The organism is Streptomyces johnsoniae (assembly GCF_031845565.1).
GTDB lineage: Bacteria > Actinomycetota > Actinomycetes > Streptomycetales > Streptomycetaceae > Streptomyces > Streptomyces johnsoniae.
Genome location: NZ_JAVREV010000027.1, coordinates 1 through 55,898, shown reverse-complemented (window position 1 = coordinate 55,898; position 55,898 = coordinate 1). Strand labels below are relative to the sequence as shown.

Sequence of the window (55,898 nt, the reverse complement as noted above, 5' to 3'; positions counted from 1 at the left end):
AGCATGTCGAGCTGGCGGGAGATCACTCCGGTCATCCGGTCGGCGAACGTCTCCATCATCCTGAGCTGCTGTCCGAACAGGGCTTGCAGCTCGGCTGCTTCGCCGCCCGCGGCGGGCCGCGGCACCGCCACCGGATCGTCCTCCGGCTCCTCCGGCTCCCCCGGCTCCCCCGGCTCCTGTCGCGCCTCCGGGTCCCGCACGGCCGGTGACTGCGCCGGGGCGCTGTCACCGCGCGTCCGGGCCAGCAGGTCGGCCAGTCTGCGCGGCGTGTCGGCATGGTCGAACAGCTCCCGGACCGGGACGCGGACGCCGTACCGCGCCGCCAGTTCGGTCGTCATGCTCATCATGGCGAGGGAGTCCGCGCCGAGTTCGAAGAACGACGCGTCCGCCGCCATCTCCGCAATGCCTATGCCCAGCTTGGCGGCAGCCACCTCCTTGACGCCTTCCAGCAGGCCGTCCACGGCGACGGGCTGCGCGGCGGCGGGCTGCGCGGCGGGCGGACGTTCCGGCGTGCGCGGGGCGGGGGCCGCCACCGGCACCCGGCGCAGCGGATGGCCCGGCAGCGGCACCCGCCGCCCGCCGCCGGCGATCGCGGGCCAGTCCAGCTCGGCGCCCCGGCTGTGGAGCGAGCCCAGCGCCGAGAGGAAGCCGCGGACCTGGTCGGCCGCCTCGCCCTCGCCCTGGCCGCTCAGCCAGCGGCTCCCGGGGGCGCAGTGCCGTCCGGTACCGGTGAGGGTGCCCCCCGCCCCGAGCTCCGCGAAGTCCTCGCAGCCGTGCCCGACGGCCGCGGCCATGGCCAGGTCGAAGCGGACCGGCTGCCTTGCCTGGCGGCAGAGGTAGTCCGCGCCGACGGTCCGGCCCGGTGGGTGCACCTCGCCGTCGGCGGCCGTCACCAGCGCGGTCTCCAGCGGGCGGTACGCCGCCTGCTCCAGGTAGGGGCGGAACGCGCTCAGCGCCGGTTCGACCGCGGCCGAGTGGAAGGCCCGGTCGACGGGCAGGACCTTCCAGCGCAACTCCTCCCGGTCCAGCAGGCGTACGGCCTCCTCAAGCGCCTGCGGCGGACCGGAGAGCACGTGGGCGCGCGGGCCGTTGACCGCGGCCACCTCCGCGCCCGCGGTCCGGGCAACGCGCTGCGCGGTGTGCGTGTCGGCGCGGACGGCGAGCATGCCGCCGGGTGGGCAGGCCGTGCCCATCAGGTGCCCGCGCCGGGCGGTGAGCCGCAGCCCGTCATCGAGGCTCAGGGCCCCGGCCGCGTACAGCGCGGCGTATTCGCCGACGCTGTGGCCGAGGAGCAGAGCCGGGCGGATACCGGCGGCGCGCCACGCGTCGGCCAGTGCCGCCTGGTGGGCGAACAGGGCGGCCTGGGCCGTCTCCGTGGGCCAGACCTCGCGCGCGGCCGGCTCCGTGTCGGAGGGCGCGTCGATGAGGAGCGGCAGCAGGGACCCGCCGAACTCGTCGGCGTAGATCTCGGCGCACCTGTCGAGTGCCCGGCGGGCGGCCCGACTCGCGGCGTACAGACCGCTCGCCATGCCGCGCCGCGCGCTGCCCTGGCCGGGGAACACGAAGGCCAGCGGGCCGAGTGGCGCGGCCGTGGCGTGTCCCGGTTCCTCCAGGGCCTGGGCAAGTTCCCCGGCGGTGCGGCCGATGGCCGTGGTACGTGCCGCGCGGTGCGGCCTGCCGAGTGCCAGGGTGGTGGCCACGTCGGCCGCCCGGATCTCGGGCCGCTGCCGCAGCCGGTCACGGAGCAGGCCGCACAGCTCGTCCAACGCCTGGGGGTCGCGGGCCGACACCGGTACCAGGGCGGGCAGTTCGGGCGCGGGCCGGGGCGGCGCGGGCGGCGCCTCCTCCAGCACCAGATGGGCGTTGGTGCCGCCGACGCCCAGCGCGCTGACCCCGGCCCGGCGCGGCGCCCCGTCCGGCACCGACCACGGCCGCAGCTCGGTGGCCAGTGTCAACGGGCCGTCTTCAAGGCGTAGTTCGGGGTGGGGGCGGGTCAGGTGCGCGGTCGGTACCAGAGTGCGGTGCCGCAGCATGAGAATCGTCTTGATCAGCCCGGCCATTCCGGCGCAGCTGTCGAGGTGCCCGATGCTCGGCTTCACGGAGCCGACGGCGCAGAACGCCGTGCGCCGGGTGCCTTCGCCGAGCGCCCGGCCCAGCGCCTCCAGCTCCACCGGGTCGCCGAGCGCGGTGCCGGTGCCGTGTGCCTCCACGTAGGAGATGGTCTCCGCGGGCACGGCCGCCCGCCGCAGGGCCTGGCGCACGACATCGACCTGTCCGGCGACGCCGGGCGCGCTGAACCCGACCTTGCGCGAGCCGTCGTTGTTGACCGCGGAGCCGAGGATCACCGCGTGCACGGTGTCCCCGTCGGCCAGCGCCCGGTCGAGCCGCTTGAGCAGCACGGCGGCCACGCCGTTGCCGCCGACGGTGCCGTCGGCCTCGGCGTCGAAGGCCCGGCAGCGTCCGGTGGGCGAGAGGATCGAGCCGGGGTGGCTGCGGTAGCCGGTCCGCTGGGGGTGGTGCACGGCCGCGGCGCCCGCGAGCGCCAGATCCGTCTCGCCGCTCAGCACCGCCTGCGCGGCCAGGTGAACGGCGACCAGTGAGGTGGAGCACGCCGTCTGCACGCCGATGGCCGGGCCCCTGAGCCCGAGGCGGTAGGCGACCCGGGTGGCGAGGAAGTCCGGCTGCTGTGCGATGGCCCGCTGCATGCCGGCGGCGGGGTCCGCCGCGTCGTAAGGGCCGGACGGCTCGTTCGGCTGCTGGTGGTCGTACAGGTTCATACCGGAGCCCGCGAACACCCCCACCGTTTCGTCGGATTCGGTGTCCGCGTACCCGCCGTCCTCCAGCGCGCGGTGGCAGCACTCCAGGAACAACCGGTGGGCGGGGTGCGTGCGTTCGGCCTCGCGGGGGCTCATGCCGAAGAAGCCGCCGTCGAACTCGTCGACGCCGTCGAGTATCCCGCCGACGGGCACGAGGTCGTGGGCGCGCCGCTGCTCCGGGGTCAGGCCCGCCTCGGCGAGCTCCTCCTCGCCGAAGGTCAGGACACTGCTCACCCCGTCGCGCAGGTTGGCCCAGAACTGTTCCGCCGAATCCGCGCCAGGGAAGCGGAACGAGAACCCGATGACCGCGACGCGCCGGTCGGCGGCGTCCGCCGGGGCAGGCGCGGTTCTGGCCGACGCGGTCCCGGCCGACGCGGTCCCGGCCGACGCGGTCCCGGCGGGCGCGGCCCGCACCTCGATGCCGCCGGACAGATGGGCGGCGAGCGCGGTGGCCGTCGGGTGCTCGAAAAGCGCGGTCCGGTCGATCGTCGTCCCGAGCCGCTCCGCCAGCCGGGCCCGCAGGCGCACGAGCAGGGCCGAGTTCAGGCCGAGGTCGTAGAACGGCACGTCCGCCCCGGCCGGGCGGCCCAGCACCGCGCCCAGCTCCTCCCGCACGGCCCGCACCACCGCGTCGTGGTCCGGCCGGGCGGGCGGGGAGGCGTCCGGTCCTGGCCCGCCGTCCGTCAGGCGGTCCCTGAGCGCGGCGCGGCGCACCTTGCCGGCGGGCGTTCTCGGGAAATCGCCGGGCGCGACGGACACGACATGGGCCGCGGTGAGCCGGAGCCTGCCGAAGAGCGCGGCCCGCACCTCGCGGTCGATCCGTGCGTCCTCGGCGGCGCCCCTGCTGACGAAGAAGACGGCCAGCTCCTCCGTGCCGCGGTCCCGGCTCGGGATGCCGCAGGCCGCCACCTCCCCCTGCCCGACGCCCGCGACGGCGGTGACGACCTCCTCGACCTCGTGGCAGTAGACGTTGTGCCCGTTGAGAATGATCATGTCCTTGCGCCGGCCGGTGATGACGACCTGATCGCCGTCGATAAAGGCCAGATCGCCGGTGTCCAGCCAGTCAGGACCGGTGGGGAACGCCTCCGCGTCCGCCTCGGGGCTATGCGCGTAGCCCGGGGTGAGACGCGCGGGTGAGTGGACTTGGAGCCGCCCGATGCGGCCCGGGGGTGAGAGGTCTCCGCTCTCGTCGACGATGCGGAGGGTGACGCCGTGCGCGGGCGAGCCGGAGGCGACGAAGGTCACGCACTCGTCCTCCGGCGTCTGCTCGGCGGCGCGCGCCAGTGCGCCGCCCAGGCTGCTCTTGAGCAGGCGGAACACGGTGCCCGGCAGGTCGAGTCGGCCGTAGGTACACGCCGTGACCGTCTCCGCCATGCCCCACACCGGGACGATGTGCCGCTCGCGGACACCGTAAGGGGCCGTCGCGTCGAGGAAGCGGCGCAGCACCGGCAGAACGACCCGTTCTCCGCCGCAGACGAGGGACTTGAGGCCGCCGAGGTCCCAGCGTCCCTCCTGGGGACCGGTCCGCTGCTCGGCGAGTGCGTCCGCGACGAGCTCGTAGGCGAAGGTCGGCGCCCAGCCGTGTCGCGCCCGGTGCTCGTGGAGGAGGTCGAGCCACCGCAGGGGATCGGCCAGGACCCGTTCCGTGGTGGCGTGGACGTTGGTACAGCCGACGAAGACGGCGAGCACGTGGTAGAGCAGGAACGCGCCGCTGTGGTCGACCGGCAGCCAGTTCACCATGGTGTCGTCCGGTTGGACGTCGAGTATCCGCCTGCTGCTCGCCGCGAAGTCCGCGAGGCCGACGTGCGTCAGCCGCGCGGCCTTGGGGACTCCGGTGCTGCCGGACGAGAGCATCAGCAGGGCGGTCCCGGACTCGTCCGGCCCGTCCTGCTCCGCCGCAGGCGGCGCGTCCCGGCAGTCCCGCGCGACCGCGACGCGCAGCTCGGGGGCGGTCCTGGCGAGCGCCGCCGCACCGGGCGCGTCGCTGACCACCAGCGGACGGCCCAGCAGTTGGTGGGCGTGCAGCAGCCGTTCCAGAGCCGGGGAGCCCGGCGCGGGGTGCTCCGCGATGGCCACGGGCCGGGCGCCGCCGAGCACGCAGGCCCAGAAGGCGGGGAAGAACTCCTCCAGTGGCAGTCCGCACAGCACGACGGTGTCCCCGGCCCGCATCCCGCGCGTCCGCAGCCCCGTGAGCAAGCGGCGGGCGTCATCGAGCAGTTCGGGATAGGTCTGGGACGTCGTCGTGCCGTCCGCGGCGACGGTGACGACTGCCGCGCCGGAGGCGGACCGGGCGGCTCGCAGCAACGCCCGCACCGCGTCACGCGGATCGTCCTCGGTGCGAGCCGGCTCGGGGCCTCGGCATTCCGCTTGTCCCCGGAGGCGTTCCATGCGAGTCATCTCCTCTGATCGGCCGCGGGCGATCGTGCCCGCCGCAGACGGTCTGCGCCGCGCCTGCCGGCCGTGGCCCGCAGCAGAACGAGCGCTCCGCATACGGCCGCTCCGTGGAAGACGACCACGACGGCCAGTGCGGGCACTCTTTCCAACGCGGCCGCGGCGGCCACCGTGCCCAGCGCGAACCCGGACTGCTCCACGGTGGCGGACAGTCCGAAGAGCCGGTCGCGCTGCCGGGCGGACGCCATCTGGAGGCGCGAGGTGTAGACGGTCTCGGTCCAGCCGTCCGCGAACCCCGCCGACGCGGCGGCCACGACCAGCGCGACCGCCGGCAGTCCAAGGAACGCCGCGATGAACGAGAGCGACATGGCGCAGGTGCCGAGGGCGAACGCGCGCTCCCCCCAGGCCGCTTCGCCCCACCGGCGTTTGAGCACGAGCTGGGCGAGAACGGTGCCGACCGCCCACGCCGCCCAGAACTGGGCCATGAACACGGCGGGCTCGTCGGGAGCGGAGTCATGGGCGACGACGGGCAGGGCGACGTTGTGCGAGGAGGACGCCAGCGCGTCCAGCCCTCTGAGCGCGATCATGCCCATCAGGAGAGCGGGGAGACTTCTCGCGAGGCGCCACCGGGAGCGGTTCTTCGCCTGCACGCCCTTCTCCGCGCCGTCCGCGCCGTCCTCGCCAGCCGTGCCGGCCGCGCCGTCGTGGTCCGCACCGGGCTCGTCGTCCGCACGCGGGAACAACACCCACAGCACCACGGCGGATACGGCGAAGCTCGCGGCGTTGAAGGCGAACGCGAGCGCGTAACCCCCCAGCGCGATCACCGGGGCCGCCGAGGCGAACCCGAGCACCGTGGCCAGGGAACGGGACGTGACCAGCAGGCTGTTCGCCCGGCCGCGCGCCTCGTGGCCGACGAGGGCCGGAACCGCGCTGCGCAGGCCCACGGTGAACAGCGTGTTCCCGGCGCCCAGCACCATCGCCGCCGCGGCCAGCAGCCACAGCGGCGCGCGTTCCACGGCGAGCGCCAGCATGATCATGGCGGTTCCCTGGGCGACATCCGCCCCGATCATGACGCTCCGGCGGCTCACCCTGGCCATCACCGCCCCCGCGGCCAGCCCCGCGGCGAACCCGCAGAACATCCGCAGCACCATCACCGCGCCCACGCCGAACGCCGTACCGGTGACCTCGTAGGCGAACAGGCCGAGCGCGATCAGGTTCAGGTAGTTGCCATAGGTGGAGACGCCGTAGGCGCCCGCCAGCACCCGGAACTTCCGGTCCGGCCCTTCCACCGGCCCCCGGGGCCGGGGCAGTTCAGTGCTCGGGCTCATGGCCGGAGGGCCGCTTCCGCCGGAGCGAACGGAATCCCCGCTCGCGCAGGGCGGGTCCGGGTCCGGGCCGGGGTGCGGACGACGCCGCGCCGCCCGTGGTCCTGGCCCGCGACCCGGCGCTCCTCGTCATGCTCCGCGAGGCTGTCCTTGTCACGCACGAGGGCCCTCTCCAGCTTCTGGATGTCGGCGACGGCCGGTGTCCGATCATGTCATGGGGATACGGCGGAGTCGATCCGGGGATTCCGCGCACGTTCGGTGTCGACTCCCGCCGCCATGCGCCCGTGCCGCGTGTGGTGCCTCGGGTTGCGGGTGAACTGTATGTCCGCCGTATGGACCGGCGTTCGGAGTTGAGGGCCTTTCTCCGGTCCCGTCGCGCGCGGCTGACCCCGGCCCAGGTCGGTCTGCCCACCTGCGGAGGGCTGCGGCGCGTGCCCGGTCTGCGGCGGGACGAGGTGGCGAGGCTGGCCGGGATCGGGACCGACTACTACGTGCGGCTCGAACAGGGGCGCAACGAGAAGGTGTCCGCCGAAGTGCTCAACGCCGTGGCCAGGGCCCTCCGGCTGGCGGAGGCCGAGCGGGCCCATCTGTGCCGGCTGGCCAGACCCTCCCGCGAGGCGTCCCGGGTCTGTCCCGATCAGGCGGTGCCCGGCCTGCGACGGCTGCTCGACTCGATGCCGGGCGTTCCCGCGTATGTCGTCGGCCGCCGTACGGAGTTGCTCGCCTGGAACCGGCGGGCGCGGCTGGTCTTCGGGGAGGTCTTCTCCGTCCTGCCGGAGCGCCGCCTCGCGGTGCGCGAGGTCTTCCTCAATCCTGTCGCCCACCGCTTGTTCCGGGACTGGGAGGAGAAGGCGCGGAACGTCACGGCGCGGCTGCGCATGGGTTTCGGCCGCTGCCCCGACGACACGGCACTGACCGGGCTTGTGGACGAACTCGCGGCGTGCAGTGCCGAGTTCCGCCGCGTATGGGCGGAGCAGCACGTACAGAACAAGACGCACGGCGCCTACCGGTTCCGCCATGTGCGGCTCGGTGACTTCACGCTGCCCTACCGGGCGTTGAGCCTGCCCGAGGAGCCGGACCAACTGCTCATCGCCTACACCGTGGAACCGGGCTCCCCGCTGGCCGACGCCCTCGCCCCGGCAGCCGGTCCGTGACGCGCGGGCGCCGGACCGGCGGTTGACCGGTCTCTTGCGGAATTCTTACATCGGGCATGGCAGCATCACGGCCACGGTGTTCGGGGACCGTGCACGGGGACAGGCCGTCCGGCGGCGGGGGTGCGGACGGCCTGTCCCCGTGCCCGGGTGGCGGGTGCGCCGGTCCTCAGCCGAACCAGTCCGCCGCGTGGCCGGCGTACGTTCCGTCGTTGAGGGCCAGGTGCAGCCACTGGTCGACGTACTCCTGGAACTCCTCCTCCCCCTGCGGCAGCAGATAGCCCTTTTCGGCGAAGGTGAAGGGCTCGTCCGGGTTGGTCGCGCAGAGTTCCGGGTGCTGGGCGGACTGGTAGCGGGTCTCGCTGCCGTCGGTGATCATGACGTCGGCGCGTCCGGCGATGATCTCCTCGAAGATCGTGACGTTGTCCTGGTGCACGACGACGGTGGCCCGGTCGATGTGCTCCTGGACGAACTGCTCGTTCGTGCCACCGGGGTTGACGATGACCCGCACGCCCGGCCGGTCGATGTCCTCCAGCGTCCGGTAGCGGTCGGCGTCGGCGCAGCGGGCGATCGGGGACTTGCCGTCGGTCAGGTACGGCAGGCTGTAGTACGCCTCCCGCGCCCGGTCCAGGGTCACCGAGACGCCGCCCATGGAGATGTCGCAGGCGCCGCCGGTCAGGTCCGCGAGCAGGCTGCCCCAGGTCGTCGGCACGAAGTCCGCCTCGACGGCCAGGCTTCCGGCGAGGTCCCGGGCCATATCGACGTCGATGCCCTCGTACTCCCCGGTGTGCGGGTCCAGATGGCTGAACGGGCGGTAGTCGCCGGTGGTGCACACCCGCAGGACCCCGCGTTCCTGGACCCGTTCCAGTGCGGTCTCCGGCTCCGGCGGCCCGCCACCGCCGACGGCGAGCACACCGCCCGCCACGATCGCGGCGGCGGGCAGCACGGCCATGCGACGCATGTGGATCTCCTCCCTGCCGGCCGCGCGCGAGACGCCGCCGGGCCATGTGGTACGACGAAGTGTCGGGCAGATCCTGCCCCTCGCCGAGCCTTCGGGCGTGCATTACCTCCTTGTGGTGACGCCTGCCGCGGCCCCGCGCCGACGCGTGCGGCGGGGGCCGCCACCGGTGTGCGGTGGCGGCCCCCGGGTGGGTGCGGAGCCGTTACGGCTGGTCGACGACGCGGAAGTGCAGCACGTCGGTGTACTCGCGGCCGTGGGCGTCGGTCGCCGTCACCTCGGCGCGGTGGCGACCGGTGCCGAGGTCGGCGGGCAGCTCGAAGCGCCACAGGTGCATGGTCCGGTCGGCGACGCTGCCGCCGTGGACCAGCTGCTGGGCGACGGCGTGCGGGTCGGACCACTCGGGCCCGATCAGCTGGTCCTCGCCGCGCATCTCCTGCGTGCGGGTGGCCTCCCCGGCCCGGCGGCCGTCGATCTCGACCTCGACCGTGGAACCGGTGGAGCCCATCCAGAAGTTGGTGGTGAGCCAGGTCTGCCCGGCCAGGTCCTCACGGATCACCACGTGCGGGTCGCCCAGCTCGGGGGCCGCGCCCTCCGGGTTGTCGTTCCACGCCTGCCGCTCGGCGTACCAGTCGCGGTAGGTGGGGCTGTTGATGCCCAGCTGCGTCTGCACGCGGTCGCTCTCGCCGGTCACCGTGTAGCGCTCCCGGAACGAGTCGCCCCTGATGTCGAGGGTGAGCAGGCCGGGCCGGCCGCCGTCACGTCCGACCGCGACGGGGTAGCCGTTCTCGGTCAGCTCGCCTGAGTACCAGTCACCGGAGATCGCGCCCGCGGTGATGTGCGGGAACGGCAGCCCTTCGACGCCGAAGAGGTCCTGCCAGCCCTGTACGAGGTCGCCGGTGCGCATGTTCTCGATCGAGTGGGTGTGCCCGGCGACGGACACGGCCTCCCGGCCTTCCAGCAGCTCGTAGACCTCGCGGACCTGGTCGACCTGGTGGATGGCGCTGCCCTCGTCGGCGAAGGTCAGCAGCGGGATGTGGCCGGCGACCACGACGAGCTTGTCGTCGTCGACCGCGGCCAGGTCCTGCTCCAGCCAGGCGAGCTGATTCTCGTCGAGCCGGCCGTTGTACCGCGGCGAGTTCTCCGGGTCGTCGCACTCGGGGCGCCGCCCGTCGGCGTTGTCGACGTCCGGGGTGCAGGGGTAGCGCACGGTGTTGAGCGCCACGATGTGCACGTCGCCGACGTCGTAGGAGTAGTAGGCGGGCGCCATCTGGGCACGGAAGGTGTCGAACGCGTGCTCGGCGGTGGCGGAGTCGAAGTCGAGGTCGTGGTTGCCGGGCAGGAACCTGGCCGGGCCGTTGGTCAGGCTCGTGAGGTCCTTGACGTCCGGGTAGAGCGACAGGTCGTCGCCAACGACGTCGCCGATGAAGAGGGTGCCGCAGCCCTGGTAGTCGCGGCGCCCGGCGAGGTCGTTGATCGCGCCCTGGCGGGCGTACTCGACCTCGGTCCTGTCGTAGGTCTGCAGGTCGCCCGCGATGACGCAGTGCTGTTCCTGCGCCCGGGTGAGCTGGCTGCGCACGAGCGGGAAGTTCACGGCGTCCGGCAGCGGTCCGGTGGGCGCGATGCCGCCGTAGCGCAGTTCGGGCGAGCCCTCGGGCAGGTGGTTGTAGTGGAACTGCGCGACGTTCGACTCGTCCACCGGTACCTGGTAGCCGGCGGGCTGGGTGATGAAGACCGTCATGTTGTCGTAGGCGGGCAGCCGGTAGCGGCCGTGGCGGTCGGTCGTCACGACGTCGCGCCCGTTCGACACGACGACGCCGTCGAGGCCGCGTTCCCTGCGGTCGCTCGCGCTGTCGCGGTCCTGGTCGACGAAGACCCTGCCGGTCAGGTACTCGGTGTCGGCCGGCCCTTCCGGCGTACGGACGACCTCGACCTGGCCGCGGTAGGCGGTCTCGTCCCAGGACTTGGGCGCCGCGTTCGGCGTGGCGGTGGACGTGGTGGGGATCGCCGCGGCCCCTCCGGCGACCGCGAGGGTCGTGAGGGCCGTCAGGGCGACGCGGAGGCTGCTGTGTTTTCGCGAGGGGAAACTCAACATGCGGGGGTACTCCGGTGAGTCGTCGGACGCGGGTGCCGGCGCCGTCGGCCGGTCCGCGGCGCCGATCCTGCGCGACGAGGCTGAACGCAGCCCGCTGCCTGGGATAACACCAGCCGTCCCCGAACGGTCCCGGGTGCAAACGCTCGGCGAGCCCGTGCGCCGGGGTGGTGCCCGGCGGCGCGTTCTGCGGGGAAATGCGCGGGTCTTACAAACGACTCTTCCGAACGACTCTTCCGAACGACGACGAGGTCGGGGAGGGCCATGTCTGTGTCAGCCGAACTCCGGGACCGCAGAACCGCCCTTGAGGAGGAATGGGCCCGCTGGGTGCCCGGGTCAGGAGGGCCGCACGGCGGCCGCCCGCCGGTGCGTCCCGAGGTCGCCGAGTCCTGGGCCCGTTCGCTGGGCACCGTGGACCCGCTGCGCGACAGCGCCCCGGTGCGCGACGGCGGCTCGGTGCACCCGCGCTGGTCAGGCTCCGTGCTGCGCAGTCCGGTCGACGCGCTCGCCGACGAACTGCACGCCGTCGCCGACGCGGGCTTCGTCGCCGCCGTCACCGACGAGTCCGGCACCATCCTGTGGACCGCGGGCGGGCGCGTGATGCGCCGACGCGCCGAACTCGTCAACTTCGCGCCCGGCGGGCGGTGGGACGAGCAGGCCATGGGCACCAACGCCCTGTCGCTCGCCCTGCGCACCGGCCGGCCGAGCACCGTGTTCTCCGCCGAGCACCTGGTGGCCGCGCTGCACGGCTGGGTCTGCTACTGCGCCCCCATCCACGGCCCGGACGGCACGGTACTCGGCGTCCTCGACCTCTCCAGCACCTGGGACCGCTCGCACCCGCTGGCCATGCCCACTGTGCGCACGCTGGCCTCCGCCATCGAGGCGAGGCTCCAGGCCGGGAACGCCGAACGGCGCCCCGGCGCGAAGGAAACCGACGCGGTGCGGCTGACCTGCCTCGGCACCGCCGGCGCGGCCCGCGGCGGCCGGCCGCTCCGGCTGCGGCCCCGGCAGCTGGAGATCCTCACCCTGCTCGCCCTCCACCCACGGGGCCTGTCGCCCGAACGGCTGCGCGCGGCGCTGTACGGAGACCGGCCGGTCACCGCCTCGACGTTCAAGGCGGAGGTGTCCCACCTGCGGCGGGCGCTCGGCGGCCGGATCGCCTCCCGCACCTACGCGTTGACCGCGCCCGTGGCCTGCGACGCGCTCGACGTGCTGCGCGCGCTGGAGGCCGGGGACACCGACGGCGCGGTCCGCCGGTACGGCGGGGCGCTGCTGCCGCGTTCCGACGCACCGGGCATCGCGGCCCGGCGCGCGCACCTGGAGGTCGCCATGCGGGTGGCCGTGCTCGCCAGCGACCGCCCGGAACACGCCCTGCGCCTCGGTGAACTGGCCGCCCCCGATGGGCCGTAGCGCCCGAAGCCACCGGGCCCGAATGACCGATGTCCGATGTCCGATGTCCGATCGTGTCTGCGGTGCGCCCAGTTCTGTTTACTTTCCCACGACAGGGGCGTAACCTCACCAGCATCAACAGATCCGGGCAGTGAAACGGGCGTAAACCCACATGTACGCAGCAGAGCGCCAGCAGGAGATCCTGCGCCTGGCCCACGAGGACGGGCGCGTCGACGTGCTGTCCCTGGCCGAGGCGTTCCAGGTCACGGCCGAGACCGTGCGGCGGGACCTCAAGGTCCTCGACCGGGCCGGGCTCGTCCGCCGCGTGCACGGCGGCGCCATCCCCGCCGGCCGCCTCGACTTCGAGCCGGACCTCAGGGAACGCGACGCCGTCTCGGCCGACGAGAAGGACCGGATCGTACGGTCCGCCCTCACCGAGCTGCCCGCGAGCGGCAGCGTGATCGTCGACGCCGGGACGACCACCGCGCGGCTGGCCGCCGTCCTCCCCGTGGACTGCCAGCTCACCGTCGTCACCCACGCCCTGCCGGTCGCCGCCCGGCTCGCCGACCACCCGGGGATCGCCCTGCACCTGGTCGGCGGCCGGGTCAGGCACCGCACCCGCGCCGCCGTCGACGCCTGGGCGCTGCGCGCCTACGCCGAGATCAACGCCGACCTGCTGCTGCTCGCGACCAACGGCTTCTCCGCCGACGCGGGCCTGACCACGCCCGACCTGGCCGAGGCCGCGGTCAAGCGCGCGATGATCTCGGCCGCCCGCCGCACCGTTCTGCTGGCCGACTCCGCCAAGCACGGCCGGCAGCACTTCGCCCGCTTCGGCGCCCTCTCCGACGTCGACCTGCTCATCACGGACACGGGCCTCGGCCCTCAGGACGCCGCCGCCATCGAGCGGCTGGGCACGGAGGTAGTGCGCGCATGATCCTCACCGTCACCCCGAACCCCAGCCTGGACCGCACCTACGAGGTGCCGGGGCTGCGCCGCGGGGCCCTGCTCCGCGCCGAGGGGGACCGGGTCGAGCCGGGCGGCAAGGGGGTGAACGTCTCGCGCGCCGTCGCCGCCACGGGCGGACGCACGACCGCCGTCATGCCGCTGGGCGGGGCGGAGGGCGCCCTGCTCGCCCGGCTCCTCGACGAGCAGGGCATCGAGGTGGCGGGCGTTCCGCTCGCCGGCTCCACCCGGGTCAACATCACCCTGGTCGAGCCCGACGGGACCCTGACCAAGGTGAACGCCGCGGGCCCGGCGCTCACCGCGGCGGAGGCCGCCGCCCTGCTCCTGGCCGTCAGGTCCCGTGCCGCGAACGCCGACTGGATCGCCTGCTGCGGCAGCCTCCCGCGGGGGCCGGGGCCCGAGTGGTACGCCGAGCTGGTCGCCCGGACGCACCGGGCCGGTGCGCGGATCGCCCTGGACACTTCGGGCGAGGCCCTGACCGCGGCGCTCGCCTGGCGGCCTGAGGTGGTGAAGCCGAACGCGGAGGAGCTGGCCGAGGCCGTGGGGCGTTCCCTGGCGACCGTCGGCGACGCGGTCAAGGCCGCCGAGGAGCTGCGCGCCCGCGGTGCGGGGACCGTGCTGGCGAGCCTCGGCGCCGACGGCCAGCTGCTCGTGTCGGACGGCGGCACCTACTGGGGCCACGCCCCGGTGGCGACCGTCCGCAGCAACGTCGGCGCGGGCGACGCCTCCCTGGCCGGTTTCCTCGCCGCGGGCGGGCACGGCCCGGCCGCGCTCGCCGCCGCGGTGGCGCACGGCGCGGCGGCCGTGGGGCTGCCCGGCAGCGCGATGCCGGGCACCGCCGATCTCGACCCCGCCTCGGTGGTGACCACCGCCGACATCCCCGTCGACCGGCCGCTGGCCGACCCGCGGACCGGGGGGCCGTCATGAGCCCGCGGCGCCTGCGTTCCCCTCGTTGCCCTCGAACTGTCCTGACGTTCCCGTCACCCCCGCCGCCCGCCGGGCGGCCCGCGAGCGAAGGAGCCGCGTGATGGCCGAGCTGATCACCTCGGAGCTGGTCGACCTGGCTCTGCCCGCCGACACCAAGGAGGCGGCCGTGCGGGCCCTCGCGGAACGCATGGCCGCCGCGGGCCGGGTCGGCGACCTCGACGCGTTCCTGGCGGACGTGGCCGCCCGCGAATCCCAGATGCCCACCGGTCTTGAGGGCGGCATCGGCATCCCCCACTGCCGCAGCGAGCACGTGTCCGAGCCGACCCTGGCGTTCGGACGCAGCGCCGCGGGCGTCGACTTCGGCGCGCCGGACGGGCCCGCCGACCTCGTCTTCCTGATCGCCGCCCCCGCGGGCGGCGACCGGGACCACCTGGCCATCCTGTCCCAGCTGGCCCGCCGCCTGATGGACCCCGCGTTCACCGAGGCGCTGCGCGCCCAGCACGATCCCGCGGCCGCCGCCGCGCTCATCCGCGGCGACGCGCAGGCGACGGCCGAAGACACCACCGCCAATGACACCACCGCCGAGGACGCCGCCGCGGAGGACACGGCGGAGCCGGCCGTCGGCGACGAGCCGTCCCGGCCGTTCCGCGTCGTGGCCGTCACCTCCTGTCCGACCGGCATCGCGCACACCTATCTGGCGGCCGAGTCCCTGGAGCGGGCGGGCCGCGAGGCCGGCGTCGAGGTGGTGGTCGAGACGCAGGGCTCGGGCGGGTTCAGCCGGCTCGACCCCGCGGTGATCGCCGCCGCCGACGGCGTGATCTTCGCCCACGACGTCGAGGTGCGGGAACGCGCGCGCTTCGCCGGCAAGCCGACCGTCGACGTCGGTGTGAAGGCGGGCATCAACCGGCCCGCCGAGCTGATCGCGCGGGTCACATCCATGGCCGAACGCGGAGAGGTGAGCCCCGCCGCCGGAGGCGCCGGTGCCGCCGGTGGCGCCGAGCCGGTCGACGAGGCGGCGGGCGCCCCCGGTGAGGGCTTCGGTGCCCGGCTCCGCCGCTACCTGATGAGCGGCGTCAGCTACATGGTGCCGTTCGTGGCGGCCGGCGGTCTGCTCATCGCGCTGTCCTTCGCGATCGGCGGCCACGAAATAGCCGATGCGCCGTCCGTCGCCGAGCACTTCGTGTGGACCGAGGGCGACAGCTGGGCCGCGCTGTTCAACCAGATCGGCGGCGCCGCGTTCGGCTTCCTGGTGCCCGTGCTGGCCGGTTACATCGCCTTCGGTATGGCCGACCGCCCCGGACTCGTGCCCGGCTTCGTCGGCGGCGCGATCGCCGTCACCATCGAGGCCGGTTTCCTCGGCGGTCTGGTCGCCGGTCTGCTGTCCGGGGCCGTGGTGATGGCCATTCAGCGGGTCGGCGTCCCGCCCGCACTGCGCGGGATCATGCCCGTGCTGGTCATCCCGCTGATCGGTTCCGCGGTCGTCGGTTTCCTGATGTTCGTGGTCGTGGGCGAGCCGCTCGCCGCGCTGCAGGGCGAGCTGACCGATTGGCTGGACGGCCTCTCCGGCTCCAACGCCGTGCTGCTCGGCCTGGTGCTGGGCGCGATGATGTGCTTCGACCTCGGCGGCCCGCTCAACAAGGTGGCCTACGCCTTCGCCGTCGGCGGCCTCGCCGAGGCCGGGGACGGCAACCTGAAGGTGATGGCCGCGGTGATGGCCGCGGGCATGGTGCCGCCGCTGGCCATGGCCCTGGCCACGACCGTGCGCGGCGGCCTGTTCACCCGCACCGAGCGGGAGAACGGCAAGGCCGCCTGGGTGCTCGGCGCTTCCTTCATCACCGAGGGCGCCATCCCCTTCGCCGCGGCCGACCCGCTGCGGGTCATCCCGTCCGCGATGGCCGGCGGCGCCCTCACCGGCGCCCTGTCCATGGGCTTCGACGCCACGCTCCGCGCCCCGCACGGCGGGATCTTCGTGGTACCGCTGATCGGTTCCCCGCTGCTGTACCTGGTGGCCATCGCCGCCGGCACGGTACTCAGCACGGGCCTGGTCATCCTGCTCAAGTCCGGCCGCGCCGCTCCCGGGTCAGCCCGCGGTGCGGCCGGGGAGTCCCCCGCCGCCGCGGAACGGGCCGCGCCCCCCGCCCCGGCCCGCTGATTCCTCCCACCCACCGACCGTCACACCTTGGAGTGAGATCTCATGCCCCAGCGCACCGTGGCCGTAGGCTCCCACAGCGGCCTGCACGCCCGTCCCGCCTCGCTGTTGGTCCAGGCCGCCGCCCGGCAGCCGGTCACGGTGACCATCGCCCGCCAGGGCCACGCGCCGGTCGACGCCCGCAGCCTGCTCTCCGTCCTCGCGCTCGGCGCGGGGCCCGGGGAGCCCGTGGTCCTCGCGGCCGAGGGCGACGGTGCGGACGCGGCCATCGCCGAACTCGCCGCGCTGGTCGCCGAGGAGCACGACCGTCCGGCCGACGAGTCCGCGGGCGCCGCCGGTACCACGGGCAGCGCGGGCAGCGCGGGCAGCGGGGAGTAGCGATGCCGGCCGTTCTCCAGGGCGTCGGCACCGGCGGCGGCACGGTCTTCGGGCCCGTCGCCCGGATGGCCCCCGCACCCGTCCCGCCCGCCCCGCGCACCGTTCCCGCCGCCGAGGCACCGGCCGAGGCGGCCCGGGTCCGCGCCGCGCTCAAGGGAGTCGCGGAAGCCCTCGACCAGCGCGCCGCGGCCACGACGGGACCCGCGGCCGACGTGCTGTCCGCGCAGGTGATGATGGTCGCCGACCCGGCGCTCGCCGACCGCGCCGAGGCCCTGGTGCGGGAAGGTGCCGACGGCCCGCGCGCCCTCACGGCCGGCTTCGGCGAGTTCCGCGCCGCCCTCGGGGCCGCGGGCGGGCTCTTCGCCGAACGGGTCGCCGACCTGGACGACCTGCGGGACCGCGCCGTTGCCCGGCTGCTCGGCCTGCCCATGCCGGGGCTGCCCGAGCCCGGCCACCCCTACGTGCTGGTCGCAGCCGACCTGGCCCCCGCGGACACCGCGCTGCTCGACCCCGCGCAGGTCGTCGCCCTGGTCACCGAGCAGGGCGGGCCCACCAGCCACACCGCCATCCTGGCCCGCAGCCTCGGCGTGCCCGCCGTCGTCGGCTGCGCCGGCGCCGGCGCGCTGACCGACGGGCAGCCGGTCCTGGTGAACGGCACCGACGGCACCGTCGAGGCCGATCCGGCGCCCGAGGCGGTTGCCGCCGCCGCGGCACGGCAGGAGCGGCACCGTCGCCGGGCCGCCGGGCTGACCGGCCCTGGCCGCACGGCTGACGGCCATCCGGTCAAGCTGCTGGTCAACCTCGGGGCGCCGCACGAGCTCCAGGCCGCGGCGGCGGCCGACAGCGAGGGGGTCGGCCTGTTCCGCACCGAGTTCCTCTTCCTCGACCGCACCGAGGCGCCCTCCGTGGCGGAGCAGACCGACGCCTACGCCCGGGTGTTCGCCGCCTTCGCCGGCCGCCGGGTCATCGTCAGGACCCTGGACGCGGGCGCCGACAAGCCGCTGCCGTTCGCCACCGCCGCCGACGAGCAGAATCCCGCCCTCGGGGTCCGCGGCCTGCGCACCGCGTCCCGCGACCCCGGGCTGCTCGACGACCAGCTCCTCGCCCTCGCCCGGGCGGCCGGGGACAGCGCGGCCGAGGTGTGGGTGATGGCCCCCATGGTGTCGCTGCCGGGCGAGGCCGCCGACTTCGCCGAACGGGTCCGGGCCCACGGCCTCCCCCGCGCGGGCGCCATGGTCGAGGTGCCCGCGGCGGCCCTGCGCGCCGACGAGCTGGCCCGCGCCTGCGACTTCCTCAGCATCGGCACGAACGACCTCTCCCAGTACGCCTTCGCCGCCGACCGCACTCTCGCGAGCCTGGCCGGGCTGCTCGACCCCTGGCAGCCCGCGCTCCTGGACCTGGTGCACCTGACCGCCACGGCGGGCGCCCGCCACGACCGCCCGGTCGGAGTCTGCGGCGAGGCGGCGGCCGACCCGGCCCTCGCGCTGGTGCTGACCGGCCTCGGCGTGACCAGCCTGTCCGCCGCGCCGGCCGCCGTCCCCGAGGTCAGAACCGCCCTCGCCGCCCACCCGCTGGCCGACTGCCGGGCCCTGGCCGAGCTGGCCCGCACCGCCCCGGACGCGGCGGCCGCCAGGGCCCGGGTACGCGAACGGCTCGCCGACCGGGACTGACGCGTCCGCGCGGGCCCGGCGGGCCCGGCGGCTACTGGCGTTGCCAGAGGGACGGGGTGTGCGGGGGTTCCCAGCCGGGGGCCGCCTGGTGGGCGATCAGGCATCGGTAGCTCACGCCCTGGTACCGCACCAGGTCCCCGACGCCGTAGGCGGCGCCGGCCCGCCAGGTGTCGCCCGGGCCGGGGCCCGGGTCCTCGCCGCCCGGCACGTCGAGCACGAAGTCGAACGACGCCTCGCGTCCCGGTCCTGACGGGCGCACGTCCATCAGCAGGGCCGGGTCGAACAGGGCGTCGGTGTTGTTGCGCGGCTCGCCAGGGAAGTAGAGCTGGGTGGTCAGGACCGGCTGGTTCGGTGCCTGGACCTTGACGTGCAGGTGCCGGGTCCTGCCGGGGTACAGGCCGGGGAACACGGTGCTCAGGGCGAAGGCGCCGCGTGCGTCGGTGTACTGGTGGCCGCGGTAGCGATATCCCACGCCGTCGTAGGCGCCGCGGACGTCGGCCTGCCAGAAGTCGAGCAGGACGCCGGGCAGGGGCCGGCAGGTGCGGCTGAAGACGAAACCGGCGACCGTGAGCAGGGCGGTGTCGCCCGGTTCCAGGAGTGAGGTGCGCCGGGGCGAGTCGGGTTTGAAATAGGGGCCCTCCATCTGGGGTGGGGTGGGATCGTCCCCGTCGTCGCACCGCGGGGTGGGGGTGAGCGCCTGGTCCGTTCCGCTGCGGTCGCGGGCGAGGGCGGGGGCGGCGCCTCCCATCAGCATCGCTGCGGGTGGTGCGGCCACGGCCGCCTTGAGGAGGTTCTTGCGGCTGATGCCCTTGCGGGGGTCGGGGCGGTTCTCGCCTTCCACGTGCCTGCTCCTTCGACGTCCTCGGGGATGGGAGGGGGCCTGCGCCGGCCCCCGCACCGGCCCGGCCGACGTACGGCCGGGCCGGTGGGGCGGCGTCAGAGCCGCTGCCACAGGGAGGGAGCGGCGGACGGCTCCCAGCCGGGCTGGGCGGTGTGGCCCTGGAGGCAGCGGTACTCGGCGCCGCCGAAGGTGACCGTGTCGCCGGTCCGGTAGGCGGTGCCGGCCGCCCAGGTACCGCCGGGGTCGCCGGGGCCCGGGTCGTCAGGACCGCCGTTGCCGCTGGTCACGAGGGTGAGGCCGAACTGCGAGAGCAGCGGGTTGATCGGCTGGTGGTAGGTGGTGCCGCCGGTGCGGCAGTTGCCGGAGCCGCCCGAGGTCACGCCCTGCGCCTGGTCGCCGGATATGTAGGAGCCGCCGGAGTCTCCCGGCTCGGCACAGACCGAGGTTCTAGTCACGCCGGTGATGGTGCCCTCGGGGTAGGTGACGCTGGTGTTGTGCTGCTGGATCTGGCCGCAGTGCCAGCCCGTGGTGGAGCCGGAGCGGCAGATGGCGGCTCCGACCGGGGCCTGCGCCGAGCCCGCGACGGTCACCGTGGTGCCGCCCTGGCCCGCCACCTGCGGGGTGGGGGTCCAGCTGCTGTTGACGGCGACCCAGGCCATGTCGCGGCCGGGGAAGACGGATGCCTGGAACGTGCCCTGTGCGACGCGGTTGTGCCCCTGGGTGGTGGCGCCCGCCCTGCCGCAGTGACCCGCGGTGGCGAACCCCGGGGTGGTGCCCCGGGTCACCGGGAAGCCCACGGAGCAGCGGCCGGAGTTGTTGATGTGGTACGCCTCGCCGCCGCGGAGGTCGTAGTAGGGGCGGGGCTGTTCGGTGGACGGCACGATCCGGACGCGTTCGGGGGACACGTCGGCGGCGGCGAGGAAGGTTTCGGCGGCCTGCTGCTGCCGGGTGTGGAGGACGACCGTGTTGCTGGTGACGTCCACATACCAGACGGGCGCCCCGGTGGTGGCGTGTGTCCCGGCCGCGCCGTCCAGGGATTCCTTGACGGTTTCCAGCTCCGCCAGGGAGTGCGGAACGACTTCGGCGGTGGCGCCCGCGGCCTCGATGGCGGCGACGTCGTCCTCCTCGGTGGTGGCCACCACGAGCCGGGAGGTCGGGCCCTGTACCCAGGAGCCGGCGAAGCTGTCGCCGACGCTCGCGCGGATCTGCGGCTCGGCCAGGGCGGCCCGGTGCTCGTTCGCGGCGCGGGCGGTGGCCTGCTCCGCGTCGAGGCCGAGGTCGCGCTGCATCGCGTCCAGCATCCCGGCGGGGAGCCGGGGCGTGTCGGCCGCGGTCGCGGGCGGTGCGGCGCCGGGGTGGCCGGCCGCCGCCGGTGCGGTGGTGGCGATGAGGGCGGCTGCCGCGGCAACCGCCGCGATCGCCGCACCACGTCTGCGGTGCATGAGGGCACTCCTCGCTGTCGGGGTTGCCGGAACCGTAGCGACCCCCACCGCAGTGCGTGCACCTGTCAAAAACGTTATGCCGCGGCCTTATGACGTGGCCGGGCCCGGCCACGAGGCCGTGCCGAACTCCGGGTGTTCCGCGAGCCAGGCCGGGAAACCGGCGCTGCGGCGCACCGCCTCCCCGTATACCCCGCGGGCGTGCCCCAGGATGTCGGAGGCCACCGGCTCCGGCGGGCTGTCCGGCCGCCGGCCGAGCAGGTGGCGCCAGCTCAGCGGGGCGCCGGCCAGCGGCCGGACCACGACGCCGGGCGTGGGTGGCAGGGTTGCCCGGCACAGCCCCACGGCGGTGCCGACCTGCACCAGGTGAACGCACGCCGCGACGTCCGTCTCGTAGAACGACGCCGGGGAGAATCCGGCCCGGGAGCAGGCGGCGACGAAGCAGTCGCCGAAGCAGCCGTCCCCCGGGGCGCTGACCCAGCGTTCCCCGGCCAACTGGGCCAGCTCAAGCTCCCGTTCGGCCGCACGGGGGTGGCCCTCGGCGAGCATGACGAACACCGGGTCGGTGCCGACCGGTTGCCACAGCAGCCGGTCGCCTTCCGGCGGCGGGCTCTGGCCGCAGACGCCGATGAGCGCGATGTCGACGCGGCCGACGGCCGCCAGGGAGCTGATCTCGGTCACGGACCAGGCCGTGTGGAGCCCGACGGAGACGTCCGGGTAGGCCGTGGTGAGCTTGTCGACCAGGCCGCCGAGCAGCGGGCCATGGGTGCCGCCGACGCGTAACCGCCGCACGCTTCCCATCGCCCGCGCGAAGCGGATGGCCTCGTCCTGGAGCTCCTGCACGGCGGGGAGCACCACCTGGGCCCGTTCGAGCACCAGTTCGCCGAGCGGGGTGGGGCGGGCGCCGGAGCGGTCGCGGAGGAACAGCGCTCCGCCGAGCGCCCGTTCGATCCGCTTGAGCTGGGTACTGAGGGCGGGCTGCGCGACCCCCAGCAGTCCGGCCGCCTTGTTGAGACTGCCCGTCTCCGCGATGGCCCGAATGGCCTTGAGGTGCCGCAACTCCAGTTCCATGTCCGGAACGTACGGTCCGCTGGGCACTCCCGCAATCCGTCCCGCGCCCCTGCCGCACGCGGCGTGCCCTGGCCAGCCGCCGACGGCTCACCGCCGCTCATGCCAGCTGTTCGGCGACGAACGCGGAACACGTCCGGTCGTCCGCGGACTTGACTGACATGTACCGCGGCCGTTGACCGGATTCCACCCGACTCGCCACGCTTTTAACCATGGCTGATACCAACATCGAGCATGCGTCGATCTTTCAGGTGAGTGCCGAGGTATATGTTGCGGCGTCACCGGAAGAGGTGTACGCCGTGGTCAGCGATCTCCCTCGCAGCGGCGAGTGGAGCATCGAATGCAGAGGCGGAACCTGGGTCTCCGGCCGACCGGGAACCGTGGGCGCGGTCTTTAGCGGGGAGAACCACCGTACCGAGGATGTGGTGGCCTGGGCGCCTGTCGTCCGGGGCGACTGGACCACGGAATCCGAGGTAGTCGCGGCCGAACCGGGGCGTACGTTCCGCTGGTCGATCCGGAATCATGCGGGGCAGCGCCAGGAAAGCATCTGGTCCTACGACATCCGGGCCGCGGACGGAGGCAGCGTACTGGTCCACCATTACTGGATGGGTGAAGCGACCGAGGGCATCCGCGGAATCACCGCCAAGATGGACGCGGCGGAGAAGGAGAAATTCTTCGCCGCCTGGAGCGAAAAGCTGAAGACGGATCTCGCGTCGACCGTCCAGCGCATCAAGAAGGTCATCGAAAGGGCCTGATTTCCGTGCCCCGCGGGAGAACGGCGGCACCGGGCGCCCGGTACGCGCGGGGAGCGGGGAGCCACGGCACCGCCCGGGGCGTGAGCCGCCGGTCGGTGCCGTGGCGGGCAGCACCGGCGGAAAGGGCAGAAGGAGCGGCATGGCGAGGATAGTTATTGTCGGCGGCGGGATCGGCGGTCTCGCGACGGCCATCGGCGTCGCCGGGAGCGGGCACCGTGCGGTCGTACTGGAGCGCAGCGACGACTTCACCGAGCTCGGCGCGGGCATCCAGCTCGCGCCGAACGGCATCCACGCGCTCGACCGTCTCGGTCTCGGCGAGGCGGTGCGCGGATGTGCCGTGCACATCGACGAGTTGCGCTTCATGGACGGGGTGACGGGCGAGCACGTGGTGAGCCTGCCGCTGACCGGGGAGTACCGCCGCAGGTTCGGCAACCCGTACGTGGTGGTGCACCGCGGTGAGCTGTACCGGCTGCTGCTCGACGCCTGCCGCGACTCCCCCGCGATCGACCTGCGCGCCGGCTGCCCGGCCATCGGGTACCGGCAGGACGACGGGTCGGCGACGGTGCTCCTCGACGGGGGCGAACAGGTCACCGGTGACGCGGTGATCGGGGCGGACGGCATCCATTCGGCGATCCGCCGGCAGCTCGTCGACGACGGCGAGCCGCGCGTCTCGGGCATCACGGTGTACCGGACGATCATCCCGATGGAGCGGGTGCCGCGGGAGCTGCGGTGGAACGCGGTCACCTGGTGGGCCGGGCCGGGACGGCACTTCGTGCACTACGCGATCGCCGGCGGAACCTACCTCAACCTCGCGCCGAGCGTGGAGAACGGCGCCACCGAGGCCATCTCCGGGGTGCCGGTGGACAAGGACACCGTGCGGCGGACGTTCGCCCCGCTCGGCGACACCGCGCGGCGGCTCCTCGCACTGGGCGAGGAGTGGAAGTCGTGGGTGCTGGTGGACCGGGACCCGGTGGAGAAGTGGACCGACGGCCGGGTCGCGCTGCTCGGCGACGCGGCGCACCCGATGCTGCACTACGCCGCGCAGGGCGCCTGCCAGGCGCTTGAGGACGCCGTGCTGCTCGGTGACCTGCTCGACGGGTGCACCGACGCGTTCGCCGAGCGGTTCGAGAAGTACCACGCGGAACGGCGCGACCGCACCGCGCGGATCACGCATCTCGCGCGGGAGAGCACCCGGTTGTGGCACCCGGCCGGGGCGGCGGCCGAGGCGCGCAACGCGATGCTGTCCTCGATGTCCCCCGGGCAGCTGCACGACTACGTGGCCTGGATGCACGGGATGCGGGACTTCGGCGGCGAGTCGGCCCGCTGAGACCTGCGAGGCCGGCGAGGCCCGGCGGCGCCTGGCGGCGCCCGGCGAGCCCGGGAAGGCGCGGGGGAAGTACGCGGCGGTGCGCCCGGCGGAGCGGGGGCGCACCGCCGCCACGTCACGCCCCGGCGAGGTCGGTCAGCAGGCCGGCGAGGATGCGCACCCCGTCCTGGGTCAGGACCGACTCGGCGTGAAACTGGACCGACGCGAAGTGCGGCCCGCGCAGGGCGTGGACCTCCCCGGTCGTCCGGTCCCTGCTCACCTCCACCGCGCCCACGCCCGGGCATTCGGCCTTGTCCTCGTCCCAGCGGGCGGCGAACGTGTTGTAGAAGCCGACGCGCCGCCGGGCGCCGAAGAAGTCGATCTCCCGCTGCGCGCCCTGGTTCGGCACCTCCCTGCGGATCAGGTCGAAGCCGAGCCGCAGGCCGAGCACCTGGTGGCTGAGGCAGACGGCGAGAAACGGCCGCCGCGCGGCCAGCAGCGCACCGACCGCCGCGTGCAGATGCGCGATCTTGGGGTGCCAGGTGGCCCTCGGATCGCCGGGCCCGGGGCCGAGCACCACGAGGTCGTGGTCGTCGAACGCGTAGGGCTCGTCGAAGCGCCGCACCGTCACCGACAGCCCGAGCGACCGGAGTTGGTGGCCGAGCATGGAGGTGAACGTGTCCTCCGCGTCGACGACCAGGGCCGTGCGCCCGGCCAGCGCCGGGTACGCGGGGACGGCCGCCCCCTCCCCCGCGAGCCAGAAGCCGGCGACGGTCGCGTTGCGTTCGGCCAGGGCGGCCTCGACGCCCGGGTGGCCGGCGAAGCGGGCCGGGCGCCCGCCGTCGAGCGCGGCGAGCAGCGCGGCGGCCTTCGCCCGCGTCTCCGCGACCTCGGATGCGGGGTCGGAGTGGCGCACCAGGGTGGCACCGACACCGATGTCGAGGTGGCCGTCGCCGTCGATGTCCGCGGTGCGGATGACGATGGAGGAGTCCATGGTGTGCGCGCCCCGTTCGTCCCTGCCGATGAGCGCGACGACGCCGCTGTAGTAGCCGCGGCCGGCCGGCTCGTGCCGGCCGATGACGCGGCAGGCGCTCTCCAGCGGGCTGCCGGTGACGGTCGGGGCGAACAGCGTCTCGCGCAGGATCTCCCGGGGATCGCGGGTGCTGCGCCCCTCGATGAGGTACTCGGTGTGCGCGAGCCGGGCCATCTCCTTCAAAAACGGGCCCCTGACCTCGCAGCCGCTGTCGCAGACGCGGGTCATCATCTTCAGTTCCTCGTCGAGGACCATGTACAGCTCGTCGGTCTCCTTGCGGTCGGCGAGGAAGTCCAGCACGCCGGACAGCGCGGGCCCGGACGGCGGGTAGCGGTAGGTGCCGCTGATCGGGTTCATCACGACCGTCCCGCCGGACAGGCTGATGTGCCGCTCCGGCGAGGCACCGACGAGGGTGCGGGTGCCGGTGTGCACGAGGTAGGTCCAGTAGGCGCCCGCCTCCTGCTCCAGCAGCCGGCGGAAGAAGGACAGGGCGCTCGGCGGGCCGTAGTCGGCGATCCGGGCGCGGTAGGACCGTTTGATCACGAAGTTGGCGCCCTCCCCCGCGCCGATCTCGTCCGCGACGACATCGCGCACCACGGCGGCGTAGGCGTCGTCGTCCGGCACGAAGTGCCCGCCCGTCGGCGTGGTGGGGACGTCCGGCAGCTGCCGCAGCGCCTCGGCCACCGGCACGGTGTCCTGGGCGGTGACGGTCAGGGCGAGCAGCGGCTCGCCGTCGTCCGCGCAGGCGTAGCCGCGTTCGCGGATCTGCCGGTAGGGGACGAGGGCCAGCACGTCGTGCCGGGCGCGGCCGGCGGGCCCTGGCCCGGGGAGGGGCAGATCGGCGAGCGTGTCCCGGGTGGAGACGTCGCCGACGAGCACGTCCAGCCGCGCGGCGCCGGTGGCCTCCGGCCGGTACAGCAGGGCGAACGGCGGCGGCTGGGGCGCGAGTACGCGTGCGAGCAGGTCCTGTGTCACGCGAAGACCTCCTTCGCCGTGGTGACCACGGCGCAGCGCTGGGCCGCGTAGTCGAGGGCGAGCCGGTGGTGGCGGGGCGAGAAGTCGGCGACGGCGTCGGCGGCGAGGAACGTCTGGATGTCGTGGGTGAACGCCTCGACGGCGGTCATCAGCACCCCGACGTGCGCGTAGACGCCGCAGATCACCAGCTGGTCGCGGCCCAGGGCGCGCATGCGTGCCAGCAGGTCGGAGCGGAAGAACGCGCTGTAGCGCCACTTGGTGAGCAGCCAGTCCCCCGCCGCGGGCGCGACCTCGGGCACGATCCTGCGGTGCTCGGGGTCGACGCGCATACCCGGGCCCCAGAAGTCCTTGAGGAGCCCGCGCTGTTCTTCGCTCATGCCGCCCGGCTGCGCGGTGTAGGCGACCGGAACGCCCTGGGCGGCGCAGCGTTCGCGCAGCTGCGCGGCGTTGCGCACCAGCTCCTCGCGGAGTGTGCCGGGGAGCGGCGCGAGGAAGTAGCGCTGCATGTCGTGGACCAGCAGCACGGCGCGGCGCGGGTCCGCGGCCCAGGGGGCGACGTTGCCGGGCAGTTCGCCCGCGGTCGGCATTGCGTAGGGTTCGATGACAGGTATGCCGGTCATGGCTTCTTCTCCGCCTTTTCTCCGCGTGGTCTCCGCTGGTCTCCGCGTGGGTCTCCGCGTGGGTCTCCGCCGTTTCGGATCGCGCCGCGCCTACACGCCGAGGGTGGCGCCGCCGTCGACGGTGAGGCCGTGCATGGTGATGTGGGCGGCCTGGTCGGACAGCAGGAACGCGACGGCGTCGGCGATGTGTTCCGGCTCGGCGAGCCGGCCCAGCGGTATGCCCACCCGGTACGCCTCGGGACGGCCCTCGATGGTGCCCTTCCGGCCGGTCTCGTCGTGCCACATCGAGCTGAGCATCGGGGTGTCGGTGGAGCCGGGGGCGACGATGTTGCAGCGGATGCCGTGCTTGGCGACTTCGAGGCCGAGGCATTTGGTGAACATGGTGGCGGCGGCCTTCGACGCGGCGTAGGCCGCCATGTCGGTGCGCGCGGTGCCCGCGGCGTTCGACGCCACGGTGACGATCGCGCCGCGGCCGCGCGGCACCATCCGGTTGACGACGGCCCGCGACATCAGGAAGACGCCGGTGGCGTTGACCGCCAGGGTGGTCTCCCAGTCCTGGTCGCTGAGGTGCCGCGCCTCCGCGAGCCGCAGCACGCCCGCGGCGTTGACCAGGAAGTCCAGTGGTCCCAGGCGCCGTTCGACGGTGTCGACGACGGCCTCGACGTCGGCGCGGCCGGTGACGTCGGCCGGGAACGCCTCGGCGTTGAGCCCGTCGGCGGTCAGCTTCTGCACGGTTTGCAGCAGGCGTTCGGCGTCGCGGTCCACCGCGGCCACGGTGGCGCCGCGTTCGCCCAGGGCGCGGGCCACGGCGGCGCCGATGCCGCCTGCCGCTCCGGTGACCAGCGCGGTTCTGTGCTCCATCTGTCGGTCCTCCTCGTTCGGGCGGTGAGTGTGCGGCGTGCAGGTTCTCGTCCGGTCCTCGTCCGGTCCTGGCCCGGCTCAGCCGTTCCAGGCCGAGACCACGGACACCGCCTGTTCCGGGCGGAGCCGCGGGTCGCAGAGGCTCGTGTACTTGTCGCGGGTCTCGTCGACGGCCGAGGGGTTGGGGACGCATTCGGTCACCTGGTCGGGCGTGGTCTCCAGGTGGATTCCGCCGGCGACGCCGTCGCCCGCGCGGACCGCCGTCTGGAAGTCCTGTACCTCGCGCACGATCCACTCCACGTACCGGGTCTTGAGCCCGTCGGGTGCGGTGACGGTGTTGCCGTGCATGGGGTCGGTGAGCCAGACGACCGGATGCCCCGCGGCCCGGACCGCGGCCACCAGGGGCGGCAGCCGGTCGGCGACGGCGGTGGCGCCCATCCTGGCGATCAGGGTGAGCCGCCCTGGCTCGCGGCCCGGGTCGAGCCGTTCGCACAGCGCGAGCAGGTCCCCGGTGGTCATGCCCGGCCCGACCTTGCAGGCCACGGGGTTGGCGACCGCGGCGAGCAGCGTGACGTGCGCGCCGTCGGCCTGCCGGGTCCGTTCCCCGATCCACGGCCAGTGCGTGGAGGCGAGGAAGGTCCGGCCGGCCGCGTCGCGCCGCAGCAGCGGTACCTCGTAGTCGAGGACGAGGGCCTCGTGGCTGGTCCACACCGGCGGGTCGATGCGCGGCCCGTCCGGGCGCCGCCGCCAGCCGAGGTGGTCCATCACCTCGCCGGCCGCCTGGTAGCAGTCGAGCAGGCGCCGCGGGTCGGGGCGCCTGCCCTGCGGGTCGGGCTCAGGACTGTTGACGATGTGGCCCCGGTAGACGGGGAGTTCGAGTTCGCCGACGCGTTCCGTGGGGTGGGAGCGCGGCTTGCCGAACTGGCCGGCGATGCGTCCCGCCCGCACCACGGGCCGGTGGGTGATGCCCTTCAGGACGCCGGCGAGCACGTCGAGCAGGCCGGCCTTGCGGGCGACGTCGCCCGCGGTGGACTCCGCGGGGTCCTCGGCGCAGTCGCCGGCCTGTATCACGTGCGCCTGCCCCGCGGCGACGGCGGCGAGCACCGAACGCAAGGTGTGCACGTCGTCGGCGTCGACGAGCGCGGGGGCGGCCCCCAGCTCCTCCCGCACGCGCCGGACGTGTTCGGCGTCGTCCCACCGCGGCTGCTGCCGCGCCGTTTCGCACTTGATGTCGAGCACAGGGTTGTCCACTGATCTCTCCCGTGGTGGATTGACCGGTATGCGCGTGCGTCGCGCGGGCCGCGTGCGGGGAGGCGCGGGTGCGTGCGGGGGTGCGCCGAGCGGGCGGCGACCGGCAACCCGATCCTGTAGCCGTGGGCCGCCGGTGGCCAACGAGCCGCGTGTCACTTCGTCAGGTACCGCCGGGCACGGGCACGGGCACGGGCGCGGCGGGCGGCGGGCGGCGGAACGGCGGTGGGCGGCGGCTCCCGGTGCCGGGAGCCGCCGCCCATCGCGGTGCCGCGCGCGGCGCGGGGTCAGCCCGTGCCGCCCGCCGCGAACGTGCCGTGCGCGGACGTCAGGACGGACACGGCGTGCGCGGCCGAGGCCAGGGTCACGTGCCGGTGCCAGCCGTCGAACGAGCGGCCCGCGTAGTCCTCGATGCCGACGTTCTTGGCGACCTCGTCGAAGTCGTACTCGACGCGGTCGAGCAGCGCGCAGAGCTTGAGCAGGACGGCGGGGTGCACCTTCAGCATGTCGGTGAGCCACAGCTGCGGCGCGTCCGGCGCGTTGTTGTCGGCGAGGCCGAGCAGCACCATCTGCCGGGCGCCGCACGCCCTGCGCAGCCCCGTCCTTCCGGCGTGGTACTTGACGGCCACGTGCGCCAGCCGGCCGGGACGCAGGGCGCCGCCGGGGCCTGGCTCGCGCCGGCGGACGGGCTGCGACGTGCCCTTGGCGGCTCGTACGATCTCCGCCGCCTGCATGACCGTAGAGCCGCGGTGGCCGGTCAGCGCCGGGTCGGTGACGGTGAGGGGCACCGATGCGTCGATGCGGGTCACGAACGGGATGCCCCGGCGGCCGAGCCGGTCGACGATCGTGGTGACGTCCATCAGGCGGGAGTCGAAGACGACGGGCCGGACGGGCATCGCCCAATCGGATACCAGCTCGACACACAGTTTCGCGGCCCGGTCGGCGAGCGTCTCCAGCTCGGCATTGTCCGGGATCGAGGCACGGCTCCGCCGCGGGGCGTCCTCGATCCAGCCCTGGGGCAGGTGGAGACCCCAGTTGACGGGGCTGCTCCGGCTGCCCGAGGCGGCCCATACCCCGATGGCCTGCTGCGCGTTGAGCACGCGGCCCGCGGCCGGGACGAACTTGCGGTCCACGCCGACCGAGTGCTGCCCGGCCTTGCGGATCACCATGTTCTGCACCACCCAGGCGGCCACCGGCAGGCGCGGGACCAGGTACTGCGCCAGGGCCTGGCGCACCGGTGTCCAGTCCCAGGTCGACTCGCTGATGAAGTGGTGCAGGCTCTGGTCCGTCGCCCGGCCGCCGAGCAGGTGGGCCATGTTTCTGATTGATTTGCGCCCGGGAGTCTCCAGGAGACCCCGAACGTATTCGACACCTTTGTTGCGCTGGTCAGCGCGCGGTAGCGAAGCGAATAGCGACCGTGATATTTCGGCGAGCAAACTCCCGGAGCGCCCCACGTCTCCAGTTAAACCACTCGCGTAGCCACTGTCGCGTTCTATCCGTGCCAATGGAAGCCAGACTGCATTCACGGCGTACCCCCGAGTAGATTGCTCCCGCAAGCCAAGAGCCAGCGCCTGCGGACTTTTGTGGCAACACCTATGCGGATCTCGACGGTTTCGCACGCGGGCATGACGGGGTGATGATTCCGCAGTTCCCCCTGGAAGACCCTGCCGGTGTCCCTCCGGCAGCAAGTCGTCACCGTGCGGTGACATGGTCTGGAATCAACCGGCTACTCGGCCAGCGCGCAGCCGTTACCCGCCGCCAACGTCCCTTACACCTTCCTGTGCGCCCCTGTCGCACCTTGTCCGCTGCATGGGAATCAACAAACCGGACCTGACTTTATTGCCGCTTCCCTCACGCCACCACCACCGGCATCTTTTTATGTCACCTGCCACCCTGATGAGGGAGAACGCGGGAGGCGGGACCCGGCGACGTCCGGGGCTCCGGAGGGGAGGTGACGAACTGTTCCCGTCCCGGTTGACCACTCCGGCCCACGCTTGCACCGTCGCAGGTATGAGCGGCAAAGCAGGACCGGAGGATCAAACGCCCGAATCATCGGACACGACACGGCAGGCGGCCTCCTCGGAGGAAACCTACACGCTGGCGGGCCGCCTCGAAGGCACCGTCCTGCGCGAGGATCTGCCGGGCCCAGCCGACGAGACCTATACTCTCGCCGGACTGCTCGACCCTGAACGGGAAACCCCGCACGGCTGATGTGGAGCCCGCCACCGCGCGCACGCCGGCGAAAGCGCGCCTTTCCGTCGGAGTTGCCGCGCCGTGGCCCGGGGATCGCCGCTCCAGCAGGAGTGCGGCAGCAAATCAGCGGTAGGGAAAGGGATCGGAAGCAGCGCGCCGCAGCGGCCGCAGGAGGGCCGGCCCCGGCGTTCGCCCGGTGGTGACCACATGAATGGTCCTGCCGCGGTCGCGGCTGCCGACGGCGCGAGTGAGCAGCGCGTGGGCGAGGTCGGCGCGTGAGGTGTACCGGCCTGGCACCTCGTCCCCGGTCACCCGGTAGTCCGTGACCGTGTCGTCGTCGAAAAGTACCGCGGGACGGACGATGGTCCAGTCGAGAGAACTCGCCCGCACGATGCTCTCCATGCGCCGCATGTCCTCGTGGACACCTCGCCACCGCCGCCGCAGCAGCGGCCGGACGTTCCCGCGGGGCACCGGTGTCCCGTCCGGCGGGCCGGTGCCCGCGACACCGGCGGAGCTCACGCAGACGACGCGCCGCAGCCCATGGCGGACCATCGCCTTGACGATGTTGTAGGTGCCCCGCGAATAGAGCGATACGTCTTTGCTGCCCGCGGGCACGCCGATGGCCGAGATGACCGTGTCCTGTCCTGCCATCACCCAGTCCACCGCGTCGGCGTCCAGCACGTCGGCCGCGGCGATCTGGAGCGCCACGTCGTTGAAGGGGAAGGCGAGGGGCCGGCGGGTGATCGCGGTCACGCTGTGGCCCGCGGTCATCGCCATGGCCGTGGCCATGCGTCCGGTGGGGCCGTTGGCGCCGAACACGACGAGCTTCATGCGAGGTCTCCGTTGCGCGGGCTCCGCCGGGGTGCCGACGGCGGACGGGCCGCGCGGCGCCGGGCGAGGGGGCGAAGGGGAGCGCGGCCGGCCGGCGGGCGCCCGGCGAACGGCACCATCACCCATACATCAGCCGCCGAACACGGAACGAGCACCGGTACATTGATCCACCCCCCGATCAATGTACTACCCCCTTTTACCACCGGGGATACGATGACCGGGGAAGGGCGGTGGAGATCATCACGGGTAAGCCACAGGAGGACGACGCGGCGCCCACATGCGGTGGTCGGAGCGTATGGCTGCGACCGCCGCCCGCCACGCGGAACGGGCCGCCCCTGACCAGGGAGCGCATCACCGAGGCGGCCGTCGCCCTGCTGGACGAGGAGGGTATCGAGCGGCTGACGATGCGCCACCTCGCGGAGCGCCTCCAGGTGGGCGCGACCACCCTCTACTGGCACATCGACACCAAGGACGATGTCATCGACCTCGCGGTGGACGCCATCTTCACCGAGGCCGCGGTGCGTGGGGAGCACGCCGGGAGCTGGCGGGACGACGTGGTCGCGCTGCTCGCCGGATGCCGGGCCACGCTTCTGAAGCACCCCTGGTCGGCGGCGCTGCCGTTGCGGCAGCGGCCGGTGATAGGGCCCAACTTCCTGATGTGGATGGAGTACCTCCAGGCGACGCTGGTCCGGGCCGGGCTCACGGGCCGGCACGTCCAGGCGGCGTGCTGGCTGTTGTACAGCCACGTCCAGGGCTCCACCGTGAGCCAGTCGAACCTGCGCTGGACGGACGCGGAACGCCACGCGGCGCACGAGCAGTTGCGCCGCCACAGCCACCGGTATCCGACGCTGCTCGACCACGCTTACGTGCTGGACGACGAGTGGGACGAAAACTTCCGCCTCGGCCTCACGTACGTCCTGGACGGGCTTGAGGCGTGGGTCCGCTCCGCATCATAGCCACCTTCGCGGCCGGGCGGCCGGTCATACCGCCGCCGCTCACCTGACAGACCTGTACGCATTATCTGGACCGTCTCCGTGCACGTGCACTGTCCTGTTTCCCAAGTGCTTTTTCATGGGTGCGGTGCTCCGCCACTGACTGGACGATAACGGAGCAATAAATGATCACATACGGTGCTGCGCACCGGGTTGCAGGCGTGCTCGGAACGGGTTCCTACGTGCCGAGCCGCGTCATCACCAACAAGGACGTGGGCGAATTGGTGGGGACGACCGAGGAGGCGATCCACCGGAAAACCGCCATTCGCGAACGCCGTTGGGCCAAATCCGAGGAGGCGACGTCCGACCTGGCCCTGGCCGCCGCACGAGCGGCCATGGACCAGGCGGGCGTCCGTGCCTCGCAGCTCGGGCTCGTCCTCGTGGCCACCTCGACCCCTGACTCCCCCCAGCCGCCGACGGCCTGTGTCGTCGCGGACGAACTCGGCGCCCCGGACGGCACCACGGCCTTCGACATCAACTCCGTGTGCAGCGGTTTCGCGTTCGCGCTGACGGTCGCCGATCGTATGCTCGCGGACGCGGACACCGACCACGCCCTCGTCATCGGCGCCGATGTCTACTCACGCATCCTCTCCCCCGACGACCGGCGCACGACCGTGCTGTTCGGCGACGGCGCCGGGGCCGTCGTCCTGGGCCGCGGCGGCCGGCAGCAGCTCGTCGCGACGCGGCTGGCCAGTTTCTCGGGCGCGCGGGACCTCGTGGGAGTGCCCGCCGGCGGCAGCCGGATTCCCCCCACGGAGGAAACGGCCAGGGAGGGACTGCACTACTTCACCATGAACGGCCGCGGCGTTCGGGATTTCGTCGAGGCCGAAGTCGTGCCAGGAATTCGGGCGTTCCTCGCCGACCAGGGCGTGCGGCCCGAGGAGATAGCGCACTTCGTGCCGCACCAGGGGAACGGCAGAATGCTGGCGGACATGGCCGCGCAGCTCGGTATTCCCCTGGAGAAAACGGCGACCACGGTCACCGATTACGGGAACACCGGCGCCGCCTCGGTGCCGGTCACCTGGGACCGGCTCAACCGTTCGGGCGCCGTGGCGCGTGACGATCTGATCCTGCTGGCCGCGTTCGGCGGCGGGATGTCGATGGGGCTCGCGCTGCTGCGCGCCCGGTAGCGGCGGCGTCCTGCGGCCCTCACGGGCCGCAGGACGCCGCGGGTGTCACCGCTTGTTCCCGATGTGCAGGGCCTCCTTGACGAAGACGCCGAAGTAGCTCGGCACGCCCCGGGTGGTGACGACCTCCACGGCGGAACGGACGTGGCGCCCGTCGACGGCCGCGCGCAGCAGCGCGTCCGCGAGGTCGCGGCGCGAGGTGAAGCGCCCGGGGATGCGCGGCTCCCCGACGACGTAGTCGGTGACCTCGTCGCCGTCGAAGAGCCCGGCGGGACGCAGGACGGTCCACTCCAGGTCGGTGCCGCGCAGCAGTTCCTCCATGCGGCCCATGTCCGCGTAGATGGTGCGCCCCAGCTTCAGCAGGATGGGCGCGATCACCTTGCGGAACATCAGCGTCTCGCCCGGCGCGTGTTCGGGGGTGACGCCGATCGAGCTGACGCAGACCAGGCGCCGGACGCCGTGGTCGGCCATCGCCCGCGCGATGTGCGCCGCGCCCTGGGAGTAGACCGTCACGTTCTCCTTCGTATAGGGGACGCCCAGCGTGGAGATGACGGCGTCGTGCCCGGCGACCGCCCGGTCCACGGCGGCCGCGTCCATGACGTCCGCGCCGACGACCTCGGGTCGGTGTGCGCCCGCCGGGAAGGCGTCCGGGCGCCGGGTGACGGCGGTGACGGAATGCCCCTCGGCGAGGGCCTGTTCGGTGGCGAGCCGGCCCGTCGGGCCGCTGGCGCCGAAGATCACCAGTTTCACGTGTTCCTCCTGTGGGGGTTCGACAGCATCGGCTGTCCGTGGGGGCACGGCGTCTGACGTAACGGCTACCCCACCGCGCGGTGCCATGCCGCGGCGGGCGCGGCGCGGTACCGGGCGGGGCAGGCAGAACCCCGGGCGGCCGTGCGCGCTGCGAGGCGGCACGGCCCCCGGGGCGGGGCACCCGTCGCGACATCTGCGGCTCGGCCCCCGGCGCCCGGGGGCGCGGGGGCCGTTCGGTGGCCGCCGTCGTCAGTTCATGGACAGCCGGGGGAACTTCCTGGTGAGGTCGTCCAGGGTGACGTACTTGATGGCGGACTCGGTCTGCTGGAGCCCGATCTGGTAGGCCCTGGCCACCTCGACCAGGCGCAGCGCCTGGTACTCGATGGCCCTCAGGTTGTCCTCGTGCACGTTGTTCGCCTCATGCCGCGAGATGCTGCACGTGCCGTACGGGGACCCGTTGTTCTCGGAGCCGAGGATCTCGACGCTCGACCCGTTGGGGACGATGAGCGAGCCCCAGTGGCACAGCGAGTTGTGCACGGCCAGGATCGTGGTCTGCGCCCCCGAGTGCGGGGCGGACCCGGAGGCGAATACGGTGACCGCCTTGTTCACGAGCTTTCCCGGAATGGCGACAGGACCCGAGTGATCGATGAAGTTGATGATCTGCGGCGCGGGGAGACCGAAGTGCACGGGCGTGCCGATCATGATGGCGTCGGCCCATACGAGGTCCTCAAGTGTCGCCACCTTGAGGTCGGCGGTGTCGGTTTCCAGTTCGGAGTACGCCTCCTTGTCCAGCACCATCGGGTCGGGGAGTTCGCCGACCTTCAGCAGCCGGGTCTCGGCACCCGCCTTCGCGGCGGCATCCGCCGCGGCGGCGGCGAGCTGGTAGGTGTTTCCGCTCCGGGAATGGAAGATGATGGCAACCTTGGTCACGGGGCACTCCTCGCAGGTGAACGTCGCTGGGGAATCGTCACGACTGGGCTTCGTGACCAGCATCATCATCGGTGCGCCGGTCGGCGGCCCAGCCATTCGGCACATAGTTCGTCAGGTGCGGGAAAAGCTGCTCATCGCGGCCGGGCCGACGACCTGACAAACTGGTCCGCATCCGGTTGATGAGGCTCTTGCGGGTGCCTTGTGCTGTTGGCATGTCGAATCCCACTGATGAGAAGATCAGCCTGCCGGTCGAGCCCGCGGAAATGGCCACGGCGTTCGTGGACGCCTTCAACTCGGGAAATCTCCAGGCCATGAAGGAGATTTTCGAGCCGGAGGCCATGCGCGTGATCTCGCCCGGGAATTACCAGGCGGGCAAGGAACTGTGGGCGGCCGGCGAGGAAACCCTCGCGCACCGGCTGCCGATTTCCCTTTCGGTCCGGCACGCGTACGCCGTGGGCGACATCGCGCTCCTGATCATCGACTACGTCCACGAGGGCGAGGGTCCGGACGGAAAGCACGTGCGGATCGAGGGCACGGCGACGGACATCGTGCGGCGCGGCGCCGACGGCGTCTGGCGGTGCGTGATCAGCAATCCGTCCGGCACGAATCGCGCGTAGCCCGCGCCACGGGCACCGGACGCCGGGCACGGGATGCCGGGCACGGCCGCCGGTGCCCACCGACACCAGGAGACTTTTCGACGATTCGGATCGAGGCTGAATCAATGCTGGCTGCGGACCAGGAGTTCACCGGCAGGCCGTGGATGGACGCCATCGACGTGCACCACCACATCCTCCCGGATTTCTACCGCGACGCGCTGGAGGACATCGGAATCCCGACGATACTTCCTGGTGTCGACAAGCCGTCGTGGAGTGTGGACAGCAGTCTCACCATGATGGACCGGCACGGTATCCGGGCGGCCGTGGTGAGCATCTGGCCGGGCGTTCCGCCGATGGCGCCGAAACCGGCGGCGGCGTTCGCGCGCCGGGTGAACGAGTACCTGGCGGGCCTGGCCGCGGCGAACCCGGGCCGTTTCGGGGCGTTCGCCACGCTGCCGTTCCCGCACATGGACGCCGTGGTGCGGGAGTTCGTGTACGCCGTGGACACGCTGGGGCTCGACGGCGCGGGCCTGATCTCCAACTACGGGGGCCTGTACGTCGGGGACCCGGCCATGGACCCGCTGTTCGCGGAGGCGGCCCGCAGGCGTTCGCCGCTGTTCGTGCACCCGACGGTGCCGCCCGCCACCGACCAGCCGATGTTCGGTCTGCCGGCCTCGCTCTACGAGTTCCCGTTCGAGAGCGTGCGGGTGGCGGCCCAGCTGCTGTACAACCGGACGCTTGAGCGGTTCCCCGGGCTGCCGGTGATCCTGCCGCACGGCGGGGGCGGCGTCGCGTACTACGCGGGGCGGCTCGCCGCGGGCGGGCTGATCAGCCCGCCGCTCGCCGACCGCCTGCCGGCGGACCCGATCGGCTCGCTGCAAGGGCTGTACTTCGACGTGGCGATGACCGGCGACCCGCACGCCCTCGCGGCCCTGCGCTCCTTCGCCCCCGCGAGCCAGATCCTGGTCGGGTCCGATTTCCCCCTGATGCCCGAGTCGTACACGGTCGGCACCGGGCGCTTCGTCATGGAACACGGCGGTTTCAGCACCGAGGACCTGCGCGGGATCGACCACGCCAACGCCCGGGTCCTCTTCCCGCGATTCAACGGACAAGAGAGGTGAGTCGCCATGCTCGATGACAAGACAGTGGCCCAGTACCTGGAACGCATTTCCGCCGAACCGCCGGGGAAGCCGGATGCGGACGCCCTGCGCCACCTGCATGAGCGGCACGTGATGTCGGTGCCCTTCGACAGCATCGACTACCACCTCGGCGCCGAGATCCACATGGACGAACGGGCCATCGACAAGGTCGTGCACCAGCGCCGCGGCGGCGGCTGCTACGAGATCAACACGGCGTTCTTCCTGCTGCTCGAAGCGCTCGGCTTCGACATCACGCTGCACCAGGGCCGGCTGCGGATCGGGGACCGGTCCACTCCCCCGTACCACCACCTGCTGGCCACGGTGGCCATCGACGGCGAGCGGTGGCTGGTGGACATCGGTTTCGGCAAGGGCAGCAGGCATCCGCTCCTGCTCGAAGCGGGACGTAGGCAGGCCGATCCGCAGGGCGAGTTCACCCTGCGGCCGATGGACGACGGCGCGATCGACATCTTCCGCAACGGGAAGCCGCAGTACTGCTTCTACGACGACCCGGTGGAGCTGGTCGACTTCCGGCAGACGCTGTGGTGGTACCGCACCAACCCGCGCTCGCCGTTCCTGACGAACCTCTTCTGCTCCCTGCCCCTGCCCGGCGGCTGGGTCAGCCTGCGCGACGACATGCTCACGCTCACCACGGGGCGGGAGAAGCGGACCGAGAAGCTGCCGGACGACGCGGCGGTGCTCGCGGCGTACGACAAGTGGTTCGGGATCAAGCTCGACGAACGGCCCACGCCGAGCCCGCACATGACCAACACGCTCCGGTTCTCATTCGAGGAGGACTGAGAACAGATGACTTCCGACGAGGTTCTCATCCTGGACGACGCGACCATCGCCGCCTACCTGGAGCGCATCGGGGCCGAGCCGCCGAAGCGGCCCGACCTGGACGCGCTGCGGCATCTGCACGAACGGCACGTGATGTCGGTGCCCTTCGAAAGCATCGACTACCACCTCGGCAAGGAGATCTACTACAAGGACGAACGGGTCGTCGACAAGATCGTGCACCAGCGCCGCGGCGGCGGCTGCGGCGAGATCAACACGGCCTTTCTCTATCTGCTCCAGTCCCTCGGCTACGACGTGACCGCCCATCACGCACGGGTGTGGATCGGCGGCGAACTCAACGCCCCCTACAACCATTTCATGATGACCGTCGTCATCGACGGGGCGATGTGGATCGTGGACGTGGGGTTCGGAAAGGGCAGCCGGTTCCCCGTGCTGCTCGACGCGGCCGAGCCGCAGCCCGACCCGCACGGCCGCTTCTCGACGCGCAGGGTGAGCGACAAGGCCACCGACGTGCTGTGCAACGGAAAGCCGCAGTACCAGTTCTACGAGGGCCCGCTGTCGATGGCCGATTTCGAGCAGGTGGTCTGGTGGTACCGGACGAGCCCGGATTCCATGCTGCTCCAGAACATGTTCTGCTCCCTGCCGCTCGAAAACGGCTGGGTGATCCTCAAGGACGACAAGCTCACGATCACCACCGGCAAGGAATCGCGTACCGAGGTACTTGCCGACGACGCGGAGATACTCACGGCGTACGAAAAGTGGTTCGGCGTGAAACTGGACGCGCGCCCCACCCCGAGCCCTTATCTCAAGGACCGCGTGCGCATGGCGTTCGAGGAAAAGTGAGTGCGGCACCACCGACTTGTCCACTGCCGAAGAGGAGGCCGTCATGCCCAGGTGGCAACTCAGCCCGGTGAGCCCCGAAAGTGTCAGTCTCGTCCTGCCAGAAAGGGTCGTCACCAACGCCGAGCTGTGCGAAACGCTGGACACGACACCGGAGTGGATCGAGGAGAAGACCGGCATACGTGAACGGCGTTTTCTCGAACCGGAGGACAGCCTGCTCGACCTGGCCGTCCGCGCCGCGGAAAAGGCCCTGGACGCCGCGGGCGCGGGCGCGCGGGACATCGACGTCCTGCTCGTCGCGTGCACCACCCCGGACTGGGTCATGCCGTCCATGGGCGTGAGCATCGCGGAGCGCCTCGGAATCGAGAGCCCGCGTATCGTCGACATCACGCAGCACGCGTGCGCCTCGTCGGTGTACGGGATATACACGGCCTCCGCCCTGCTCCAGGAGCCCGGCCTCGAACGGGCCCTGATCGTCTGCGCCGAGCGCGGCTCCGGCGGCACCGACCCCACGGACCGGGTGACGCGGATCTTCTTCGGCGACGCCGCCGCGGCAACGGTGCTGCGGAAGTCGGAGGGGCCGGACGGCCTCCTCTCCTACGACCTCGGGAACGTGTACTCGGACGCGGTCCGGATGGCGGCGCCCTGGCGCGTGCACCAGGAGACGGCCGGCTCCAGCACTCCGACACCCGTCAACCCCTACCTCCAGATGGACGGGCGGGTGGTGCTGAGGGAGGCGCTGACCCGGCTGCCGAAGTCCATCACCGAGACGCTCTCCTCCGCCGGCGTCACGGTGGACGACGTGAGCGGCTTCGCGCTGCACCAGGCCAACGCCCGGCTCGTGCGCGAACTGGCGCGCATCGTCGGGGCGGACACCGAACGGGTGCCCGTCACCGCCGACACGCTGAGCAACACGGCCTCGGTGTCGCCCCTGACGTCGCTTTGGCGCCTGGCCATGGAGGGCAGGGCGAAGCGGGACGACATCGTCGTCATGGGGGCCATCGGCGCCGGCTTCCTCTTCGGCTCGCTGTGCTTCAGGCTCCCGCAGGAGATCAACGCGGCCGGGGACTGACGGCACGCCACGCGCGGGCGGGGCGCGTTCGGCCCGGGTACGGCGCGGCGGCCCCGGTACGGGCCGCCGCGCCGTACCCGTGTGGTCCGGATGGGTATCCCCCCGGCCGATTGACATGGTCATGGCGTTGCCCGAGGGTGGGAGCCGGCGCACGCCCGACCCCACGGGGCGTGCGCACGGTATCTGCGAACGGAGAAGCGTGTCCAGACGATCTGCCCCACCCCGTCGGATCGGTGTCACCGCCCTCGCGGGAGCGGCCCTCGCGGCGCTGCTCGCCCCCGCCCAGCCCGCGGCCGCCACCGACGCCGCCGCCGACGCCGCACCGGTGACCGCCGCGTTCGGCGAGGCAGCCGCACAGTACGACGTTCCCCGGGACCTGCTGGTCGCGGTCGGCTACGGCGAATCCCGCCTCGACGGCCACGACGGCCTGCCGAGCCAGGCCCGCGGCTACGGCGTGATGCACCTGGTGAGCAACCCCACCCACCGCACCCTGGAAACCGCCGCGGCGGAGACCGGCCTGCCGGTCGCGGAGCTGCGGCAGGACACCGCCGCGAACATCCGCGGCGGGGCCGCCGTGCTCCGGGAGTACGCCGACACGCTCGGCCTGTCCCCCCACGACCGCGCCGACCTCGACGCCTGGTACCCGGTGGTCGCGCGGTACGGCGGCGCCACCGAGGACTCCACCGCCCGCCTCTACGCGGACACCGTCTACGAGCTGCTGCGAGACGGTGTCAGGGCGCCCGTCGGCGGCGGTGAGACGGTCGAGGTCACGCCCCGCGCGGTCGCGCCGGAACGCGGCCGGTACGCCACCGCGGGACCGGTCGCACTCAGCGAGGACTACCCGGCCGCGCGCTGGGTCCCGGCACACGAGGCGAACTACGCCTCCGGCCGCACCCAGTCGATCAGCGCCGTCGTCATCCACGTCACCCAGGGCTCCTACGCCGGGGCGATCAGCTGGTTCCAGAACCCGGACTCGCAGGTCAGCGCCCACTACGTGATCCGCTCCTCGGACGGCGAGGTCACGCAGACGGTCCGCGACGCGGACACCGCCTGGCACGCGCGGTCGGGCAACCCCTACAGCATCGGCATCGAGCACGAGGGCTGGGTCGACGAACCGGCGTGGTTCACCGACGCGATGTACCGTTCCTCCGCGGCTCTGACGAGCCACCTCGCCGACCGGCACGGCATCCCCAAGGACCGGGAGCACATCCTCGGCCACGTGGAGGTCCCGGGCAACGACCACACCGACCCGGGGCCGCACTGGGACTGGGACTACTACATGGAGCTGGTCGGCGGCGACCCGGGTGAACCCGGCGCCCCCGAGCTGGACTTCCCCGCCTACAGCTCGCTCGCCGAAGGGGACAGCGGTCCCCAGGTGGCGGCCCTCCAGCACCTGCTGACCACCAACGGGCACGACGCCGGGGAGACCGACGGCGACTTCGGTCCCACCACGGCGGCCGCGGTCCGCTCCTTCCAGACGGCGATCGGCCTGCCCGCCGACGGCGTCGTCGGCAGGAGCACCTGGACGGCGCTGCTGTCCGCAGGACCCACCGCCTCGCTCGGCGAGGGCAGCACGGGCGAGGCCGTGTCACGGCTCCAGCGGGCGCTGACCGCCGCGCTCGGCCGCACCGTCTCCGTCGACGGCATCTTCGGCCCGCTCACCGGCGAGGCCGTCCGCGACTACCAGTCGAGCCGCGGGCTGTCCGCCGACAGCCTCGTCGGCCCGCAGACCTGGGCAGCGCTCCAGGCGGGCAGGTAGCGCCGCGCGGGGCGGGGGCCGCACGGCGCGGCCCCCGCCCCGCAGGAGCCGACGCACGTCCCGCACGTCCCCGACTCCCGTGTAGAAAGGGCCACGTCATGCGCATCACGACGGGCGCGCTGCTCGGCGCGGTGGCGGTCTTCGCCGCGCTGCTGCCGCTCTCCCCCGCCGCCGCGAACGCCCAGGAGGCCGCCGCCCCCGCCCCCAGCTCGGTCGCCCCGGGACTGGTGATCGACGACGACTTCCCCGACCCGGACGTGTTCACCGAGAACGGCACCCACTGGGCGTACTCCACCAGTTCGCGGCACGGCCGCGTGCCGTACGCCACCGCGGACGGCCCGGACGGGCCGTGGACCATCCAGGGCAACGCCATGCCCGAGCCCCCGGCCTGGACCGGCAGCGGCGGCTTCTGGGCCCCGGACGTCTCCCGGCGCGCCGACGGCCGGTACCTGATGTACTTCACCGGACCCGACGCCGCGTCCGGCCGCATGTGCCTGGGCGCCGCGCTCGCCGACGCGCCCGCCGGGCCGTTCGTGCCCACCTCGGCCCAGCCGCTGGTCTGCGACCCGGACGAGGGCGGCGACATCGACCCGTCGAGCTTCGTCGACACCGACGGCACCCGCTACCTGCTCTACAAGAACGACGGCAACGCCGTGGGCAGGCCCGCGATCCTGTGGCTCCAGCGCGTGGCCGAGGACGGCGTGACCCTCCTCGGCGCGCGCACCGAGCTGCTGCGCAACAACCTGCCGTCCGAGGACGGGGTGATCGAGGCCCCGGTGCTGGTGAAACGGGCCTCGCAGTACGTGCTCTTCTACTCGGCCGGGGTGTACTCCACGCCCAACTACCAGACCAGCTACGCGGTTTCCCCCAGCCTGACCGGCCCGTACACGCGCGCCTACCGGCCGCTGATGACGACCGCGAGCCTCGACGGAACGGTCAGCGGACCGGGCGGCGCCGACATCGGCGACGGGCGGATCTTCTTCCACGGCGCCCGCGCGGCCGGCGGACGCGGCATGTACGTGGCCGAGCTGGGCTGGGACGGCGACTACCCGGTGGTGCGCGGCAGCCGGGTACGGCACGAGGCGGAGCGCGGCACGCTCAACCGCGCCGCGGTACGGCAGACTTCCTCGGCCTCCCAGGGCGCGGTGGCCGCCGGCATCGACCACGCCGACAGCTGGGTCGACGTGCGGGTGTTCGCGGCCGGGGCCGGCGCCCACACCCTGCACATCGGCTACGCGGCCGGCTACGGCAACGCCGAGCACGCCCTGTCGGTGAACGGCACCCGCGTCGGCACCGTCGCCTACCAGAACCACGGCTGGGAGAACTGGACGGAGGTCTCCGTCCCGGTCGAACTGACCGCGGGCCACAACACCATCCGCCTCCAGCACCTCAGCCGCTGGGCCGAAATCGACTACGTGGAAGTGGCCTGACGGCGGGCCGCGGGGCCCCGCCGCCCGCCCGCCATCCCTCCCCCGGGCCCGGCGGGCGGCTGGGGCAGAGGTCGTCGGGCTCACGCCCGCAGCGCGGCCGTCCACTCGTCGCGGATGATCGAGTGCACGATGGAATCGCGCCAGGCGCCCCCTGACCGCTTGAAGATGCGACCGGCCGCACCGCGCGTGTACGGTACCGCCTCGTACCGTACGGTCGGTCGCGACGTAAGCTGATCACATGTCCGTCGCACCGCTGCGGGGTGGCCAGGCCCGCATGGATGAACTGCTGACCACCACGCTCGATGTCCTCAAAGAGACCGGCTACGAGCGGCTGACCATCGACGAGGTCGTGTCACGTGTCCACGCGAGCAAGGCCACCGTGTACCGGCGGTGGCCGTCCAAGTCGGCGCTGGTCGTCGCCGCGTTCGTGCACGCGGTCAGCCACCTGCCGGCCGAGTACGACACCGGCAGCCTCCGCGGCGACCTGCTGGCGGGCATGGACGACCTGCTGAACGAGATGGAGCGGCTGGCCGACGTGATGGCCGGGCTCATCGACGAGAAGCGGCGGAACGAGGAGCTGGCGACTGCGCTGCGGGAGGGCTTCCTCGACACGCGCAGGCAGGTGGCCGCGGGGGCGTTCGCGCGCGCCAGGGAGCGCGGCGAGATCGCCCCGGACGCCGACGTCGAGATGCTGTGGCAGATCGCGCCCGCCCTCGTGATGTTCCGCTGGCTGATGATGGGCGAGTCCGTGCCGCGCGAGGAGGGGCACCGGCTGGTCGACGAGGTGGTGCTGCCGCTGGCCCGCGCGGGCCGCCCCGTCAGCGCGCCAGCCACTCCTCCACCGCCGCCGCCGCCGCGGCGGCGTGCTCCTCCATCATCGTGAAGTGGTCGCCCGGCACGTCCACCGCGTCGTGCGGGTGCTTCCACGTGGCCTGCCACGGCTCGTTCTCCGGCAGCCCGGGGAGCGGTTCGCCGGAGCGGACCAGCAGCGTCGGCGCGGCGACCGGCGAGGGCGTCCAGTCGAAGCCCATGTAGCGCCCCATGGCCGTGAGCCACGCGTCGTCCTCGCCGCCCAGCATGCGGTCCTTGCGGTCCTGGATGCCGCGGACGACCGCCGGGATGAGCCGTTCCAGCAGCTGCGTCTCGTCCGGCGGGTAGCTGTCCAGCAGGACGACGCCGGCCGGGGCGGTGCCCGCGGCCTGGAGTTCCTCGGCGACGGCGTGTGCGACGAAGCCGCCGGAGGAGTACCCGACCACCACGAACGGTGTCCCCGCGGCGATCCGCAGCGCCGTCGCCGCGTGGGCGCGCGCCAGGGCGCGGGCGGTGGCGGCGACCGGCTCGCCGGTGCGGAACCCGGGGTGCGGCAGGGCGACCACCGTGCGCCTGCCGCGGAGCGCGGCGGCGAACCGCGCGTACTGGTGCGGTCCCGAGACGCCGATGACCGGCGGCAGGCACAGCAGCAGCGGTCCTTCGTCGCCGCCCGCGAGCCGCACGCCCGCGGCGTCGCCCGGCGCGTCGTCGAAGGCCGGGCGGAAGCGGGACAGCGCGTTCATGGCGCCCACGAACTCCCTGATCTCGCCGCGTTCCACGGCGTCCGCGAACAGCGGCAGCAGGCTGCCGCCCCCCGCCGGCCCGCCGTTCGCCGCGCCCGGCGTCGCCGCCGGGGCGGCGGCGGCCTCGCCCAGCTCGGTGTGCAGCCGCCGCGCCAGGTCGGCCGGGGTGGGGTGGTCGAACACGAGGGTGGGCGGCAGCGTCAGGCCGGTGGCGGTGCCGAGCCGGTTGCGCAGTTCGACGGCCGTCAGCGAGTCGAAGCCGAGTTCACCGAAGCCCGCCTCGGCGTCGACTGCGTCGGCCGCGCCGTGGCCCAGGACGGTCGCGGTCTGCTCGCGCACCACCTCCAGCAGTGCGGCGAGCCGTTCGCCGTCCGGCAGGGCGGCGAGCCGCTGCCCGGCGCCCGGGTCGGCCGCGTGCTGCGCGGCCCGCCGCACGGCGGGCCGCACCAGGCCGCGGAAGAGGCCGGGAACGGGCACGCCCGCCGCCTCCGCCTGGGCGCCGAGCGCGTCGAGGTCGAGACGCACCGGGACCAGCGCGGGCCGGTCCTGCATGGCGAGGGCGGTGTCGAGCAGCGCCAGGCCCTGTTCCGCGGTGAGCGGCACGATGCCGCCCCTGGCCATGCGGCGCAGGTCCGTCTCGGTGAGCGCCGTCATGGTGCTCGCGGGTGCCCAGGTGCCCCAGGCCAGGGACACGGCGGCCCGGCCGGCGGCGCGGCGGCGCGCGGCCAGTGCGTCGAGGAAGGCGTTCGCCGCGGCGTAGTTGGCCTGGCCGAGGCCGCCGAAGGTGCCGGAGGCGGAGGAGAACAGGACGAACGCCTTCAGGTCCAGGCCCGCGGTCAGCTCGTCGAGGTGGGCGGCGGCGTCGGCCTTCGGCCGCAGCACGCGCGCCAGTTGCTCGTCCGTCAGCGACACCGCGAGACCGTCGTCGAGGGCGCCGGCGGCGTGCACGACGGTGGTCAGCGGGTGCTCCGCCGGAACGTCCGCGAGGAGCCGGGCGAGCGCGTCGCGGTCGGCGACGTCGCAGGCGACCGTGGTGACCGCCGCGCCGAGCTTCTCCATTTCGGCGGCGAACTCGGCCGCGCCGTCGGCCCGTTCGCCGCTGCGGCTGGCCAGCAGCAGGTGCGTGGTGCCGTGCCGGGTCACCAGGTGCCTGGCGACGAGCCGGCCGAGGGTGCCGGTGCCGCCGGTGATCAGCGCGGTGCCCGGCAGCGCCTCCGGCGACGCGTCGGCGGCGCCGGGCGCGGGGGCGAGCCGCGGCACGTGGACGGCGCCGGAACGGATCGACAGCTGCTCCTCGTCGGCGACCGCCAGGGCCGCGGCGACGTCCCGCCACGGCACCTCCTCGTCCGTGCCCGCCGCGTCGAGCAGCGTCAGCCGGCCCGGGTTCTCCGACTGCGCGGACCGCACCAGGCCCCACAGCGCGCCCGCGGCCGGGTCGGCGTCGGCGCCGCGCGTGAGCAGCGTGAGCCGCGCGGCGGCAAGTCCGGGCGCGGTCAGCCAGTCGCGGACCAGCGCCAGTGTCCGGCGTGCCGCCTCGTGCGTGCGCCGCGCCAGGTCCTCGCTCGTCTCGCCGGGGCCTGCTGGTGCCGGGCCGTCGGCGAGGGCGAGGACCAGTTCGGGCGCGGGGGTGCCCGCGGCAACGGCCGCGGCCAGCTCGGCCAGGTCGTGGTAGGCGTCGACGGGCACGCCGACGGCCTGGAGCCCTTCCGCGGCGGCGATGCCGCCCAGCGCGGCCCACCGGCCGGGGGCGGGCGCGGGCGGCGCCGTGGCGGCCAGGGGCGTCCAGGCCGTCTCGTACAGCCAGGTGCGGGCGGCGTCGGTCCGTTCCCCCGCCCGCTTCACGGCGTCGACGTCGACGGGCCTGGTCACCAGGGCGTCCGCGGTCAGCACCGGCCGCCCGGCGCCGTCGGCGATGCGCACCGCCATCGCGTCGCCGCCGCTGGCCGTCAGGTGCACCCGCAGGGTCGCGGCGCCCGTGGCGTGCAGGTCGACGCCCGCCCAGGAGAACGGCAGCCGCACCGCGGTGTCGGCGCGGCCGGCCGCCGCGGCGTGCAGCGCGGCGTCGAGCGCCGCGGGGTGCAGGCCGTAGCGTTCGGCCTCGGCGCGTTCGCGTTCGGCGAGCCGCACTTCGGCGAACGTGTCCTCGCCGCGGCGCCACACGGCGGCAAGGCCCTGGAATGCGGGGCCGTAGTCGTAGCCCGCCTCCGCGAGCCGCTCGTAGGCGCCGTCCAGGCCGACGGCCTCGGCGCCCTCGGGCGGCCACGCCGCGAACACCCCGTCCGCCGGGGCGTCGCCGGTCGCCGGGGCCAGCAGGCCGTCGGCGTGCCGCAGCCACGGCTCGTCGTCGGCCTGCCGGGTGTGGATGCCCAGGGCGCGCCGCCCGCCGGGGCCCGGCGGGTCGACGACGAGCCGCAGCTGCACGCCGCCGCGTTCCGGCAGCACCAGCGGGGTGTGCAGGGTCAGTTCCGCGACGCGCGCCGCGCCGGTGGCGGCGCCGGCGCGCAGCGCCAGTTCGAGCAGGCCCGCGCCCGGCACCAGCACCGTTCCGGCGACGGCGTGGTCGGCGAGCCACGGCACGTCGGTCACGGCGAGCCGCCCGGTGAGGACGAGGCCGCCGTCGGGCAGCGCGACGTGCGCGCCGAGCAGCGGGTGCGGCTCGCCCTCGGCGCCCGCGGCGGCGAGGTCGCCCGCGCCGCGCCCGGGGGCCAGCCAGTAGCGGCTGCCCTCCCAGGGCTGGGTGGGCAGAGCGACGCGCCTGCCGCCCGGCGCGGCGGCCGCGAGGTCGACGCCGACGCCGTGCACGTGGGCCTCGGCGAGTGAGGTGAGGAAGCGTTCGGTGCCGCCCTCGTCGCGCCGCAGCGAGCCGAGCGCGACGATGTCGCGGCCGAGGGACGCCGCGGTCTCCTGGAGGCTGAGGGTGAGCACCGGGTGCGGGCTCAGCTCGATGAACGCGCGGTGGCCCGCCGCCATCAGCGTCCTGGCGGCGCGGTCGAACCGCACGGTGCGCCGCAGGTTCGCGAACCAGTAGGCGGCGTCGAGTGCTTCGGTGCCGGTGAGGTCGCCGGTGACGGAGGAGCAGAACGCGACGTCGGACGGCCGCGGCTCGATGCCGTCGAACGCGGTGTCGATCTCGAAGCGCAGGGCCTCGATGTGCGGCGAGTGCCCGGCGGCGGTGGCGGCGGCGATGCGCCGCACCTTGACGCCCGCGTCGCCCAGTTCGGCCAGCAGCCCCTCGACGGCCGCCGGGTCGCCGGAGACGACCGTGCTCCCCGGGCTGTTGACGGCGGCGACCGAGACCCGCCCGGCCCACCGTTCCAGATGCGACTCGACCTGCTCGTGCGGCATCAGGACGGAGCCCATGGCGCCGGTGCCGGCCAGCCGCTGGTAGGCGCGGCTGCGCAGCGCGGCCAGCCGGGCCGCCTCCTGGAGGGTGAGCGCGCCCGCGGAGCAGGCGGCGGCGATCTCGCCCTGGCTGTGGCCGAGTACGGCGGCCGGGCGCACCCCGTGGGCGCGCCACAGCGCGTCGAGGGACACCATGACGGCGAACAGCGCGGGCTGCACCACGTCCAGGCGCTCCATCGACGGCGCGTCCGGCTCGCCACGGATCGCGGCGGTCAGCGACCAGTCGATGTACGGGTCGAGCGCCTGCTGGCACTCGGCGAGGCGGTCGGCGAAGGCCGGTGCGCCGTCGAGGAGTTCCATGGCCATGTTGGTCCACTGCGAGCCCTGCCCGGGGAAGACGAACACGGGCCTGGCCGCGTCCGCCGCGGCCTGGCCGGTGACGACGGACGGGTGCGGGCGGTCCTCGGCGAGGGCGGTCAGCGCCTCGGCCAGCCCGGCCCGGTCGCGCCCGAGGACGGCGGCGCGCCGGGTCAGCGCGGCGCGCCCGGTGGCCAGCGAGTGCGCCACGTCGACGGGCCGGCCGGTGCGCTCCCGCGTCAGGTGCCGGGCGAGCCCGGCGGCCCGGGCGCGCAGCGCGGTCCCGGTCCTGGCCGAGACGGGCAGCGCCACGAACGGCCCTGGCCCGGCCGCTTCCTCGCCCTCTCCGCCGCTTTCGGTCCCGGGGCCGGCCGGCCGGTCCTCGGGGGCGGGCTCCTCAAGCAGCACGTGCGCGTTGGTGCCGCTGACGCCGAACGACGACACGCCCGCGCGGCGCGGACGGCCGCCGGGGCCGCCGGGCCACGGGGTGGCCTCGGCGAGGAGGGCGACGGCGCCGCGGGACCAGTCGACGTGCGGCGTGGGCTCCTTGAGGTGCAGGGTCGCCGGCAGGGTGCCGTGCCGCATCGCCTCGACCATCTTGATGATGCCCGCCACGCCGGCGGCGGCCTGGCTGTGCCCGATGTTGGACTTGATGGAGCCCAGCCACAGCGGCCGTTCGGCGTCGCGGTCCTGGCCGTAGGTGGCGATGACGGCCTGGGCCTCGATCGGGTCGCCGAGGCGGGTGCCCGTGCCGTGGGCCTCCACCGCGTCGACGTCCGCCGGGGCGAGTCCGGCGTCGGCGAGCGCGGCGGCGATGACGCGTTCCTGGGAGGGCCCGTTGGGCGCGGTCAGGCCGTTGCTCGCGCCGTCGGAGTTGACGGCGGAGCCGCGGACGACGGCGAGCACCTGGTGGCCGTTGCGGCGGGCGTCGCCGAGCCGTTCGACGACGAGCATGCCGACGCCCTCGGAGAAGCCGGTGCCGTCCGCGGCCGCGTCGAACGGCTTGCAGCGGCCGTCCTCGGCGAGGCCGCGCTGCTTGGCGAGCGCGACGAACGGCGTCGGCGAGGGCATCACCATGACGCCGCCGGCCAGGGCCAGCGAGCACTCGCCCTCGCGCAGCGCGCGGGCGGCCAGGTGCAGCGCGGTCAGCGAGGAGGAGCAGGCGGTGTCGACGGTCAGCGACGGCCCTTCGAGGCCGAAGGTGTAGGACAGGCGGCCGGAGATGACGCTGCCGGTGTTGCCCGTCATCAGGTAGTTCTCGACGCCGTCCGGCAGTTCCGCCGTGTCGGAGCCGTAGTCCTGGGTGGCGGCCCCGACGAACACGCCCGCGTCGCTGCCGCGCAGCGCCGACGGGTCGATACCGGCCCGTTCCAGCGCCTCCCAGGCGACTTCGAGCAGCTGACGCTGCTGCGGGTCCATGGCCAGCGCCTCGCGCGGGTTGATGCCGAAGAACGCGGCGTCGAACAGGTCGGCGCCGTCGATGAAGCCGCCTTCCCTGCCGTTCGTCGTGCCGGGGTGGTCCGGGTCGGGGTGGTAGATGCCGTCGAGGTCCCAGCCGCGGTCGTCGGGGAACGGGGTGATGCCGTCGCCGCCCGCGGCGAGCAGCTGCCACAGGTCCTCGGGGGAACGCACGCCGCCCGGGTAGCGGCAGCCCATGCCGACGATGGCGATCGGCTCGTCCGCGGTACTGCGGGACGCCGCGACGGCCCGCAGCCGTGCGGCCCGCGCGGCGCCGGAGGTGCCCGCGGCCTCGGCCGCGAGGTGCGCGGCGGCGGCGCGCGCCGTCGGGTGGTCGAAGACGAGGCTGGCGGGCAGGTCGACGCCGGTGGCGGCGACGAGGCTGTTGCGCAGTTCGACGGCGGTCAGCGAGGTGAAGCCCATGTCGCTGAAGGCGACGTCGGGTTCGACGGCGCCGGCGTCGGCGTGGCCGAGAACGGCGGCGACGTGGCGGCGTATCAGGTCGAGGGCCGCCGCCTGCCGTTCCTCGGGCACGAGGCCGCCCCAGGGGTCGCCCGGCGCCTCGTCGCCCGCCTGCGCCGCCGAGGCCACCGGGGCCACCGGGGCGGGCGCGGTCGCGGCTGTGGTCGTGGAACCCGCCGCGACGGGCCCGGCGTCCAGCCAGTAGCGCTCGCGGGCGAACGCGTACGTCGGCAGGTCGACGCGGCGCGGCGCGAGCCCGGCGTGGAACGCCTCCCAGTCGGGCTGCCGCCCCACGGTGTGCAGCCGTGCCACGGCCGTGGTGACGTCGGTGACGGGGTCGCCGTCCGCCCGCAGCGTCGGCAGGAACCGCGTGTCCGCGTCCGCGGGCACGCAGCCCTGCCCCATGCCGGTCAGCACCCCGTCGGGCCCCACTTCGAGGCAGGCGCTCACGCCGTGGCCGAGCAGGGCGGCGACCCCGTCGGCGAAGCGGACGGTGCCACGCATGTGCCGCACCCAGTAGTCGGGGGTGCCGATCTCCGCGAAGTCGGCGAGCGCGCCGGTCACGTTGGACACCACCGGAACGGTGGGCCGGTGGTAGGTGACGCCGTCCGCGACGGCGCGGAAGTCGTCCAGGACCCCGGCCAGATGCGGGGAGTGGAACGCGTGGCTGACCTTGAGGTCCTTCGTTCTGCGGCCCTTGTCCCGCCAGGCCGCCGCGATCCTGGCGACCTCGTCGGCGTCGCCCGAGATCACCACGGCCGAGGGCCCGTTGACGGCGGCGAGCGACACCAGGTCCGCGTTCCCGCTGAGGAACGGCTCGATCTCGGGCTCGCTCGCCTCGATCGCGGCCATCGCGCCGCCGCCGGGCGCCGCCGCCATCAGGCGGCCGCGGGCGACGACGAGGGCGCAGGCGTCGGGCAGCGTCAGCAGCCCGGCGACGTGCGCCGCGGCCAGCTCGCCGACGGAGTGCCCGAGAACGGCGTCGGGCCGTATGCCCCAGGTGGCGAGCAGCCGGGACAGCGCGATTTCCAGCGCGAACAGCGCCGGCTGGGCCAGGTCGGTGCCGTGCAGCGCCTCGGCCTGCGGCGTGCCGGGCTCCGCGGCAAGCAGGTCGCGCAGCGACCGGCCCAGCAGCGGGTCGATGTGCGCGGCGACCTCGTCGAGCGCCTCGGCGTAGGCGGGGAACGCCCCGGCGAGCGCCGCGCCCATGCCGGGCCGCTGGCTGCCCTGACCGGTGTAGAGGAACGCGAGCCTGCCGCGGCGGGCCCGGCCGGTCCACGCGCCGGGCGCCGGGTCGCCCGCGGCCAGCGCGGCGCAGGCCGCCAGGAGGCCGTCCCGGCCGTCCGCCACCAGCGCGGCGCGATGCTCCATCGGCGTCCTGGTGCCGGCCAGCGAGTGGGCGATATCGGCGAGCCGCGCCCCGGGCCGCTCCCGCAGGTGCGCGCCGAGACGTTCGGCCTGGCCGCGCAGCGCCGCCGCGGAGCGGGCGGACAGCGGGAACACCAAGGGCCTTGCCGGACCGTCCTGTTCGACGACGGTGCCGAACTCGGACTCGGGCTCCAGCTCGGGCTCTGGCTCGGGCTCGGCGTCCTGGGCCTGCTCCAGCAGCACGTGCGCATTGGTGCCGCTGACGCCGAACGACGACACGCCCGCGCGGCGCGGACGGCCGCCGGGGCCGCCGGGGCCGGTCCACGGGACGGGCTCGGTGAGCACCCGCACGGCGCCGGAGGACCAGTCGACGGCCGGGGTGGGCCGGTCGACGTGCAGCGTCCTGGGCAGCACCCCGTTGCGCAGCGCCTGCACCATCTTGATGACGCCGGCCACGCCCGCGGCGGCCTGGGTGTGCCCGATGTTCGACTTGACGGAGCCGATCCACAGCGGCCGTTCGGCGTCGCGGTCCCGGCCGTAGGTGGCGAGGAGCGCCTGGGCCTCGATCGGGTCGCCCAGCGTGGTACCGGTGCCGTGCGCCTCCACCGCGTCGACGTCCGCGGGTGCGAGACCGGCGCTGTCCAGCGCGGCGCGGATGACGCGCTGCTGCGCCGGGCCGCTGGGCGCCGTCAGGCCGTTGCTGGCCCCGTCCTGGTTCACCGCGCTGCCGCGGACGACCGCGAGCACCGGGTGCCCGTTGCGCCGCGCGTCGGACAGCCGCTCAAGCAGCAGCACGCCGACGCCCTCGCCCCAGCCGGTGCCGTCGGCGGCCTCCGCGAACGCCTTGCACCGCCCGTCGGCCGCGAGACCGCGCTGGCGGCTGAACTCGACGAACGCCGTCGGCGTGGCCATCACGGTGGCGCCGCCCGCGAGCGCCATGCTGCACTCGCCGCCGCGCAGCGCCTGGACGGCCAGGTGCAGCGTCACCAGCGAGGCCGAACAGGCCGTGTCAACCGTCACCGCCGGCCCCTGGAGGCCGTAGGTGTAGGCCAGCCTGCCGGAGACGACACTCGCCGCGGTGCCCGTGATGAGGAAGCCCTCGGCACCGCCCGCGGCCCCGGGAAACAGCGCGGCGTAGTCCTGGCCGTTCGTGCCCATGAAAACACCGGTGCTGCTGCCGCGCAGCGCGTCGGGCATGATGCCGGCCCGTTCGAACGCCTCCCACGACGTCTCCAGCAGCAGCCGCTGCTGCGGGTCCATCGCCAGCGCCTCACGCGGGCTGATGCCGAAGAAGCCGGGGTCGAACGCGCCGGCGTCGCGCAGGAATCCGCCGCTGCGCGCGGCGCCCCCGGACGGCTCGCCGTCCGCCGGTTCCCCGTCCGCCGGCGCGGCGAGGTCCCAGCCGCGGTCGTCGGGAAACGGCGACAGCGCGTCCTCACCCGACTCCAGCAGCCGCCACAGGTCCTCGGGCGACTCGACGCCGCCGGGGAAGCGGCAGCTCATCGCGACGATCGCGATGGGCTCCCTGGCGGCCTCCGCCAGCTCCCGGTTCTGCCGGCGCAGCTTCTCGGTTTCCTTCACCGAGGCCCGGAGCGCGGCAACGACGTTCGCCTCGGTGCCGGTCATTGCTGATCCCCCGTCTTTCCGTATGCGGTGTCGTCGGTGTCGTCGGTGTCGTCGGTGTCGTCCGTGCCGTTCGTGTGGTTCGAGCCGTTCGTATGGTTCGAGCCGTTCGTGTGGTTCGGGCCGTCCGTGCCGTCCCCGTCGTCGCTGAGGACCAGCTGCACGAGGTCGGCGACGCTCATGCCGTCGATCTCCTCGTCCTCCAGCTCGCGTTCCTGCGCCGTACCCGCGGGCTCCGCCGCCCGTTCCGGGGCTGGCTCCTCGGCCAGGTTCCGCAGCGCCTCGTACAGCCCCGACTCCTTGAGGCGGGTGAACGGGATGCGGTCCAGGAGGCGGCGCAGCTCCGCCGCGCCTTCGGCCGGGCCGGTATCCGCCGGGGCCAGCTCGGCCAGCAGGTGGGCGGTGAGGTCGTCGATCGTCGGGTGGTCGAACGCGAGCGTCGTGGGCAGCCGCAGCCCGGTGGCCGCGCCGAGCCGGTTGCGCAGGTCAACGGCCGTCAGCGAGTCGAACCCGAGGTCGCGGAACGCCCGCCCCCCGTCGACGCTGTCGGGCGCGGCGTGGCGCAGCACCGCGGCGACGTGGCCGCGCACGAGCCCGGACACGATCTCCTGCCGCTCCTCGGCGTCATGCCCGGCGAGGCGCTCCGCCAGTCCCTGGCCGGGCGCGCCGTCGTCGGCCGCGGGCGCCGCCTCGGGCAGTTCGTCGAGCAGCGGGGCGGGCCGCACGGCCCGCAGCGCCTGCGCGAACGTGCCCCACTCGATCGCGGCCACGCCGACGGCCGTCTCGTCCTCGTCCAGGGCGGTGTGCATCGCGGCGACCGCGCGCTGCGGGTCCATGGGCGCGACGCCGCGCTGCCTGAGCCGTTCGCCGACCTCGCCGGTCGCGAGCCCGGCCTCGGCCCACGCGCCCCACGCCAGCGACGTGGCGGGCAGGCCCTCGGCACGGCGGCGCTCCGCGAGCGCGTCGAGGAACGCGTTCGCCGCCGCGTAGTTGGCCTGGCCGACATTGCCGACGGCTCCGGCGAACGAGGAGAACAGCACGAACGCCGACAGGTCCAGGCCCGCGGTCAGCTCGTGCAGGTGCAGGGCCGCGTCCGACTTGGGCCGCGCCACGGCGGCGAACCGCTCCGGTGTCAGGTCGTCCAGCGCCCCGTCGTCCAGCACGCCCGCGGTGTGGAACACGGCCGTCAGCGGCCGGTCTTCCGGCACGTCCGCCAGGGTGCGGGCGAGCGCGTCGCGGTCGCCCGCGTCGCACGCGGCCACCGTCACCGCGGCGCCCAGGCCGCGCAACTCCTCGGCCAGGTCGGCCGCGCCGGGCGCGCCGTCCCCGCGGCGGCTGAGCAGCAGCAGGTGGGCGGCGCCATGGCGCGCCAGCCAGCGGGCCACGTGGGCGCCGAGCGCGCCGGTGCCGCCCGTGACCAGCACCGTTCCCTCGCCGGGGCGCCACGTGCCGGCCGCCGCGGCGGCGGGCGCCCTGGTCAGTCGGCGGGCAGCCAACCCTGCGGGGCGTACGGCGAGTTGATCCTCCTGACCGGCGGCGCCGGCGAGCACCGCGGCGAGCCGCGCGACGGCGGCCTGATCGGCCTGGCCGGGCAGGTCGACGAGCCCGCCCCAGCGCTCGGGGTGCTCAAGGGCCGCGACGCGGCCGAGGCCCCACAGCCGCGCCTGCCGCGGGTCGGGCGGGGCGTCGGCCGTGCCCGTTGTGACGGCCTGGCGGGTCAGCACCCACAGCGGGGCGGCGATGCCCGCACGCGCCAGCGCGCCGGGCATCGCGGCGGTGGCGGGCAGCGGGTCGCCCGCGTCGGCCAGGGCCAGCAGCGACACCACCCCGGCGACCTGCGAGCCGGGCGGCCCGGCCTCGCCGGCCGCGGCAACCACGACGTCGGCGCCCGCGCCCTTCAGACCGTCGGCGACCGCGGACATGGCGTCGTTCTCGACGGCGCCGGAGGGGGTGAACAGCAGCCACGTGCCCGCGAGGGCGGGGGGGTGCGCGGGCTCGCGCACCGGCCGCCAGGCGACGCGGTACAGCCAGTCGTCCGTGGCCGTCCCGCGGCGGCCGGGCGGCGGCGCGTCGAGCCAGTAACGGCGGCGCTGGAACGGATACGTCGGCACATCCACCCGCCGCGCACCCTCAAACACCCGCGCCCACTCCACCGCAACCCCATGCACCCACGCCTCCGACACCGACACCAAAAACCGCCCCAACCCACCCTCACCACGCCGCAAAGAACCAACAGCCACCCCATCCTCAAACCCCGGCACCAACACCGGATGCCCACTGCACTCAATAAACACCCCACACCCATCCCCCTCGGCAGCACCCACCGCATCAACAAACCGCACCCGCTCCCGCAAATTCATAAACCAATACTCCGCATCCAACCCCGCCGTATCAAACAACCCACCCGTCACCGACGAATAAAACGGCACCCGACCCGACCCCGGCACCAACCCAGAAAGATCCTCCAGAATCCGATCACGAATCGCATCCACCTGAGCCGAATGCGACGCATAATCCACCGGAACCCACCGCCCACCCAACCCCACCAACTCACCCAGAGCCGCAACCTCCCCCGACACCACCGTCGACGCCGGACCATTCACCGCCGCCACCGACACCCGACCCCCAAACCGCCCAATCAACTCCTCGACATCCGCCACCGGCAGCTGAAGGGACACCATCCCCCCACCGCCCGCAAGCCCACGCGCGATCGCCCGAGACCGCAACGCCACCACCCGCGCACCATCCTCCAGAGACAAACCACCCGCCACCACCGCCGCCGCAATCTCCCCCTGACTGTGACCCACCACCGCAGCAGGCACCACACCCAACGACTCCCACAACCCCGCCAACGCCACCATCACCCCCCACAACACCGGCTGCACCACATCCACCCGCTCCAGCCACCCCTCACCCCCACCCAACA

Annotated in this window: 37 protein-coding genes and 2 pseudogenes; 20 read left to right on the top strand and 19 right to left on the bottom strand. The window is 73.8% G+C overall.

Annotated features, from left to right (window positions below):
• A partial coding sequence (locus RM779_RS32005) for a polyketide synthase (protein WP_311621305.1) occupies window positions 1-5,204 on the bottom strand: 5,204 nt, incomplete at its 3' end.
• A 5-nt stretch (window positions 5,205-5,209) separates the two neighbouring features.
• The gene (locus RM779_RS32000) at window positions 5,210-6,535 is read right to left on the bottom strand and encodes an MFS transporter (RefSeq protein ID WP_311621304.1); all 1,326 of its coding nucleotides are present in this window, start codon (window positions 6,533-6,535) and stop codon (window positions 5,210-5,212) included.
• Window positions 6,536-6,864: 329 nt separating this feature from the next.
• Here RM779_RS32000 and RM779_RS31995 point away from each other — a divergent pair, with 329 nt between their 5' ends.
• Window positions 6,865-7,686 carry a helix-turn-helix transcriptional regulator gene (locus RM779_RS31995; RefSeq protein WP_311621303.1) on the top strand — a complete coding sequence of 274 codons (822 nt, stop codon included), beginning with the start codon at window positions 6,865-6,867 and terminating at the stop codon, window positions 7,684-7,686.
• Window positions 7,687-7,852: 166 nt separating this feature from the next.
• On the opposite strand, the gene RM779_RS31990 is transcribed toward RM779_RS31995, so the two are convergent.
• Together RM779_RS31990 and RM779_RS31985 are read right to left on the bottom strand one after the other, a co-directional pair.
• Window positions 7,853-8,644: a transporter substrate-binding domain-containing protein gene (locus RM779_RS31990; protein ID WP_311621302.1), complete on the bottom strand. Its 792-nt coding sequence runs from the start codon at window positions 8,642-8,644 to the stop codon at window positions 7,853-7,855.
• A gap of 202 nt (window positions 8,645-8,846) precedes the next feature.
• A complete protein-coding gene (locus RM779_RS31985; RefSeq protein ID WP_311621301.1) occupies window positions 8,847-10,736 on the bottom strand; it encodes a calcineurin-like phosphoesterase family protein in 1,890 nt (629 codons plus the stop codon).
• Window positions 10,737-10,997: 261 nt separating this feature from the next.
• On the opposite strand from RM779_RS31985, the gene RM779_RS31980 reads away from it, so the two are divergent.
• The 6 genes from RM779_RS31980 (at window position 10,998) to ptsP (ending at window position 18,209) form a co-directional block, all read left to right on the top strand.
• Entirely contained in the window at window positions 10,998-12,143 is a 1,146-nt protein-coding gene (locus RM779_RS31980; protein ID WP_311621300.1) for a GAF domain-containing protein, read from the top strand.
• Window positions 12,144-12,294: 151 nt separating this feature from the next.
• Window positions 12,295-13,056: a DeoR/GlpR family DNA-binding transcription regulator gene (locus RM779_RS31975; protein WP_311621299.1), complete on the top strand. Its 762-nt coding sequence runs from the start codon at window positions 12,295-12,297 to the stop codon at window positions 13,054-13,056.
• Window positions 13,053-14,012 carry a 1-phosphofructokinase gene (gene pfkB / locus RM779_RS31970; protein ID WP_311621298.1) on the top strand — a complete coding sequence of 320 codons (960 nt, stop codon included), beginning with the start codon at window positions 13,053-13,055 and terminating at the stop codon, window positions 14,010-14,012. Before RM779_RS31975 ends, pfkB begins: the two co-directional genes overlap by 4 nt.
• Before the next feature lie 100 nt (window positions 14,013-14,112).
• Window positions 14,113-16,164 carry a PTS fructose transporter subunit IIABC gene (locus RM779_RS31965; protein WP_311621297.1) on the top strand — a complete coding sequence of 684 codons (2,052 nt, stop codon included), beginning with the start codon at window positions 14,113-14,115 and terminating at the stop codon, window positions 16,162-16,164.
• 42 nt (window positions 16,165-16,206) lie between these two features.
• The gene (locus RM779_RS31960; protein WP_311621296.1) at window positions 16,207-16,539 is read left to right on the top strand and encodes an HPr family phosphocarrier protein; all 333 of its coding nucleotides are present in this window, start codon (window positions 16,207-16,209) and stop codon (window positions 16,537-16,539) included.
• A gap of 2 nt (window positions 16,540-16,541) precedes the next feature.
• Entirely contained in the window at window positions 16,542-18,209 is a 1,668-nt protein-coding gene (ptsP, locus tag RM779_RS31955) for a phosphoenolpyruvate--protein phosphotransferase (RefSeq protein ID WP_311621295.1), read from the top strand.
• 31 nt (window positions 18,210-18,240) lie between these two features.
• On the opposite strand, the gene RM779_RS31950 is transcribed toward ptsP, so the two are convergent.
• From RM779_RS31950 to RM779_RS31940, 3 genes are all read right to left on the bottom strand, one after another.
• Entirely contained in the window at window positions 18,241-19,050 is an 810-nt protein-coding gene (locus RM779_RS31950; RefSeq protein ID WP_311621294.1) for a carbohydrate-binding protein, read from the bottom strand.
• 95 nt (window positions 19,051-19,145) lie between these two features.
• Window positions 19,146-20,492 carry a carbohydrate-binding protein gene (locus RM779_RS31945; RefSeq protein WP_311621293.1) on the bottom strand — a complete coding sequence of 449 codons (1,347 nt, stop codon included), beginning with the start codon at window positions 20,490-20,492 and terminating at the stop codon, window positions 19,146-19,148.
• 87 nt (window positions 20,493-20,579) lie between these two features.
• Window positions 20,580-21,560 carry a LysR family transcriptional regulator gene (locus RM779_RS31940; RefSeq protein WP_311621292.1) on the bottom strand — a complete coding sequence of 327 codons (981 nt, stop codon included), beginning with the start codon at window positions 21,558-21,560 and terminating at the stop codon, window positions 20,580-20,582.
• Window positions 21,561-21,769: 209 nt separating this feature from the next.
• Here RM779_RS31940 and RM779_RS31935 point away from each other — a divergent pair, with 209 nt between their 5' ends.
• Complete coding sequence (locus RM779_RS31935; protein ID WP_311621291.1) at window positions 21,770-22,312, top strand: SRPBCC family protein; 543 nt, start codon at window positions 21,770-21,772, stop codon at window positions 22,310-22,312.
• Window positions 22,313-22,451: 139 nt separating this feature from the next.
• Window positions 22,452-23,639 carry an FAD-dependent monooxygenase gene (locus RM779_RS31930; protein WP_311621290.1) on the top strand — a complete coding sequence of 396 codons (1,188 nt, stop codon included), beginning with the start codon at window positions 22,452-22,454 and terminating at the stop codon, window positions 23,637-23,639.
• 115 nt (window positions 23,640-23,754) lie between these two features.
• Here RM779_RS31930 and RM779_RS31925 read toward each other — a convergent pair whose 3' ends face one another.
• The 5 genes from RM779_RS31925 to RM779_RS31905 all read right to left on the bottom strand — a co-directional run bounded on the left by RM779_RS31925 (window position 23,755) and on the right by RM779_RS31905 (window position 29,809).
• Window positions 23,755-25,626, bottom strand: coding sequence for an anthranilate synthase family protein (locus RM779_RS31925; protein WP_311621289.1), 1,872 nt, complete (start codon window positions 25,624-25,626; stop codon window positions 23,755-23,757).
• On the bottom strand, window positions 25,623-26,246 hold the full coding sequence (locus RM779_RS31920; protein ID WP_311621288.1) for an isochorismatase family protein: 624 nt from the start codon (window positions 26,244-26,246) through the stop codon (window positions 25,623-25,625). The genes RM779_RS31925 and RM779_RS31920 overlap by 4 nt, the downstream gene beginning before the upstream one ends.
• A 90-nt stretch (window positions 26,247-26,336) precedes the next feature.
• Window positions 26,337-27,107, bottom strand: coding sequence for a 2,3-dihydro-2,3-dihydroxybenzoate dehydrogenase (locus tag RM779_RS31915; protein ID WP_311621287.1), 771 nt, complete (start codon window positions 27,105-27,107; stop codon window positions 26,337-26,339).
• 78 nt (window positions 27,108-27,185) lie between these two features.
• A complete protein-coding gene (locus RM779_RS31910; RefSeq protein ID WP_311621286.1) occupies window positions 27,186-28,358 on the bottom strand; it encodes a 3-deoxy-7-phosphoheptulonate synthase in 1,173 nt (390 codons plus the stop codon).
• A 284-nt stretch (window positions 28,359-28,642) separates the two neighbouring features.
• On the bottom strand, window positions 28,643-29,809 hold the full coding sequence (locus RM779_RS31905) for an IS701 family transposase (protein ID WP_449657318.1): 1,167 nt from the start codon (window positions 29,807-29,809) through the stop codon (window positions 28,643-28,645).
• 556 nt (window positions 29,810-30,365) lie between these two features.
• On the opposite strand from RM779_RS31905, the gene RM779_RS31900 reads away from it, so the two are divergent.
• Complete coding sequence (locus RM779_RS31900; RefSeq protein ID WP_311621284.1) at window positions 30,366-30,566, top strand: hypothetical protein; 201 nt, start codon at window positions 30,366-30,368, stop codon at window positions 30,564-30,566.
• A 105-nt stretch (window positions 30,567-30,671) separates the two neighbouring features.
• On the opposite strand, the gene RM779_RS31895 is transcribed toward RM779_RS31900, so the two are convergent.
• A complete protein-coding gene (locus RM779_RS31895; RefSeq protein ID WP_311621283.1) occupies window positions 30,672-31,379 on the bottom strand; it encodes an NAD(P)-dependent oxidoreductase in 708 nt (235 codons plus the stop codon).
• 230 nt (window positions 31,380-31,609) lie between these two features.
• Here RM779_RS31895 and RM779_RS31890 point away from each other — a divergent pair, with 230 nt between their 5' ends.
• Both RM779_RS31890 and RM779_RS31885 read left to right on the top strand, forming a co-directional pair.
• Window positions 31,610-32,335, top strand: coding sequence for a TetR/AcrR family transcriptional regulator (locus tag RM779_RS31890; RefSeq protein ID WP_311621282.1), 726 nt, complete (start codon window positions 31,610-31,612; stop codon window positions 32,333-32,335).
• Window positions 32,336-32,496: 161 nt separating this feature from the next.
• Window positions 32,497-33,501, top strand: coding sequence for a 3-oxoacyl-ACP synthase III family protein (locus RM779_RS31885; RefSeq protein WP_311621281.1), 1,005 nt, complete (start codon window positions 32,497-32,499; stop codon window positions 33,499-33,501).
• Between the two features lie 45 nt (window positions 33,502-33,546).
• Here the strand turns inward: RM779_RS31885 and RM779_RS31880 are convergent, their stop codons facing one another.
• From RM779_RS31880 to RM779_RS31870, 3 genes are all read right to left on the bottom strand, one after another.
• The gene (locus RM779_RS31880) at window positions 33,547-34,248 is read right to left on the bottom strand and encodes an NAD(P)-dependent oxidoreductase (protein ID WP_311621280.1); all 702 of its coding nucleotides are present in this window, start codon (window positions 34,246-34,248) and stop codon (window positions 33,547-33,549) included.
• Window positions 34,249-34,497: 249 nt separating this feature from the next.
• Entirely contained in the window at window positions 34,498-35,178 is a 681-nt protein-coding gene (locus tag RM779_RS31875; RefSeq protein ID WP_311621279.1) for a flavodoxin family protein, read from the bottom strand.
• A gap of 37 nt (window positions 35,179-35,215) precedes the next feature.
• Window positions 35,216-35,404: a hypothetical protein gene (locus tag RM779_RS31870; protein WP_311621278.1), complete on the bottom strand. Its 189-nt coding sequence runs from the start codon at window positions 35,402-35,404 to the stop codon at window positions 35,216-35,218.
• Between RM779_RS31870 and RM779_RS31865 the strand changes: the two genes are divergently transcribed.
• From RM779_RS31865 to RM779_RS31830, 8 genes are all read left to right on the top strand, one after another.
• Window positions 35,391-35,795, top strand: a complete 405-nt coding sequence (locus RM779_RS31865; RefSeq protein WP_311621277.1) for a YybH family protein — start codon at window positions 35,391-35,393, stop codon at window positions 35,793-35,795. The two genes, RM779_RS31870 and RM779_RS31865, sit on opposite strands and share 14 nt — an antisense overlap.
• Window positions 35,796-35,899: 104 nt before the next feature.
• Window positions 35,900-36,895, top strand: a complete 996-nt coding sequence (locus RM779_RS31860) for an amidohydrolase family protein (RefSeq protein ID WP_311621276.1) — start codon at window positions 35,900-35,902, stop codon at window positions 36,893-36,895.
• A gap of 6 nt (window positions 36,896-36,901) precedes the next feature.
• Window positions 36,902-37,711, top strand: coding sequence for an arylamine N-acetyltransferase family protein (locus RM779_RS31855; RefSeq protein ID WP_311621275.1), 810 nt, complete (start codon window positions 36,902-36,904; stop codon window positions 37,709-37,711).
• 6 nt (window positions 37,712-37,717) lie between these two features.
• Window positions 37,718-38,551, top strand: a complete 834-nt coding sequence (locus RM779_RS31850) for an arylamine N-acetyltransferase family protein (protein ID WP_311621274.1) — start codon at window positions 37,718-37,720, stop codon at window positions 38,549-38,551.
• 43 nt (window positions 38,552-38,594) lie between these two features.
• Entirely contained in the window at window positions 38,595-39,620 is a 1,026-nt protein-coding gene (locus RM779_RS31845) for a 3-oxoacyl-ACP synthase III family protein (protein ID WP_311621273.1), read from the top strand.
• Window positions 39,621-39,819: 199 nt separating this feature from the next.
• Window positions 39,820-41,379: an N-acetylmuramoyl-L-alanine amidase gene (locus RM779_RS31840; protein ID WP_311621272.1), complete on the top strand. Its 1,560-nt coding sequence runs from the start codon at window positions 39,820-39,822 to the stop codon at window positions 41,377-41,379.
• 98 nt (window positions 41,380-41,477) lie between these two features.
• Window positions 41,478-42,809 carry a family 43 glycosylhydrolase gene (locus tag RM779_RS31835; protein ID WP_311621271.1) on the top strand — a complete coding sequence of 444 codons (1,332 nt, stop codon included), beginning with the start codon at window positions 41,478-41,480 and terminating at the stop codon, window positions 42,807-42,809.
• Between the two features lie 238 nt (window positions 42,810-43,047).
• Complete coding sequence (locus tag RM779_RS31830; protein ID WP_311621270.1) at window positions 43,048-43,692, top strand: TetR/AcrR family transcriptional regulator; 645 nt, start codon at window positions 43,048-43,050, stop codon at window positions 43,690-43,692.
• On the opposite strand, the pseudogene RM779_RS33920 reads toward RM779_RS31830, so the two are convergent.
• The 3 genes and pseudogenes from RM779_RS33920 to RM779_RS31820 form a co-directional block, all read right to left on the bottom strand.
• A pseudogene (locus tag RM779_RS33920) lies at window positions 43,628-44,209 on the bottom strand (alpha/beta fold hydrolase); the annotation flags it as partial. The gene RM779_RS31830 and the pseudogene RM779_RS33920 overlap by 65 nt on opposite strands.
• 249 nt (window positions 44,210-44,458) lie before the next feature.
• Window positions 44,459-52,930 (bottom strand): annotated as a pseudogene (locus tag RM779_RS31825) (type I polyketide synthase); the annotation flags it as partial.
• A 41-nt stretch (window positions 52,931-52,971) separates the two neighbouring features.
• A partial coding sequence (locus RM779_RS31820; RefSeq protein ID WP_449657317.1) for a type I polyketide synthase occupies window positions 52,972-55,898 on the bottom strand: 2,927 nt, incomplete at its 5' end.

What these genes read in the sequence shown, in the direction of transcription:
- RM779_RS32000 (WP_311621304.1), bottom strand. Translation starts at nt 6,535, where the DNA reads ATGAGCCCGAGCACTGAACTGCCCCGGCCCCGGGGGCCGGTGGAAGGG.
- RM779_RS31995 (WP_311621303.1), top strand. Translation starts at nt 6,865, where the DNA reads ATGGACCGGCGTTCGGAGTTGAGGGCCTTTCTCCGGTCCCGTCGCGCG.
- RM779_RS31990 (WP_311621302.1), bottom strand. Translation starts at nt 8,644, where the DNA reads ATGCGTCGCATGGCCGTGCTGCCCGCCGCCGCGATCGTGGCGGGCGGT.
- RM779_RS31985 (WP_311621301.1), bottom strand. Translation starts at nt 10,736, where the DNA reads ATGTTGAGTTTCCCCTCGCGAAAACACAGCAGCCTCCGCGTCGCCCTG.
- RM779_RS31980 (WP_311621300.1), top strand. Translation starts at nt 10,998, where the DNA reads ATGTCTGTGTCAGCCGAACTCCGGGACCGCAGAACCGCCCTTGAGGAG.
- RM779_RS31975 (WP_311621299.1), top strand. Translation starts at nt 12,295, where the DNA reads ATGTACGCAGCAGAGCGCCAGCAGGAGATCCTGCGCCTGGCCCACGAG.
- pfkB (WP_311621298.1), top strand. Translation starts at nt 13,053, where the DNA reads ATGATCCTCACCGTCACCCCGAACCCCAGCCTGGACCGCACCTACGAG.
- RM779_RS31965 (WP_311621297.1), top strand. Translation starts at nt 14,113, where the DNA reads ATGGCCGAGCTGATCACCTCGGAGCTGGTCGACCTGGCTCTGCCCGCC.
- RM779_RS31960 (WP_311621296.1), top strand. Translation starts at nt 16,207, where the DNA reads ATGCCCCAGCGCACCGTGGCCGTAGGCTCCCACAGCGGCCTGCACGCC.
- ptsP (WP_311621295.1), top strand. Translation starts at nt 16,542, where the DNA reads ATGCCGGCCGTTCTCCAGGGCGTCGGCACCGGCGGCGGCACGGTCTTC.
- RM779_RS31945 (WP_311621293.1), bottom strand. Translation starts at nt 20,492, where the DNA reads ATGCACCGCAGACGTGGTGCGGCGATCGCGGCGGTTGCCGCGGCAGCC.
- RM779_RS31940 (WP_311621292.1), bottom strand. Translation starts at nt 21,560, where the DNA reads ATGGAACTGGAGTTGCGGCACCTCAAGGCCATTCGGGCCATCGCGGAG.
- RM779_RS31935 (WP_311621291.1), top strand. Translation starts at nt 21,770, where the DNA reads ATGGCTGATACCAACATCGAGCATGCGTCGATCTTTCAGGTGAGTGCC.
- RM779_RS31930 (WP_311621290.1), top strand. Translation starts at nt 22,452, where the DNA reads ATGGCGAGGATAGTTATTGTCGGCGGCGGGATCGGCGGTCTCGCGACG.
- RM779_RS31920 (WP_311621288.1), bottom strand. Translation starts at nt 26,246, where the DNA reads ATGACCGGCATACCTGTCATCGAACCCTACGCAATGCCGACCGCGGGC.
- RM779_RS31915 (WP_311621287.1), bottom strand. Translation starts at nt 27,107, where the DNA reads ATGGAGCACAGAACCGCGCTGGTCACCGGAGCGGCAGGCGGCATCGGC.
- RM779_RS31900 (WP_311621284.1), top strand. Translation starts at nt 30,366, where the DNA reads ATGAGCGGCAAAGCAGGACCGGAGGATCAAACGCCCGAATCATCGGAC.
- RM779_RS31895 (WP_311621283.1), bottom strand. Translation starts at nt 31,379, where the DNA reads ATGAAGCTCGTCGTGTTCGGCGCCAACGGCCCCACCGGACGCATGGCC.
- RM779_RS31885 (WP_311621281.1), top strand. Translation starts at nt 32,497, where the DNA reads ATGATCACATACGGTGCTGCGCACCGGGTTGCAGGCGTGCTCGGAACG.
- RM779_RS31865 (WP_311621277.1), top strand. Translation starts at nt 35,391, where the DNA reads ATGTCGAATCCCACTGATGAGAAGATCAGCCTGCCGGTCGAGCCCGCG.
- RM779_RS31860 (WP_311621276.1), top strand. Translation starts at nt 35,900, where the DNA reads ATGCTGGCTGCGGACCAGGAGTTCACCGGCAGGCCGTGGATGGACGCC.
- RM779_RS31855 (WP_311621275.1), top strand. Translation starts at nt 36,902, where the DNA reads ATGCTCGATGACAAGACAGTGGCCCAGTACCTGGAACGCATTTCCGCC.
- RM779_RS31850 (WP_311621274.1), top strand. Translation starts at nt 37,718, where the DNA reads ATGACTTCCGACGAGGTTCTCATCCTGGACGACGCGACCATCGCCGCC.
- RM779_RS31845 (WP_311621273.1), top strand. Translation starts at nt 38,595, where the DNA reads ATGCCCAGGTGGCAACTCAGCCCGGTGAGCCCCGAAAGTGTCAGTCTC.
- RM779_RS31835 (WP_311621271.1), top strand. Translation starts at nt 41,478, where the DNA reads ATGCGCATCACGACGGGCGCGCTGCTCGGCGCGGTGGCGGTCTTCGCC.
- RM779_RS31830 (WP_311621270.1), top strand. Translation starts at nt 43,048, where the DNA reads ATGTCCGTCGCACCGCTGCGGGGTGGCCAGGCCCGCATGGATGAACTG.